At 42.1% G+C, this 55218-nt stretch carries 51 protein-coding genes, 1 tRNA gene and 2 pseudogenes; 25 read left to right on the top strand and 29 right to left on the bottom strand.

Translation table 11 applies throughout. The features are described 5' to 3' along the window. Both AM629_RS10655 and AM629_RS10660 read left to right on the top strand, forming a co-directional pair. Positions 1–116: pseudogene (locus tag AM629_RS10655) on the top strand (RNA-guided endonuclease InsQ/TnpB family protein); the annotation flags it as partial. 164 nt (positions 117–280) lie between these two features. Further along, the gene (locus AM629_RS10660) at positions 281–493 is read left to right on the top strand and encodes an XRE family transcriptional regulator (RefSeq protein WP_235525454.1); all 213 of its coding nucleotides are present in this window, start codon (positions 281–283) and stop codon (positions 491–493) included. Positions 494–675: 182 nt separating this feature from the next. Here AM629_RS10660 and AM629_RS10665 read toward each other — a convergent pair whose 3' ends face one another. From AM629_RS10665 to AM629_RS10695, 7 genes are all read right to left on the bottom strand, one after another. Then, on the bottom strand, positions 676–1152 hold the full coding sequence (locus AM629_RS10665; RefSeq protein ID WP_235525455.1) for a CDP-archaeol synthase: 477 nt from the start codon (positions 1150–1152) through the stop codon (positions 676–678). Between the two features lie 55 nt (positions 1153–1207). Continuing rightward, positions 1208–1831: a CDP-alcohol phosphatidyltransferase family protein gene (locus AM629_RS10670; RefSeq protein ID WP_054478775.1), complete on the bottom strand. Its 624-nt coding sequence runs from the start codon at positions 1829–1831 to the stop codon at positions 1208–1210. After that, positions 1828–3402: a fatty acid CoA ligase family protein gene (locus AM629_RS10675; protein ID WP_054478777.1), complete on the bottom strand. Its 1575-nt coding sequence runs from the start codon at positions 3400–3402 to the stop codon at positions 1828–1830. Before AM629_RS10675 ends, AM629_RS10670 begins: the two co-directional genes overlap by 4 nt. Then, positions 3399–4454 carry a hypothetical protein gene (locus AM629_RS10680; RefSeq protein WP_054478779.1) on the bottom strand — a complete coding sequence of 352 codons (1056 nt, stop codon included), beginning with the start codon at positions 4452–4454 and terminating at the stop codon, positions 3399–3401. Before AM629_RS10680 ends, AM629_RS10675 begins: the two co-directional genes overlap by 4 nt. Next, complete coding sequence (locus AM629_RS10685; protein ID WP_235525456.1) at positions 4447–7191, bottom strand: phosphoenolpyruvate synthase; 2745 nt, start codon at positions 7189–7191, stop codon at positions 4447–4449. The genes AM629_RS10680 and AM629_RS10685 overlap by 8 nt, the downstream gene beginning before the upstream one ends. Positions 7192–7353: 162 nt before the next feature. Continuing rightward, a complete protein-coding gene (locus AM629_RS10690) occupies positions 7354–9882 on the bottom strand; it encodes a hydroxymethylglutaryl-coenzyme A reductase family protein (protein ID WP_054478784.1) in 2529 nt (842 codons plus the stop codon). A 20-nt stretch (positions 9883–9902) separates the two neighbouring features. Next, entirely contained in the window at positions 9903–10847 is a 945-nt protein-coding gene (locus tag AM629_RS10695) for a prenyltransferase (protein WP_054478786.1), read from the bottom strand. A gap of 621 nt (positions 10848–11468) precedes the next feature. Between AM629_RS10695 and ubiT the strand changes: the two genes are divergently transcribed. Further along, complete coding sequence (gene ubiT / locus AM629_RS10700; RefSeq protein ID WP_054478788.1) at positions 11469–11822, top strand: ubiquinone anaerobic biosynthesis accessory factor UbiT; 354 nt, start codon at positions 11469–11471, stop codon at positions 11820–11822. After that, on the top strand, positions 11816–12319 hold the full coding sequence (locus AM629_RS10705; RefSeq protein WP_054478790.1) for a GNAT family N-acetyltransferase: 504 nt from the start codon (positions 11816–11818) through the stop codon (positions 12317–12319). The genes ubiT and AM629_RS10705 overlap by 7 nt, the downstream gene beginning before the upstream one ends. Here the strand turns inward: AM629_RS10705 and AM629_RS10710 are convergent. Next, positions 12292–12603, bottom strand: coding sequence for a GIY-YIG nuclease family protein (locus AM629_RS10710; RefSeq protein WP_054478792.1), 312 nt, complete (start codon positions 12601–12603; stop codon positions 12292–12294). The two genes, AM629_RS10705 and AM629_RS10710, sit on opposite strands and share 28 nt — an antisense overlap. A 276-nt stretch (positions 12604–12879) precedes the next feature. Here AM629_RS10710 and bhsA point away from each other — a divergent pair, with 276 nt between their 5' ends. Then, a complete protein-coding gene (gene bhsA / locus AM629_RS10715) occupies positions 12880–13131 on the top strand; it encodes a multiple stress resistance protein BhsA (protein ID WP_054478794.1) in 252 nt (83 codons plus the stop codon). Between the two features lie 123 nt (positions 13132–13254). Continuing rightward, complete coding sequence (locus AM629_RS10720; protein WP_054478796.1) at positions 13255–13686, top strand: YhbP family protein; 432 nt, start codon at positions 13255–13257, stop codon at positions 13684–13686. 2 nt (positions 13687–13688) lie between these two features. Here AM629_RS10720 and nrdG read toward each other — a convergent pair whose 3' ends face one another. From nrdG to argF, 6 genes are all read right to left on the bottom strand, one after another. Further along, positions 13689–14153 carry an anaerobic ribonucleoside-triphosphate reductase-activating protein gene (gene nrdG / locus AM629_RS10725; RefSeq protein WP_054478798.1) on the bottom strand — a complete coding sequence of 155 codons (465 nt, stop codon included), beginning with the start codon at positions 14151–14153 and terminating at the stop codon, positions 13689–13691. Between the two features lie 18 nt (positions 14154–14171). Further along, a complete protein-coding gene (gene nrdD, locus AM629_RS10730; RefSeq protein ID WP_054478800.1) occupies positions 14172–16310 on the bottom strand; it encodes an anaerobic ribonucleoside-triphosphate reductase in 2139 nt (712 codons plus the stop codon). A gap of 250 nt (positions 16311–16560) precedes the next feature. Beyond that, positions 16561–16947 carry a 2-iminobutanoate/2-iminopropanoate deaminase gene (ridA, locus tag AM629_RS10735; protein ID WP_054478802.1) on the bottom strand — a complete coding sequence of 129 codons (387 nt, stop codon included), beginning with the start codon at positions 16945–16947 and terminating at the stop codon, positions 16561–16563. 92 nt (positions 16948–17039) lie between these two features. Then, complete coding sequence (gene pyrI, locus AM629_RS10740; RefSeq protein WP_054478868.1) at positions 17040–17504, bottom strand: aspartate carbamoyltransferase regulatory subunit; 465 nt, start codon at positions 17502–17504, stop codon at positions 17040–17042. A 141-nt stretch (positions 17505–17645) separates the two neighbouring features. After that, positions 17646–18569 (bottom strand): aspartate carbamoyltransferase, encoded by a 924-nt coding sequence (pyrB, locus tag AM629_RS10745; protein WP_054478804.1) that lies wholly within the window; start codon positions 18567–18569, stop codon positions 17646–17648. A 312-nt stretch (positions 18570–18881) separates the two neighbouring features. Further along, entirely contained in the window at positions 18882–19898 is a 1017-nt protein-coding gene (argF, locus tag AM629_RS10750; RefSeq protein WP_054478806.1) for an ornithine carbamoyltransferase, read from the bottom strand. A gap of 163 nt (positions 19899–20061) precedes the next feature. On the opposite strand from argF, the gene rraB reads away from it, so the two are divergent. Then, positions 20062–20484 (top strand): ribonuclease E inhibitor RraB, encoded by a 423-nt coding sequence (gene rraB, locus AM629_RS10755; RefSeq protein ID WP_054478807.1) that lies wholly within the window; start codon positions 20062–20064, stop codon positions 20482–20484. A 145-nt stretch (positions 20485–20629) separates the two neighbouring features. On the opposite strand, the gene AM629_RS10760 is transcribed toward rraB, so the two are convergent. The 9 genes from AM629_RS10760 to pepA all read right to left on the bottom strand — a co-directional run bounded on the left by AM629_RS10760 (position 20630) and on the right by pepA (position 33141). Beyond that, a complete protein-coding gene (locus AM629_RS10760) occupies positions 20630–21271 on the bottom strand; it encodes a LysE family translocator (RefSeq protein ID WP_054478809.1) in 642 nt (213 codons plus the stop codon). Between the two features lie 109 nt (positions 21272–21380). Then, positions 21381–23195 carry an NAD(P)-binding domain-containing protein gene (locus AM629_RS10765; protein WP_054478811.1) on the bottom strand — a complete coding sequence of 605 codons (1815 nt, stop codon included), beginning with the start codon at positions 23193–23195 and terminating at the stop codon, positions 21381–21383. A gap of 935 nt (positions 23196–24130) precedes the next feature. Then, the gene (locus tag AM629_RS10770) at positions 24131–24904 is read right to left on the bottom strand and encodes an amino acid ABC transporter substrate-binding protein (RefSeq protein WP_054478813.1); all 774 of its coding nucleotides are present in this window, start codon (positions 24902–24904) and stop codon (positions 24131–24133) included. Between the two features lie 91 nt (positions 24905–24995). Then, positions 24996–25760, bottom strand: a complete 765-nt coding sequence (locus AM629_RS10775; RefSeq protein ID WP_054478815.1) for an amino acid ABC transporter ATP-binding protein — start codon at positions 25758–25760, stop codon at positions 24996–24998. Then, positions 25738–26439: an amino acid ABC transporter permease gene (locus AM629_RS10780; protein ID WP_054478817.1), complete on the bottom strand. Its 702-nt coding sequence runs from the start codon at positions 26437–26439 to the stop codon at positions 25738–25740. Before AM629_RS10780 ends, AM629_RS10775 begins: the two co-directional genes overlap by 23 nt. Before the next feature lie 395 nt (positions 26440–26834). After that, positions 26835–27608, bottom strand: coding sequence for an amino acid ABC transporter substrate-binding protein (locus tag AM629_RS10785; protein ID WP_054478819.1), 774 nt, complete (start codon positions 27606–27608; stop codon positions 26835–26837). 595 nt (positions 27609–28203) lie between these two features. Beyond that, entirely contained in the window at positions 28204–31101 is a 2898-nt protein-coding gene (locus tag AM629_RS10790; RefSeq protein ID WP_054478822.1) for a valine--tRNA ligase, read from the bottom strand. A 13-nt stretch (positions 31102–31114) separates the two neighbouring features. After that, positions 31115–31564, bottom strand: coding sequence for a DNA polymerase III subunit chi (locus tag AM629_RS10795; RefSeq protein WP_054478824.1), 450 nt, complete (start codon positions 31562–31564; stop codon positions 31115–31117). A 56-nt stretch (positions 31565–31620) separates the two neighbouring features. Further along, positions 31621–33141: a leucyl aminopeptidase gene (pepA, locus tag AM629_RS10800; protein ID WP_054478827.1), complete on the bottom strand. Its 1521-nt coding sequence runs from the start codon at positions 33139–33141 to the stop codon at positions 31621–31623. A gap of 285 nt (positions 33142–33426) precedes the next feature. Here pepA and lptF point away from each other — a divergent pair, with 285 nt between their 5' ends. Next, complete coding sequence (gene lptF, locus AM629_RS10805; protein WP_054478829.1) at positions 33427–34527, top strand: LPS export ABC transporter permease LptF; 1101 nt, start codon at positions 33427–33429, stop codon at positions 34525–34527. Further along, positions 34527–35603, top strand: a complete 1077-nt coding sequence (gene lptG, locus AM629_RS10810; RefSeq protein ID WP_054478830.1) for an LPS export ABC transporter permease LptG — start codon at positions 34527–34529, stop codon at positions 35601–35603. The genes lptF and lptG overlap by 1 nt, the downstream gene beginning before the upstream one ends. 110 nt (positions 35604–35713) lie before the next feature. On the opposite strand, the gene ampH is transcribed toward lptG, so the two are convergent. Next, the gene (gene ampH / locus AM629_RS10815) at positions 35714–36931 is read right to left on the bottom strand and encodes a D-alanyl-D-alanine-carboxypeptidase/endopeptidase AmpH (RefSeq protein ID WP_054478832.1); all 1218 of its coding nucleotides are present in this window, start codon (positions 36929–36931) and stop codon (positions 35714–35716) included. Positions 36932–37426: 495 nt separating this feature from the next. Between ampH and AM629_RS10820 the strand changes: the two genes are divergently transcribed. The 5 genes from AM629_RS10820 (at position 37427) to xreR1 (ending at position 40727) form a co-directional block, all read left to right on the top strand. Then, a tRNA-Leu gene (locus AM629_RS10820) sits at positions 37427–37511 on the top strand. A 165-nt stretch (positions 37512–37676) separates the two neighbouring features. Continuing rightward, entirely contained in the window at positions 37677–38846 is a 1170-nt protein-coding gene (locus AM629_RS10825; protein WP_054478834.1) for a tyrosine-type recombinase/integrase, read from the top strand. A 547-nt stretch (positions 38847–39393) separates the two neighbouring features. Beyond that, the gene (locus tag AM629_RS24995; protein ID WP_262499941.1) at positions 39394–39516 is read left to right on the top strand and encodes a hypothetical protein; all 123 of its coding nucleotides are present in this window, start codon (positions 39394–39396) and stop codon (positions 39514–39516) included. Between the two features lie 234 nt (positions 39517–39750). Next, a complete protein-coding gene (gene def, locus AM629_RS10830; RefSeq protein ID WP_054478836.1) occupies positions 39751–40257 on the top strand; it encodes a peptide deformylase in 507 nt (168 codons plus the stop codon). A 233-nt stretch (positions 40258–40490) separates the two neighbouring features. Continuing rightward, the gene (xreR1, locus tag AM629_RS10835; protein ID WP_072161871.1) at positions 40491–40727 is read left to right on the top strand and encodes a cell morphology transcriptional regulator XreR1; all 237 of its coding nucleotides are present in this window, start codon (positions 40491–40493) and stop codon (positions 40725–40727) included. A 92-nt stretch (positions 40728–40819) separates the two neighbouring features. Here the strand turns inward: xreR1 and xreR2 are convergent, their stop codons facing one another. Beyond that, the gene (gene xreR2 / locus AM629_RS10840) at positions 40820–41029 is read right to left on the bottom strand and encodes a cell morphology transcriptional regulator XreR2 (protein ID WP_054478839.1); all 210 of its coding nucleotides are present in this window, start codon (positions 41027–41029) and stop codon (positions 40820–40822) included. Between the two features lie 147 nt (positions 41030–41176). Here xreR2 and AM629_RS10845 point away from each other — a divergent pair, with 147 nt between their 5' ends. The 4 genes from AM629_RS10845 to AM629_RS10860 all read left to right on the top strand — a co-directional run bounded on the left by AM629_RS10845 (position 41177) and on the right by AM629_RS10860 (position 43667). Next, positions 41177–41413, top strand: coding sequence for a helix-turn-helix domain-containing protein (locus AM629_RS10845; protein WP_072161872.1), 237 nt, complete (start codon positions 41177–41179; stop codon positions 41411–41413). 307 nt (positions 41414–41720) lie between these two features. Then, a complete protein-coding gene (locus tag AM629_RS10850) occupies positions 41721–41954 on the top strand; it encodes a hypothetical protein (protein WP_054478843.1) in 234 nt (77 codons plus the stop codon). A gap of 10 nt (positions 41955–41964) precedes the next feature. Next, a complete protein-coding gene (locus tag AM629_RS10855; protein WP_054478844.1) occupies positions 41965–42990 on the top strand; it encodes a cupin domain-containing protein in 1026 nt (341 codons plus the stop codon). A gap of 35 nt (positions 42991–43025) precedes the next feature. After that, complete coding sequence (locus AM629_RS10860) at positions 43026–43667, top strand: hypothetical protein (protein ID WP_054478847.1); 642 nt, start codon at positions 43026–43028, stop codon at positions 43665–43667. 93 nt (positions 43668–43760) lie between these two features. Here AM629_RS10860 and AM629_RS10865 read toward each other — a convergent pair whose 3' ends face one another. Next, the gene (locus tag AM629_RS10865) at positions 43761–44954 is read right to left on the bottom strand and encodes an aspartyl protease family protein (protein WP_054478849.1); all 1194 of its coding nucleotides are present in this window, start codon (positions 44952–44954) and stop codon (positions 43761–43763) included. Between the two features lie 549 nt (positions 44955–45503). Here AM629_RS10865 and AM629_RS10870 point away from each other — a divergent pair. After that, positions 45504–46493: a glycosyltransferase gene (locus AM629_RS10870; RefSeq protein WP_054478851.1), complete on the top strand. Its 990-nt coding sequence runs from the start codon at positions 45504–45506 to the stop codon at positions 46491–46493. A gap of 38 nt (positions 46494–46531) precedes the next feature. Here the strand turns inward: AM629_RS10870 and uriH are convergent, their stop codons facing one another. Continuing rightward, on the bottom strand, positions 46532–47482 hold the full coding sequence (uriH, locus tag AM629_RS10875) for a uridine-preferring nucleoside hydrolase UriH (protein WP_054478854.1): 951 nt from the start codon (positions 47480–47482) through the stop codon (positions 46532–46534). Between the two features lie 397 nt (positions 47483–47879). Here uriH and AM629_RS10880 point away from each other — a divergent pair, with 397 nt between their 5' ends. The 4 genes from AM629_RS10880 to AM629_RS10895 all read left to right on the top strand — a co-directional run bounded on the left by AM629_RS10880 (position 47880) and on the right by AM629_RS10895 (position 52003). Then, positions 47880–48635 (top strand): response regulator transcription factor, encoded by a 756-nt coding sequence (locus AM629_RS10880; RefSeq protein ID WP_054478857.1) that lies wholly within the window; start codon positions 47880–47882, stop codon positions 48633–48635. A gap of 108 nt (positions 48636–48743) precedes the next feature. After that, a complete protein-coding gene (locus AM629_RS10885; protein WP_054478859.1) occupies positions 48744–50048 on the top strand; it encodes an NAD(P)/FAD-dependent oxidoreductase in 1305 nt (434 codons plus the stop codon). Between the two features lie 64 nt (positions 50049–50112). Beyond that, complete coding sequence (locus AM629_RS10890; protein WP_054478861.1) at positions 50113–50481, top strand: cupin domain-containing protein; 369 nt, start codon at positions 50113–50115, stop codon at positions 50479–50481. Positions 50482–50509: 28 nt separating this feature from the next. After that, positions 50510–52003, top strand: coding sequence for an aldehyde dehydrogenase family protein (locus AM629_RS10895; RefSeq protein ID WP_054478863.1), 1494 nt, complete (start codon positions 50510–50512; stop codon positions 52001–52003). Positions 52004–52117: 114 nt separating this feature from the next. Here the strand turns inward: AM629_RS10895 and AM629_RS10900 are convergent, their stop codons facing one another. Continuing rightward, on the bottom strand, positions 52118–53215 hold the full coding sequence (locus tag AM629_RS10900; protein ID WP_054478865.1) for a Fic family protein: 1098 nt from the start codon (positions 53213–53215) through the stop codon (positions 52118–52120). A gap of 122 nt (positions 53216–53337) precedes the next feature. Between AM629_RS10900 and AM629_RS25000 the strand changes: the two genes are divergently transcribed. Both AM629_RS25000 and AM629_RS10905 read left to right on the top strand, forming a co-directional pair. Further along, on the top strand, positions 53338–53466 hold the full coding sequence (locus AM629_RS25000; RefSeq protein WP_268794966.1) for a hypothetical protein: 129 nt from the start codon (positions 53338–53340) through the stop codon (positions 53464–53466). Positions 53467–53616: 150 nt separating this feature from the next. Next, positions 53617–53976, top strand: a pseudogene (locus AM629_RS10905) (AraC family transcriptional regulator); the annotation flags it as partial. A 102-nt stretch (positions 53977–54078) separates the two neighbouring features. Here the strand turns inward: AM629_RS10905 and AM629_RS10910 are convergent. Continuing rightward, positions 54079–54738: a response regulator transcription factor gene (locus AM629_RS10910; protein WP_054478867.1), complete on the bottom strand. Its 660-nt coding sequence runs from the start codon at positions 54736–54738 to the stop codon at positions 54079–54081. Positions 54739–55218 lie beyond the last annotated feature (480 nt).

The raw sequence follows: 55218 nt of genomic DNA on the forward strand, positions 1-55218 counted from the left end.
TCAATGCGGCGCTCAACATCCGGCGCAAGGGCATACAGGAATTACAGGCGGCGGGACTCGTCGTTTCTGCCCATGGAGGCCAGCGTAAATCCGTCACACAGACGGTTGCGGCCTGAGAAGTGGGAAGACTCGCCGTTTACGGCGGGGAGCAGTCACTTACGCTTTGTCTATGGTTTCCTTTTCATTGGATTTTGATGTCATACATCCCAGATTTTTATAAATATTTCACCACCTGAAATTGAAATAGAGTTAGCGCTGAAACGACTGGAGGATATGACACATGGCTAAAGTAACTCCTATCTTACATTCGGAAGTGAGAAAACGTCTTCTTAATACACCGGAAGCTCTGCAAGCCTATGCTGAGGCCACAGAAGAATATGAGTTGCTAGAACAGCTCACTGAGTGGCGGGAAAAGGCAGGTCTAAAAAAAGTAAATGTGGCTAAACGGATGGAATTAACCCGTCCGCAGTTACCCGGATTGAGAAGAATGTAACGAGAGCTAGCTGGCACACACTTAAACGTTATGCTGCTGCATGCGGAGTTGAATTATCTTTGACTACGAAATAATGTTGTAAAATGCGTGTTCTGTTGGTGATAACACGCAGAGGCACACTTATTTGGTATGCCTTAAAATGGCTTCCAATTAAAGAAGCCATTTTTCTGGGGTATTCCCACCTAAAATCTCGTTTTTTTCAGCGAAAGTAAAAACAGCATATTTTTAACAATAAAGGCGCTGATTAAAAAACAGAGGAAAACGAAAAGTGCATCGATATAAGTAAGATTAAGATAAATAAAATAGGCTGTTGTGACGCCAATAGCGGAATCAAGTTGGTCGAATAAAATAAATAGCCGCTTATTTTTCTCTGGATGTTGCCCCGGTGGTGCGCCGAGTCTTCTTTTTAGCCAGGAGTTTGGTAATTCGAAAAGAACATAGCCGAGACCCGCCAGAAACCCGGTAAATAAGCAGGAAGAAATAGTCTGGGGAATCGTTGTGTCTTGTGTTCCAGTGTCGAAAACTAACCACAATAGCGAAAATAGCGCGGTAATAATGGGTACAGCAATAAAACCGCGCCAAGTCTTGTTACGGCCGAAATAACGTTGATGTATTGGAATAGCCCAGTAGGCAAAATAGTTTTTTGTCACAATCACCATATGTAAACAGCCACCAAGGATGACGGGGATCATTAAAATCCACCCATGATAAAAGCTATTGAGCATAAAGACTCCAGAAATGAAGGCCGGTAAATAAAACAAACCCTGCAAGTGTTGTACTGACGATGGTACTGAGATGTTTGAATTTATAAAACGGGCGATCCCATAGCATGGCGATACTGAATGCAATAAGCGCCAATGTTAGTAAGAGATGTGCCAACCATGACATTACGACTAAACTGACCAAAGCGTAACCGCTGACAATAAATAAGCTCCAGAATACGGGCATACCAAGATAGGAGAGTCGATCTTCATCCTGAATATTTCCGACTTCATTAAATACGGATAATCGCAGACAACCGCTGATTATCATTAAGATAATAAACAGTGAATACCAGGATTGATAACCGGAAAGGTATAGGATGATGGATGGTGAGATCAGGTAAATAAGTTGATCCATAAATCCATCAAGATAACGGCCAAAAGGGCGGACAATATCTAAGTTTCTGGCCAGAATACCATCGAGTGCGTCGCCAAGCATGGCAAGATATAAGAACGCAATGGCCAGATAATGCCAATGCTGTAATGCGGCTGCCACGGAGAGAGCGCTAAATAGCGCTCCACCAATAGTGATATAGTCTGCTCTGTTTAGCTGGATGATGAAATGGTTACTGTTCATAATTTTTCCTTGTATGGAAAGGAGGATAATTGGTCTTTCTTGAGCATATTTATCAGCGCAATGCGGTTTATTTTGCTGTTATGGCGAATGTCAACGGGAATAGGATTGGCATAATAAATCCGGGTAACCAGAGTGAGATCCAGTTCGTCTAAAATGGTGGATAAACCTGTCGGCAGGGTGGTACTTTCCAATATCAGCGCGGCTCCACCCAGAGGGTGCAATACAAATGCGCTCCGTGCGATATTTGACAGTTCATTAATCCTTTTTTCTACCATATAGGGATGGATAATACGCCCATCATCTAATATCACCTTGTCTTTTACCCGTCCAAGCAACCAGAGTTGCCTTGTGGCGTCTATGTAGCCAACGTCACCGGTACAGTGCCAGATCCCTCCCTGTTTACGCGGGAGTTTGTTTTCTTTTGTTGCTTGAGGATTATCAATATAGTCTTTGAGCACATGAGGCCCGGCAACCAGAATTTCACCTATATCACCGGTAGCCAACGGAGTAATTTGCTGGGGATCAGCGGTTATCTCTCTGATACATATTTCGGCTTGTACGACGGGTTTCCCGACCAGATAACCATCATGTGTTGCCCAGTGATTTAATTGCGTTGTCATTTCGACCGTACTGATCGGTTCGACCTCGGTGGAGCCATAGACGACTAAATGCTTCGCATGTGGAAAGACGGTCAGACAGTTTTCGAGCAGTTCCTTATTGGCAGGAGCACCACCTACGATAACAGTTCGTACATTGGGGAATGACAATCTGTTATTTCTAGCGTAATCAGTGAGTTTGCTCATATAAGCGGGTGCACCGCTGAGGCAGGTGACGCCCTCATTTTGCAACTGCCCGACGATCTTCTGTGCATCAACAGTTGCAGGATGGGCAAAGTCAAAATCAGGCAGAATACTGCTATTACCGCAGCACAATGAATGCAGTACCATGACGGGAAAACTGTGCAGGTCAATCTCATTCTTTTCTTCGGGAAGAAGCGCCTTTATGGCGTAAAGTTGTGCTAACAGGCTATCGTGAGTACGGTTTGCCCCTTTAGGTATACCGGTAGAACCAGAGGTAAAAGTAATTAATCCCGTCGTATCCGGCGGTAGGCTACGGCAGATAAAACGATTTAGTGGTAAATGTTGGCTGGGCGCTTTCAGTACTTTCATGCCCCAGATACGCTGTCCAATCACAAAACGGCGCGGTCGCCACAGTTCGGGGATCAGAAACCAGAATTTTCCTAATGCAGGTTGGGTGATAACCGCCGATAATTTACTGTGCCGTAGCGTCTCCCGGAGTTGTTTTTTGGAAAGACCCCGCTCAAGCATAACCGGAACCAGCCCCAATCCCAGAATGGCGATAAGCAATGGGTAAAGTACTAATCCGGGCTGAACAATCACTAATAAGCGATCACCGGCCACGAACCCGGCTTGGGTTAACAGATGCTGGAAGTGGGATGCATGAGAAAAAAATTCCCGAAAACTTAAACTACTGCCGTGTGGTGCTTGCAGGGCTAAATGCTCAGGGTGTTTTTGGGCCGCATCGACAATGGGCTGACAAATATTTGTCATGCGATCCTCCTGTAATAAAGCGCATATTGATGTCTGGTGGAAGCGGGTGTATTGAAGAGCCGTTCTGCGGTCTTTAATGATTTATTATCTTCACGCATCAGGGCGCCCCCTAAACGGGGATGAACGAGGCTGGCGCTCTGCTGATATGAGTGATACAGCGAATGATATAGCCGACTCCCCCGATATTGCGGCGCAACTGCTACAGTTTTCAACAAGCCTATAGCGGGCTGACCTTTTTGGCTCACGGATAAGCTAAGAATTAACCCAGTAATCTCGCCGCTGACGGTTTTAGCCAGAAATGACGCAGGGTAGAGACAAAAAGGTTTAATAAATTCCTTACCGCAATAATGTTGAAATGTTGTCCATGACGGTGTGGTGTAAGCGAAATTCTCGCCGAAGACTGAGTCGATGAAGGAATATAATTTAACCTGTTCTTGCATCCATAATTCTGGTGTTAACGGTAATAATGTTGCCTGGGGATCAGGGAATTTTTGTGCGCGTAGATAATCTTGCCGAAAGTTGTTTGCTATTGCTTGGGTGTCATCGAATAGCGAGGTATAGCGGTAACGAGTATTAAACCCCAACTTTTCTAATAAAAGGGAATAATAAGGCGGATTATAAGGTTCATTCTCAAAGGGGGAGACATCAAAATGATCAAGCCGGACGCGGTAATGCCCGAAGGTCGAAAAGTTAATCGGCCCGTAGAGATTGTGTGCGCCATTTTTCTTGGCCCATTGTTCCAGGGCGCTAAACAGCATGGTGTTGCTTGCCATATCATTATCGGTTTCCCAAAAACCGAAAAATGCGGCGGATTGACCATCAACGGCATGGGGCACTAAAAAACCGGCAAGACGAGTTTTCCCCGGAATACAGCCAATCCAGGCTTTGCTGTGATTAAACCAGGGATTCTCCAGACTGAATTGTTGTTGTACCTTCTCCCGGTCTTCGCCAGGCCAGAGCGGCCAGTCACGGTAGATGGCTGCCGGAAGATCGAGAAAACTTTCAGGCAGTGGGTTGGCCGGGGACCACTCGCCCATGAAGATATCAGACATGTTCGCTCCTTGAAGGTAATTCTTCTGTAGTGGTGTTGTGCAAGCGGATAATACTCCCGGTTGCACCGTCCATGCGTACCCAATCGCCATCTTTTAAAATTTGGGTGACCGCTGGAATGCCAACAATTGCGGGAATACCCAGTTCGCGGGCTACAACGGCAGAATGAGAGAGTGTGGAACCACGTTCAATTAATAACCCGCCCGCTGTAGGGAATAATGGTGCCCAGCCGGGATCGGTACGAACGGTACAAAGGATCTGCCCTGCCAGCGACATTTCATCCTGCGGGTTTTTAATTAAGCGAATAGTTGTTTCAACTAGCCCTGGATAACAACCGATGCCCTGTAGCATTCCGCTATCGGTTGGGGCTTGTTGTTCCTTATAGGGGTAGCTGTAATCTTGCTGCTGATACAGCGAGCCTCTAATGAAGAAGTGATGGGCTGGTTCATCCTCTGTTTCGTAACCAGCATACTCCTGTTTGCGTATGGCAACTAAAGGCTTAAGCTGAGTTTGTACCGCCGTTCCTTCGTAGCTGCTGTAGATTTCCTCTAACGTCAGATAGAAAATATCACGTGACTCGGCAAGGATTCCTTCCAATGCGTATGTCTGACCAAGCTGTATGAAAATATCCCGATATAGCCCAAACATACGGGTTCGGGTGAAGCGCATATTTTCCCGGTGGCGTATTGCCTGGCGCAATTTCTGCAAATTCTTTTTGAAGGCGGCCATACGTTTGGAGCCAAGTTGCTCGCGTATTTGCTGAAATGCGGTGTTTTCTGCCTGAGTACGTAATTTTCTTTCCCGGCTGGATAACGTCTCTGGTGTGAGGGTATCGATAGCAAGGTAGTTTTTTAGTATCAGAAACAGAAAACTGGGATCTTGTTTTAGTGTAATAGTTTCCAGCTTTAGTTCGCCCATAGTACGATCGCCATATTTTTCAATATAATCAATGCACTGTTGGTAGAATGGTTCATCGAGCTGGCGTGCTTGGGTTAACAGAGTACGTGCGTCACCGTTCGTTAGCAGGGTGCATAATTCAGGGCGCTGGCGCGCATATTGGCACATCTTTAACAGCACTTTGGTTGGTTGGGTACTTTCAATATCTTCGTCCCCTGAGAGGAGATCACCTAATAATGCCGTTGGATTCTCAATGCCAGCCGCCGCCAGTCCCCGGTGTACTCGGCCATTAAACATCATTACGTAGAAATCATTCAGAATTGGCGTTGTCCAGCGCCGTAGCAGGTGCTCATCGAGATATTTCAATTTCTCGATTAGTTGGCCGCTGTTGCAGGTATGTAACTCTGTTCGTTTTATGGCTGCGGCATGTTGTTTAAATTGTGCTAAAAACAACTCTACTCGCCGATCCATCGTTCTGAAAGCGTATAGTAGTCGTAGCAATGCCCATCCCATTTGGGGAAGTTTTTTTATTTTATCGCCCAATGAAAGCTCTTTATCTTCAATGAAATCGACAGGATCTTCCAGCCCCATCATTCTTTCCATATCTTTCTTATTAGTTTGGAAAGAGGGGAGTAATAATAGCCCTTTATACCAGTTGTTGATGTTGTAATAGATCCGGCCTTTAATTAAGCCGAGCATATTTTCCAACATGGAACGATGCTGATTAACTTGTTTATCTGAGCAGCCCAATGCACGTATTGTCTGCTCATAAACAGTGGCATAACCAGCACGGGCAAAAGAGAAAGTCAGTGGCGTGGTTATTCCACAATAAGATTCTTGAATATTAGAGTTATCGAAGATAGTACGGTGTTCGTTCTTATCATCCTGACGGGGTAGTCTGGTTATTGGCCGGGTCTGTAGAATAAAGATTTGATGATTTTGCACCGTCCACTCAATATCTTGCGGACAACCGCGTGCCGCTGCGATTTTTTTTCCAATATCTCGCAATGCATATATTTCATCATCGGATAAGGTTGGTGCCCGCTGTTTTTCCTCTTCAACGGGTACTGTCACTGTACCGCTGCCGTTGGCGGTATCGAAGACACTTGCTGTCCCTTTTTGCGTGATATGGCGTTCGATCTCAGGCATGGTGAGATGAACTGAAAACTCATCGGTATCGCATTCACCAGAAACTACACCTTCCCCAGTACCCCAAGCGGATGAGATTAAGTAATGTTGTCTACTGCCGGTAACTGGGTGCGCGGTAAACATGACGCCAGAAACTTCACCGGCAACCATGTTCTGAATAATAACAGCGCTACGGATATTACCCATCGGCAGTCGTTTGTGCAGGCGATATTGCAATGCACGGGTATTAAAGGCTGAAGCCATCACAGCACGTAAGCTGTCGGCAAGTGCGGATTTGCCACGCTGAAATAGGTAACTATCCATCTGCCCGGCAAAAGAAGCATTGGCAGCGTCCTCACCAATAGCGGATGAGCGAACAGCAAAAAATGTATCTGGGTGATTCTCTGACAACAGAGCCAGCTCTGCTTCTAATTCCGCAGGCAGAGGGAGTGATTGTAACCATTGGCGCAAAGGGGCAGCAATGGCGTCGAGTTTTTCCTGGCTGATATCATGTGGCACGGAGGCTAACTGTTCCACAATGGTGATCGCAAATGTATCGTTAGCTAATAAGTTGTTTAGTACCTCGCTGCTGATGACCCAATAATCAGGTACAGGAAAACTATTTTGCGTTAGCCATAATAAATTAGCCGCTTTGCCGCCTAAGGAATGCTCCGATAATTTAATAGCACTATCTTGAGTATAGAGATATTTCATGTTATTCCACCAATGCAGCAATAGTACACTTATGTATATCATGGTCTTATTTGCACATAATATTTGTGGGTTAATAGATCAATAAGACTCGAATGTATTACAAGCTATTGCTGCACCCTTGTTATTAGAGGAAGAGTGAATTAAATAACTTAATTCGATTTACTATTGATTTCGTGTTAATGAAATAAGCCAGTGGATAGTTTTCATCGTGCGCTCCATAAATGGATAGCCAACAACATTATGTGCCATCATATAAAACGGGATTCTTCTCATACAGAAATCACGTAGCGCTAGTTCATAACCGCGATACCAATTTATTGGATCGAGAGCAATCCCCGATTTTTGCTCGAGTTCAATTCGGTGTAGTTCAATATAATAGGCCACACTGTTTGCATCACTTTGCTGGTGGTCTAAGCTAAAGGCTAACAGTTCAACGAGGTCGCGTTGTGGTAGATGCAAAGTAGACAATTCCCAATCCCAAGCGCATAAACGTAACCCCTCTTCCTGCTGCCGGAAGGCAATATTACGTGGATTGAAGTCACCATGGATCAATGTCCGAGGCATCTGTTCGATTTCTTGCCACCAGATGGCTGAGTTATCTACCCAGTGCTGGAAATCTTGATGTTCCTCGGCGGTTAATAGCTCCGGGAATGTTTGGTGAACAAAATTGCCTAGTTTTTTCCATAGGGGACTCATTTGTGAAACCGTATCAGCATTCGAAATTTGCAGTTGTGGGAATTTCCACATTAGCTCTTCTTCTTGCCCTAACCAGATGGCGTGAATATCGGTAATCCCTTGGATAGCGGCTTCAAGGTGATGCTGTTCCCAGGGCATTTCCAGATTAATATTGTTCATTAACACCATATCGTGAAGCAATTCTTCAATTAGGGCATAGGTTCCAGTTGTCTCGTTTTCAATCACACCATAGATGACCGGCATATAACGCATGAGCTGTGGATTTTGCTGGTTCATAATAGCTAGCTCGCGGGTATGGCTCTGGTTAAATTCAAGCTGATGTGCAAAATTCTGAAAAACAGCAAACAGCTCAGGGGAACAGTGTTTGGCGATATCCAGTATCATGTTAACCACCTCATTCCCCAACGGTTTTAGCTTCAGCATTATAGGTAGAGTGAGCTGTGCGGATGTGGTCATAGCAAAGGGAAATAGACCAATTAAACGTTCTGCATAGTTTGAACTCAGCTGGGTTAGCATGCTATGTCCATCATCACCAGAAAATTTGGGTTTGATGGTGGTCAGGTTAGCCCCTTGTAACACAGGATTAAAATTTGCTTGTTGGAAGAATGACAGATCAAGCTCTTGCGGGGTACGCGGAATAATGCCAACGGTGGGAGCTGGATGGTTACGGCTGAGTTTTTCATGCGATTGCGCAAACTCATCCGCAGCAATGGCTGACAGTGTTGAAATATCAAGAGCCAGGCAATAACTAGCAATGATCTCAGCCAGGCAAGTGGTGCCGTTTTCATCGGTGCAGCCCAACATATTCAGGCATTCGCGTTGGTGTGGTAAATAGGTACCTCCGCCGACTGTGCCTACGATCAGTGATGGCAGTGTGATACTGCAATAGACGCGGTTATCGGCAGTTAATGTCATGTGCAAATGCGCTACCGATGATTCATGTACGCAGGCGATATCTTGGCCTAAGGCTGTAAACATCCCGGCGATAACATTTGCTGCATTAATATTTATACCAACCATCCCTGAAGCCGTAGCTCCTTCGCAGACATGATGATAAGCGGTGACAAGTTGTTGAGGAGTGACTCGCAGGATTTGCTGACAGGATTCAGCATTTAGATAAACCTCTGCCACGACACGTGTTCCACGTCCTTCAATAAAGGATTGATAAGCTACCTTTTTATCGCTGGAAGTATTACCGTCTATCATAAAGTGGCGCAGTGGTATAAAAGCCATTTTTGCTAGCTGCTCTTGTATCCATTGGCATGCATACCAGGTACAGATGGTGGTCATATTCTGACCCGCAGCGGCGGCTGTATTGTAGATAAACTGCAAATGGACACTGCGTCCAATGATGTGTGGTTTTATTTCCGTTAATTGCGCATGCTTGGAGTGACGTCCAATTTCATGCCGTAGTTCGCTGATATGTTCGTTGATCCAATCACTGAACATAATGCTATGTGAGACGCTATAAAATTCAAAACGGGGAGCTCGTATCATGCGTTGACCAAGCACACGGGCAGTCGTACCCCCTGATTGCATAATGGCTGAGGAACCACGGGATATTGACGCAATTAGGGCGGCTTCTGTGGTGGCAATCGGTGCGTAATATACCCCTTGAGCGTATTGTCCCTTTATCAATAAAGGGCCAGCAATCCCTACAGGGATTTCTATTGAACCAATAAATCCTTCAATCGTTTTTGTTAGTTTCGTCGCGTCCAGATGGGTATTTGCCACGTGTTCCAGCGTATGTCCGGTATGTTTTGCCAAATAATCCAAGCGTTTTTGCCGGGCTTCCTCGGTATATGTATAAAGATGGCGGCGGGGTAATAATTTTACCTGGGCTGCTGTTGTATGAACGGCAGATACCTCTTGGTGTTTATTGCTGAATATGTCACGTGATAATTCTGGAATTGAACTCAGTGCACCGCTCTCTATGTGAGTAGTAGTATTATCTGAGACATGACTCTCATATGATTGGATATTTTTTTGCAACATAACTATATTTCCTTCGATACCTAAGCAAACCCAAGCTTTATTAAAATACTGGCAGCGCAAACTGAATAACCCAGAACCATAAACATTCCCACGACAGCTTCATCGCGTTTGCGATTTTGAATAGTGGGGTGGCAGAGAAATTTACCCAATTGCCATAGACACAATGCATAACAAACTACCAAGATAATTAATGCCCATAACACTATGCCGTCAGTGGTGATATTAATTAGCCAAATCTGTAACACTAACATTATGGTGAGTAATGCTGCGATAATAGCGATCGCCCCTTTTCTGCCGAAAATAGATGAATAGGTTGGTATTTCCGGACGTTCTTCATCTGGGCCTTTACACTTGCGTGTAATTTCAAAACTAAATCCAGAGAAAAAGCATAACCCCATCAAAACCCATATTGGGAAAGTGAGTGTGAGGTTGGGACTAGCGATATTAACCAGCCACCAGATAATGAGTGGCATGACCAACATATGGGAAATGGCATACCAAGTGAGGTGCTGGTTTAACCATTCACTGATAAAGAATTCTTTCCCCATAAGACAGGTCCAGATAAAGACTAATAGCCAGGCAAAAGTGACTGAACCAACTCCCTGATCTAAAAATAAACTCCCACCCAATTGCAGGGTAATGCAGCAGATACCGAGTACTCGTAGATTTTTCAGCGTAATAATGCCGCGCTGTAATATCCGCTGTGGGTGGTGTTCACAATCCAGCTGATAATCTTTATGCTCATCGAATATCCGTAATAGTAAAAAATAAGAAAAGGACATTAAGCAACCAAGCAGGATCTCCCATGATAAAACCGGCTTTTCCCCTATCGAGTAAAAAGCTACGGAATAGCTGATGATATAAAATATAAAGAAAAGTGGCGCGTTCTGTAGCGGGAAGCGCTCATCCATCCATAGCTTTATCCTCTTACCAATGAATCTTGAATAAATATCTTGGCCTTCCATACACCATTCCTATTTATTGTATAAAGATCGAACTAATATACGTTTGTGACAAATTACAGCCCAAGGATAGTAAATCCAGAAGCAATACTTAATGAAATCCATGCGTGTTTTTAACATTATTCCTGGGAATAACCGTAAGAAATACGTATGGACTGACGTCATACGTTAAGCTAAAAATTTGCAATCCGCTATAATCAAGATGTGTAAATTTAGATCTTAACATGCAACTTATGTTTACAATTTCTTTTGTAACTGTATGTTTGTCTGTATTTTTATTTTCTCTTCAGATTGAAAGAATAACGGGCCTTGATCTCCTACTTTAGAATGATATAGAGAGTATCTGCCCTGTTATCTGCAACGATTGTATTCTCATATAGGTCTTCTGTGGGGCAAAGCCTCCTGATATAAAATACCGGAATAGAGTAATAATGGTTAAGTATTTTAATTGAATTAAAGAAGGGATGTTTTGATTTAGAGCAGTTTATAAGCAGATGTTACCCTAATAGCTAAAAGTAAAATTTACAGCTAGTTCTGCGTTGGATTCTTGATGTAGGATCGGAGGAATACCGATGTATTTTGGCAGAATAGCTACATTACTTTATCGAGTAAGGAGTCTGAGTTGTGTTAGGAAAAATCCGCGATCTCAATCTGCGTTGGTTTATTACTGCCCATGATAATCATTTGGTTCTCAGTCGGCATGAGCAGAAAGATATTGGTCTTAGCGACAAAGCCAATGATCTGATTCTGATAGCTACCCGTAAAGAAGCCTCTGATATCCTTTCCTTCCTGCATCATCATTTGTGTATTGTAGGAGAGGCTGGATTGGGGTTGTATGTTAAAAATCTAGTAGATGTAATAGTGTTAAATCCCATATTTGCTGTTCTCCGTGCGGGTTTGTTGCAATTAGATGAGTTTATTAAAATCAATGTGCTGGAGGGCGTATATCAATACGATCATGCGCGATTATCATGTTGATTAGAGTAGAAATTCCGGTAGACGCCGCCGGGATAGATCGGTTACTACGGAAATCATTTGATACCACAGTGGAAGCGGAATTGGTACAGCAACTGAGAGAAGATGGATTACTGACATTGGGCATGGTTGCCACGGATGACGTAGGCCAGGTAATCGGTTACGTGGCATTTAGTCCGGTAGATATTAATGGCGAGGATCACCAGTGGGTCGGTTTGGCGCCGTTGGCGGTTTCTGAAGAATACCGTCGGCAGGGGATTGGAGAAAGACTGATATATGAAAGTCTGGATAGCTTGAATGAATTTGGCTATAGAGCAGTCGTTGTTTTAGGTGATCCACGTTATTACCGTCGATTTGGTTTTACGCTTGCCTGTGAGCATCAGTTGCATTGTCAGTGGCCAACATATGAACCCTATTTTCAGATATATGAATTAGCTGATAGTTTTTTGGCTGACCATACTGGACTGGTTACTTACTCTCCGCCTTTTGACCGTTTCTGAATTGATGCTAAATATTCTGCTATACAGATGGGCTGGCAAATAACCAGCCTCTCTTTTTGTTGTTTACTCAACTGTTTTACCTGATATTCCAGTCGTGAAGCATTGGATTTGTCGCCAGCATTACTGCTGAAAACCAGTTGCAATGGGCCTTTACCTCTGAGTGCTTTTGCTCCTTTACCATTTTCATGCTGTGCAAAACGGCGGTTGATATCTGTCGTTATTCCTGTGTACAGCGTTCCTGTTTTCGTTTTCAGCAAATAAAGAATCCATTGATTTTTAGCCATATAATTTTTTTCTTAATTTTTTATTTCTGATATTTGTATTTTGCTCAAGTGGTCTTTCTATATTATTTTTCGGAATAATTTATCTTAAGTTATTATAATATAATAGATTTATTAAAATTTGTTACATATCAATTTCCTGGATATAGCATTAATCATTCAAAAATTTTGAAATAGAATAGCAGTAATTGCTAATTTTTATTCTGTCAGTTAGAGCATAATATGATCCACGTCACAGAGAGTGATCTGTTCCCTTAAAAATTGATCAAGGATCATGTTATGAAAAATGTAAAATATATTGCTGCTGTTTTAACTTTAAGTGCTATCTCTTTTGGTGGTATGGCGGCAACTGAGGTCCAATCTTCTTCATCTCCTAAAGTTGGTGTGGTTTCTGTCACGGGAGCTGATACCCTGGAAAGCCTGAGTGCCGAGTTGTCCAAAAAAGCTGACAAAGCTGGCGCATCTTCTTTCCGTATTATCTCTGCTAGTGGTAAGAACCAATTGTCAGGTGTTGCTGAAATCTATAACTAATTTATAGTAGAGCATACTGAACCCTGATTTTGTCAGGAGATATCAGAACACGCCGCAGGATGATGTTTATCCGGGCGTGGTTCTGGGTATCCGGGCAGATAAAATCCTTCCATTGGAGGGAGTGTGAATACCACTGAAAACTTTCATCTTATTCGTCAATACCTCGCAAGACAGCATGTCCTTACGCTTTGTACCGCCGCCGATGACGATATTTGGTGTGCGAGTTGTTTCTATGTTTTTGATGCGGATAAGATAGCCTTTTTGTTTATGACTGAATCCCATACTCGGCATGGTGAAATGATGCAAATAAATCCACAGGTTGCAGGTACTGTTGCAGGACAGATTCGTAATATTGCACAGATAAAAGGTATTCAGTTCAAAGGGGAGGTCATTCGTCTTGAAGGTGAAAAAGATAAAGCGGCCAGAGCACGTTATTGTCGCCGCTTTCCAGTGGCCATTGCTGCTAAAACACCTGTCTGGCAGCTGAATCTTAGTGAAATAAAGATGACTGATAATACGCTGGGATTTGGTAAGAAAATCTGCTGGCAACGATGAAATTATCTTAATTTATGAATAATCTGGTTGTAACTGCCACGCCACAGTAAACCGGGATCATAAAGTGCTTGTACAAATTTTCCGTCCACGAGCACATTAATATAGCTGACAATTTCCTGTTGAGCTTCATTAAGGTCATCTAACCGATAGCCAGTCCAGATCCAGATGTCCTTTTCAGGACATTCTGCCTTGACCCGTCTTACCAATTTCAGGATTGCTGGTATGTTATGTCTATGCAGAGGATCGCCGCCAGACAGAGATAACCCTTGTCGTTTAATACGGCTATCCTGTAAATCGGCGATAATACGGTCTTCTATTTCCTGTGTAAATGGGTGACCAGAATTCACTCGCCAGGTACTTTTGTTATAACAACCGGGACATTGATGTTCGCATCCCGCGACGAATAGCGTACAACGAGTTCCGGGACCGTTAACTACATCAACGGAGTAATATTGGTGATAATTCACTTTCTTAGCCTGTTTTAATTAGCCTAACCGCCCATTTGTCAGATGTTTTACCCTGCGTTTTACTTCTTCCTGTTTACCTGCGTTGAATGGACGAGCGTCAGGACTCCCCAAATAACCGCAGACGCGGCGGGTTACTGATACTCTTGAAGGTTCATGATTGCCACAACGAGGGCAGGTAAACCCTTTGCTGGTACAGGAGAATTCACCGGTAAATCCGCAGTCATAGCATTCGTCAATGGGTGTATTGGTTCCATAATAAGGGACACATAAATAGCTGTAATCCCAGACATCTTCCAGTGCTTTTAAATTATGTTGTAGGTTAGGATATTCGCCATAACAGATAAAACCGCCATTTGCCAGTGGTGGGTAAGGTGCTTCAAAATCCAGTTTATCGTAAGGATTGACCTTCTTTTCAACATCTAAATGAAAACTGTTGGTGTAATAGCCTTTGTCTGTCACGCCTTTGATAACACCAAATTCAGCGGTATCAAGGCGGCAGAAACGGTCACATAGATTTTCACTTGGTGTACTGTATAGGCTGAAACCATAACCGGTTTCTTTCTTCCATTGATCAGTTGCTTTTCGCAGATGGTTAATAATTGAGATAGCCTTTGCACGTAATTGTTGATCATCAAATAGATGAACCTGATCGCCATACAATGCATTAATGGTTTCATGAATGCCAATATAGCCCAAAGAGATAGAAGCTCTGCCATGCTTAAAGATTTCGGCAATATTATCATCTGCTTTCAAGCGAACTCCGCAGGCACCTTCCATATAAAGGATTGGAGCAACTCGTGCTTTGACCCCTTCCAGACGGGCAATACGAGTCATCAATGCTTGCTTCGCCAGAATCAGACGTTCATCTAGTAATTGCCAGAAATGTTTTTCATCTCCTCTGGCTTCGATGGCAATACGGGGCAGGTTTAGGCTGATAACTCCTAGGTTATTGCGTCCTTCATGAATTTGCTTCCCATTTTCTTGGTAAACATTGAGGAAACTGCGGCAGCCCATTGGGGTTTTAAAGGAGCCCGTGATTTTAACAACCTGATCGTAGTTAAGAATATCAGGATACATCCGCTTACTCGCGCATTTCAGGGCCAGTTGTTTGATATCGTAATTAGGATCACCAGACTTATGATTCAGACCGTCGCGGATAGCAAATACTAGTTTGGGGAATATTGCTGTTTTGTGGTTCTTACCTAAACCAGCAATGCGGTTACGTAGAATAGATTCTTGGATTAGGCGGGATTCTTTTGAAGTACCAAGACCAAAGCCAAAAGTGACAAAAGGTGTTTGTCCGTTGGTGGTATGCAGAGTATTAACTTCGTATTCCAGTGACTGAAAAGCGTTGTAACACTCTTTTTGGGTTTGTGTTTCAGCGTAGGATTTTTTATCGGCAATATCCCATTCTGTAGCGATGGCTAAGTGTTTGTCATAGCTCGCTTTAACAAATGGTGCTAACACTTCATCTATACGGTTAATTGTGGTACCACCATAAATATGGCTGGCAACCTGAGCAATAATCTGAGCCGTTACCGCTGTTGCGGTTGAAATGGATTTTGGCGGTTCTATTTCAGCGTTACCCATTTTGAACCCGTTGGTCAGCATGCCGTTCAGGTCGATCAACATACAGTTAAACATCGGGAAAAAGGGTGAATAATCGAGATCGTGATAGTGGAGTTCACCTCTTTCGTGAGCTAATACCACATTACGAGGCAGAATATGTTGTTTGGCATAATGTTTGGCAACAATTCCTGCCAACAGATCGCGTTGAGTGGGGATAACTTTACTATCTTTATTGGCATTCTCGTTGAGCAGGGAAATATTACTTTGCTCAACTAAGCCACGGATTTCCTGATTAAGACGGCTATGTAACTCTCGGGCAATGTCCCTGTCATGACGATATTCAATATAGAGACGAGCTAGGTGCTTATAGTTGCCCGCCATTAATTGATTTTCTACTGCGTTTTGAATATCCCATATATCAACTTGTTTGTAATTAGCCATTAATTGCGTTACTGCGGATGCAACTTGAGCACAATATTTATCATCTGTGACGCCAGCAGCAGAAGCGGCCCGTTTTATGGCATCTCTGATACGGGCTTCATCAAATGGTGCTTGATGACCATCTCGTTTTATCACAACAGTTTTCACAATATGGCTCCTTGAAAATGTTATCCATAGGTATCGACAATACCCGTTCGGGTATTTAACTTAAATATGAATAACTCTATATGTAGATCGTGCTTTATATTTAAACACAACATATAGTAAATTGAAGCAAAATAATAACGACTTGATTTGATCTAAGACAAGGAAGAGTCAGCTATATTTGGAGGGTAGAGAAAAGCAAAAACCTTTAGCTAGCGACTAACTAAAGGTTTACAACAGTGGAACTGGGAGATTATCTACGAATCGCGATAGCTTCAATTTCGATTTTAACGTCTTTTGGTAGACGGGCTACTTCAACACAGGAACGTGCTGGAAAAGAGGCATTATGTTCTTTGAAGAATGCTTCATAGGTAGAGTTAACAGTGCCGAAGTCATTTAAGTCCTTAACGAAAACGGTTGTTTTAACAATGTCACCTACAGTCAAACCTGCTTTCTCAACGATAGCTTTAACGTTTTCCAGTGATTGACGAGCTTGAGCAGCAATATCTTCTGCTACATCACCTGTTTCTGGATTTACCGGGATCTGCCCGGAAGTGATTATCATGCTGCCTAGATCAACACCCTGAACATATGGACCAATTGCAGCAGGGGCTTTATTGGTATTAATCTCGTATGACATAGGTTCTCCTGTTAATGTGATAACTGAATAAATGTTTTACCAAAGGTACTATTATAGTTCCCGTATCTGCCTCAGCAACTGGCATAGATCGTTTAATCGTTGAGTATTACCACGTTGCGGTCGAACTCTTTCTCACAGTATTTGCAGGTTAGCACCACGTCTTCGGATGTGACTTTGACCCGAAAACTACTTTCTACAGGCTCATTGTGGCTAATACAGTTGCTATTCGGGCAGACTAGCACGCAATCAATGCGTTCAGGCAAGTTAATTGGCAGTTTCTTGACGACTTCATAGTTTTCAATACAGTTCACCGTTGCGTTCGGTGCATACATAGCCAGCTGGTTAGCTTGTTGCTCTGTAAGGAATGTATTTTCGATTTTGATGAGATCTTTTTTACCTAATTGATTGGAAGGCAGGTTCAGGCCGATGGTGATACGTTGATCAGTTTCAGTCAGTTTAAACAGAGAAAGTAATTTGAAGCCTACCTGAGCTGGGATATGGTCAATCACTGTACCACATTTAATGGCTTCGACTTGTAATTTATGATCTTGGGTCATAGTGTTTTTATGAATACATTTTGGTGACAATTTGTCTGTATTCACCCTCCAGGTAATGGTTAAGAATCGACACGCATTCCATGTTAGAAAGAAAGTAATAACCAGTTATGTTCGCGGATTAAAAAGTATTTTCTTTTTTAATCATTCATTTAAAACTAAAGATAATAGTGCCTGACGAGCATAAATGCCATTTTCTGCTTGTTGGAAATAATAAGCATGGGGAGTTTTATCTACATCGACAGTAATTTCATCAATACGTGGCAATGGATGTAGAACTTTAAGGTTTTCTTTCGCTCCCGTCAGATCAGTGGCACGTAGAATAAATTGTGCTTTTACATTGGCATATTCGGATGGATCAAGGCGTTCTTTTTGTACACGAGTCATGTAAAGAATATCCAGCTCTGGCAAGACTTCTTCAATATTAGTATGCAAGCTATAAGTAGAACCTTTTTCATTCAGCATATGAAGAATATGGTTTGGCATTGCCAGTGCTTCTGGGGCGATAAAATAGAAATGGTTGCCATTAAATTTTGCCAGCGCTTGTGACAGCGAATGGACGGTGCGGCCATATTTTAGGTCACCAACCATGGCGATATTCAGACTGTCCAGCCGTTTCTGGGTTTCTTGAATAGTGAACAAGTCCAGTAAGGTTTGAGTCGGGTGCTGATTAGCGCCATCACCGGCATTGATGATTGGAGTATTACTGGAAAATTCAGAAGCCAAACGTGGTGCACCTTCTTGTGGATGGCGCATCACGATAGCGTCAACATACTGGCTGATAACGGAAATGGTATCTGCCAGTGTTTCTCCTTTCTTGCCTAGGGAAGTGTTACTACTATCTGAAAAACCAACAACTGAAGCACCAAGACGGTGAATTGCTGTTTCAAAAGAGAGGCGAGTACGAGTAGAGGCTTCAAAGAAACAACTGGCGATAACCTTGTGTTTCAGTAATTCAGGCTGTGGTCTGGCTTTTAGTGCGGCAGCAGTCTGCAATACCAATTCCAGATCTTCGCGGCTCAGATCATTTATTGAGATGATATGTTTGCGATATAACGGATTAGCCATTTTTCACTCTCCTCTAATGCTGACATCCGGGTGTAGCGATTATCAATTGATTGCCGGGCAAAAAAAAGCCCCTCAATGAGGGGCATTAAATGATCGGTTTAGCGGCGGGAAAAACAATGGTTGCTGGCTGCCTTTAGGCAGTTGCACTCGCACTTTAGCTTGACGAAAATAAGCGCTGTTTTTCATGATTTCTCCCGGCAAATTGCGGCGCATTATACTCGTGAAAAATCTTACAGCAAGTATCGCAGGAAGAAAAATGGTATTGGCAGCATCACGTCTTTATAGACATAATCCTACAGATACCTTAAGTAATCAGATTTTTAAATCCTTTGCTAGTGTTGCTACCATTACCGCTTTAATGGTATGTAGGCGATTTTCTGCCTGATCAAATACAATACTGTGTTCTGATTCAAAAACTTCATTGGTGACTTCCAGTCCGCCATACATATCAAATTTGTCTGCCAGTTGCTTACCTAACGTCGTTTCTTCATCATGGAATGCAGGCAAGCAGTGCAGGAATTTTACCTGCGGATTACCTGTCATTTTCACCATATCCATATTGACCTGATAAGGTTTCAGTAGGCTAATTCGTTGTTGCCAAACTTCTTTTGGCTCTCCCATCGAAACCCAGACATCGGTGTAAAGAAAATCAGCATCTTTAACACCTTCCGCGATATTTTCAGTTAGAGTAATTTTACCGCCGGTTTTTTCAGCCAGTTTTTGGCATTCAGCAACTAGTGTTGCATCTGGCCAGTACTCTTCAGGAGCGACCAGTCGAACATCCATACCTGTCAGTGCTGCAGCTTCTAGCATGCTATTGCCCATATTATTACGGGCATCACCTAAATAGGCGAATTTGATTTCTGACAGCGGTTTCTCAGGTTGATGCTCTTGGATAGTGAGTAGATCTGCCAGTAACTGGGTAGGATGAAATTCATTCGTCAGGCCATTCCATACGGGGATGCCAGCGTGTTCTGCCAGCGTTTCAACTACTTTCTGAGCATAGCCACGATATTGAATACCGTCATATATGCGACCAAGTATACGGGCGGTATCTTTAATTGATTCTTTATGACCAATTTGATTACCACTAGAGCCAAGATAAGTGATATTTGCCCCTTGGTCATAAGCAGCTACTTCAAATGAACAGCGCGTGCGGGTGGAATTCTTTTCGAAGATTAGCACAATATTTTTACCTGTTAGCAGAGCTTTTTCTGTGCCGGATTTTTTAGTCGATTTTAATTCAGCTGCCAGCTTCAGAAAAGCGGGGATTTCTGCTGAAGAAAAATCAAGTAACCTTAGTAAATTACGTTGATAGAACGGATTCATTGTTGAGTACCTCTGCATTTATTTTTGCATTTGTATTCAATTTATATCTATAAAAATTCAATTTCAACTCCGTGTTAGATTTCTTTGATGTAAACAGTGGTTAGGCTGACTGTGGTGTGGGAGAATGAAAGTTGGGACGGCCAACTGATTGAGGATATTGGGTATGGCAAATCAAAAAGACTTAGAAGAACAACGTGAAGAAACGCGCCTTATTATTGAAGAATTATTGGAAGATGGTAGTGACCCAGATGCGCTTTATGCCATTGAACACCACTTTTCTGCAGAAGATTTTAATCTGTTGGAAAAAGCTGCTGTCGAAGCCTTTAAGCTAGGTTATGAAGTAACTGATGCAGAAGAATTGGAGGTTGAGGATGGCACTATTCTTATGTGTTGTGATGTTATTAGTGAATGTGGGTTAAGTGCAGAACTGATCGATACCCAGGTTGAACAACTGATGAATCTGGCCGAAAAAATCGGTGTCAATTATGATGGTTGGGGTACTTACTTTGAAGATCCTGACGCACAAGATGATGATGAAGATGATGAAGACGATCTACCGGAGCAAGGAGGAGATAGGCTTCATTAAGGTATTGAGGTAAGAAGTAATAGAGGGTCTAGCTTACAGGTTTCCAGTCTGTAAGTTGCCCTTTATTAATTTAAAGCGTGGTTAATTCTTATTTCCTTTTTATAGGAATTTATATTTCAATTGAACGTTAATATCTGCTGATTTTTCAAAGTAGAGCTCCCATGACTAAGAAAACAGCCATTATGATTATCATCCCTCCACCTAGTATGTTCACTAGCCTCATTCTTTTTTCAGTAAAAGATGCGCGCGAGCTCACCGCATGAGCGGCAGCGACCCATGCTGTATCTATCACCAAGCCTAAGCCAATCGGTATCAATGAAAAACTGAGCAGGGATAAAATAGGGCTGTCTATTCCTTCGGTTAAAAAGCTTGGAACTATCGTACCAAACATAATCAATGCCTTCGGATTCGTTGCACCAACGATTATTCCTAGCGCCAATGTTTGTTTATTTTTCTTGGAGCTAACATTCTCGCCAACTCGCAGCGGCCTTGAAAAAAAAAGATATTGAACACCGATGACTAGTAAGGCAATAGCACCCAGCAAACGAATGACCATCAAAGCAGTGCTGGATTGTATGAGCAAAGAGCCAATTCCCAAGGCAAGGATCACAGCAACGCAATAGGTTCCGATTGCATTTCCAATCACACCACGTAATGCGTTGGTCCGTCCTACTGACACCGCCTGTCCCACAATAAACATGATACTTGGGCCAGGAACAGCGATTAGTATTGAGCTAGTCAGCATGAGTCCTAACAGACCTTGAAGTGTCGTAAAATTTGTGAACATAAGGTAACCTTCGCTATCTGGCGCAGGGACATGAATTTTTAGATAAAAATCGCTATCCTGTCCCTGCCGTGTTAGTTAAATTTCGTTGTACACATCTAGTACAATACAATCATGACTGCTTGGCAAGCAATGCCAGGGTTGGTTGAATCCGCAGCGCTTCTGCAATCTCCTCCTCGCTCATAAGGGGATAGCACTTCTCGACAAACTCATCAAGCACTGGCAACATGCTTCTGCGCTCTTCAATGTCAAGTGCACAGGCGCAAGCATTGAAAGCGACGTTCCTGTACTGATCAACATTGGTTTCGGCATCTACATAGTCATCAAGGTCCCAACGGCCAATAAGACTCTCTTGCATATGGAAGGCGTTCACTTCTACACCCTCGCGGAAAACATGAAACACAGGGTGGATATAAGCACTTTGAGAAGTGTCGAAATGATCGGCTGGTAACGTAAAGTAATGTGTCGGGAGTTCGCCATTGCCATACCGATAGAATCCATACTCAAATACTATCTCAAGGCGATTTTGTTTATCTCCCCAACGCTCGTTGTTATATTCTCGCGAAAACGAAGGCCATACGTGCGCGTGTATAACACCTTCATCATGACATTCTTCAAATGTGACTACGTTTCCGAAATAGCTGAAAAGCTCAAATAGTGGCATGCTTGTACTGACAAGGTCTACGAGAAACTTGGAGAGAGATACCAGCGCGTCAGAAGGGTTATCAAGAGGTACTCTGCATTCAAATATTGGCTTGAGAGCTATGCCGTGATATTTCTCAGCAATGATATTTCCAAGCGCTTGAATATTACATCGGAAACCATGTACAAAACCGGAGGCTGCATCTGGATCATTGACTCGCATAGAGGTACCAATAAAATAGAGCCCTGGTACGTTCACTGACTCCCAACTTGATGTGAGCAAACAGTATTTGCCTTTTTCGTCAACATCTGGTCGAACAGTATTCATGTCGAAAATATCTGATAAGGTATAGTTGAATCCACAGCATACAATCACATCGTCAACGATGCCTGTGCGTTTCATCCATCTTGGCGGAGACCAATGCGGGCAAGGTGTCTCGTAGCTGACCAATAATTGTCCTTTATGCTTCCCACTAGCGATTCGCCGAATTTCAACAATGCGGTCACTGACAATATTGTTGTTGGACTTGAGTTGCATCAAATCGAAAACATCTGAGACTTGAGCACGCAAATCATGCACGTTGTGAGTCTGCCGGGCGAACAGAGGTAATGATCTCGTGACAACCCGCGTTTCAGCTGTGATATCGATAAGGTGGTGTGCAATTTCGAAAGCAGAGTTACCTCGTCCAAGTACCATCACGATTTTATTTTTATAGCGCTCAGCAGCGGTATTTGGATCGAAGTTCTCGTAAAGGGTACAGGTTTCAGCATTAAGCCCTTTAATATCTGGCATAATTGGCTTTGATACGCCGGTAGCACAAAATATTCGATCTGCTGAGATGGACAGAGAATCAGAAATCTCGATAATAAAATGTTCATTCTCTTTCATTATACGCCGAACGCGCATATTGGTGCGTATACACTTTACGAGCCCCATTTTATCGGCTACGTATTTTAGATATTCTTTATAAATTCTTGCTGATGGCCAATGTGCTGATGTCCATTCTGTAAATTGAAGTTTTGGATCATTCACCACATCTTCCGCGTTAATAGTGCTGAGAGTGTGCCAGTCATAACGCATCCGATAGGTATGATTGTCTCCGGGAACATATTTTTTGTTGAGCGAGATCAACTCTCCACATACAGGAAATCTATCCCACTGACCACCAACAGTCTCGTTTGCTTCAAGTAAGAGATATTCAATACCGCGTTTACTAAATTCAAGGGCCATATTTAGCCCAGCAGGACCGCCACCAATAATAATATTAGGATAATGGTTTCGCATTATACTTATCTCCTCTAGTAATAATATTAAAATAATGAACTCGCATTATATTTACCTCTTATAACGATGAAATTGAGATAAGGATTTCACATTTATCTCCGCTTAATTTTAAACTATTCCATAATTTATTTTGAGTGATATCAGAAGGGAGGTAGAGCAACTACCCTTCTTTAGGAACCAAAAATTTTTGCTCCTGAAATATATTATTAGCTCCCAAGTACTATTTATTAAAGATAATATTTATGGATGAAACTTACGCCTATTAATTAAATTTTTTCATCCATAATGCATGCGCGAAGGATACTCTCAAATATCGATGCGAATTTCAAATATAAAGTTATGATTAGTTGATTCAGCAATGTTATATATTATTTTCCATCCATAATAATGGAATGATAATAAATTGTAATAAGCCGCCAATGATTAATTGAGGAAGTGTTTTTGATAAGGTTTTCGTGATTATTTATACCCATTCAACTTGAAGATGCCGGTTTTAATATTTTAAAGTAAATATTAATGGTATTGTTCTGGGGAAGATTATTTTAATCTAGTCTGGAAATGATAATTTTTTACACATAATTCAGGTGGTTAATTCAGATACTGGACTGTTTTAGCTGATAATGTTTTTGTGACCTTGAATGAGGTGAGAAACCAGATTGAAATTATAGCCTAAAATTCTATCATCGATGGGAAAGAAGGATAAATGAGAATATCAATAGTTTCATCAGACAATACTTTCCAAAAGGAATAGATTTTAAGTAAGGATCAAATGAAATATTATCAGTGGTGAAATTCAGCGTAATTTAATAAATAGAAGTGCAGAATTCTGAACGCTTCCGTTGCATGGTTGAATGTGTTCAGAATTCTGTGTCAGACTTTCGCTACTTCCAGGTATTAAGAGAAACCATCTCTTGAAAGAAAAGAGGGTCACTTTCTTATTTGGAAACGTCGGTACCGAAATATTTAGTAGAAATTTGCAGGTAAGTGCCATCAGCTTTAATGTCGGTTAACGCTTTATCGATAGCGGTTTGTAATTCTGGTTCGCCTTTACGGATGAGAATACCGACTTGATCACCATTGGGTTCAGATGCGACAACTTTTACCGGTGCATTAGGTTTGTGTTTTTTAAAATCCAGATAGGACAGATTATCATTGATGGTTGCATCAGCCCTACCTGTAGCAACCAGATCGATTGCCTGATTAAATCCTTCGGTAGGGACGATTTCCGCACCAAAACGTTTTGCTAACTGTGCATAGTTGCTGGTTAAGCTATGGCTTGATGTTTTACCTTTCAGGTCACTAAATGTCTTGATACTGCCATTGTTTTTGCGGGTGATAAGTACGGCTTTGGAGATAATATACGGAGTGGAAAAGTCATATTTCTTCTTACGCTCTGGTGTAATAGCGACTTGGTTGAGTACAGCGTCGTAGCGTTTGGCATCCAGTCCGGCAATCAGGCCATCCCATTTTCCTTCAGTGAACTCGGCTTTGACATTTAGACGATGGGCGATTTCGCGACCAATCTCAACATCAAAACCGGTTAAAGTTCCTGAAGCGTCGTGATAGGTAAATGGTGGATAGGTTCCTTCGGTAGCGATTTTGAGCACACCCGTTAATTGAATCTTATCAAGGCTAGATTCTGCACTGGCAGAATGTACGATGCTGAATTGAATGACACCAGCTAATAATGCGGTAAGGAACACTTTCATTTTGTTTCTCCAGGCGACCAAAAAATTTATTTATCTGATCATCATTGGTTGTTGTAAGGATCAATGATGACAAGGTGTTGTTAACGGTGGGTTATATCTCCCAATCCGGTAAGGTATTCGTTAAGGTCGAAACAAATTCGACGGTACGTTGTTTAAGGGCACGAGTAAAAATAGTTTTCGACGTTCCCGATTCGACAATTTCTCCAGATTCTAAGAATATGACGTTGTAAGCTAGGTTTGCAGCCAGACGTAGATCGTGTGTAGCCATTAACATCGTGGTTCCTTCTTTGGCTAATTGTTTCAATACAGCTACAACTTCCAGAGATAATTCTGGATCGAGCGCGGAAGTTGGCTCGTCGCACAATAACACTTTGGGAGAAGGTGCCAGCGCCCTGGCAATCGCGACACGCTGTTGTTGACCACCGGATAGTGTGGCAGGTAAGGCATCAGCTTTGTGTGACATGCCAACCTTTTCCAGCAGTTCAAGCGCTCGCTTTTTTGCTTGTTCATGTGACCATTTCTGAACCCAGATCAGCCCTTCCATAATGTTTTCAATGACGGTGAGGTGAGGGAAAAGCTGAAAGTTTTGAAACACCATACCGGTTTGCTGGCGAATCCGTTGTACGTCCTTGTGAGCAATTCGCTCTTTACCAATGAAGGTCATGCTTTCATTGCCAATTTGGAGCTTCCCTGCCTGAGGAATTTCTAATAAGTTGATACAGCGTAACAGCGTGCTTTTGCCGCTTCCTGATGGGCCGATTAATGCGGTAAGGCTGCCTTCCTCAATAGTAAGATCGATATTTTTCAGGATCTTTTGCCCGTTAAAACTTTTCTCAATGCCGTTGAGCTGTATCATTTTCTAATTCCTTTGTATCGCTCTTTTGCGAAAACTTCTTTTCCAGACGGGCTTGTAATGATGATAATACTGAACTGATTATCAGATAAATTATTGCAGCTTCGGTGTAAAGAATGAGAGGTTGATAAGTCACCGCAGCAATACGTTGTGCAGCAAGGAACAGCTCCGGTACTGTGATTACTGAGGCCAGCGAAGTATCTTTCACCAGTGAAATAAATGTGTTTGAGAGCGGTGGAATGGCGATTCTCGCGGCCTGAGGCAGAATGATCCGGCGTAACGCTTGTGTCCAGCTCATACCGATGGAGTAAGCAGCTTCCCACTGTCCTTTTGGTACAGATAATAAAGTAGCGCGGATTACCTCAGATGTATAGGCACCGATATTCAGGGTGAAACCGATAACGGCTGAAGTAAATGCACCTAGTGTAATACCAACACTAGGTAGAGCATAAAAAATAAGAAACAGTTGTACAAGCAACGGCGTACCACGGATCAGCCATACGTAGAATTTGGCAATGGCAACAAAGGGTTTCGGCCCGTAAAGCCGGATTAGTGCAACGATAAAGCCCAGTATAATACCAAGAGTAAAGGTAATAAGAGTGAGTGGAATAGTGAAAGTAAAGCCTGCATAGAGCATAGGCCAAAAAGAATCGAGTACTAAATTGAACCAGGATGGTTCCATATATTTTCCCTATTGTGTGTAATATAAGAATATATTTATATGTAATTTTGAAAATATCATATGGCAAGCTGGTCGTTTATATATATAAAATAAAGTTATATCATATTGGATTTTTGATATACCTGTTATCTTTCAAGTTGCCTCTTTGTTGGCTGCACTCACTCACCCCGGTCACAGAGTTATCTATGCTCCCGGGGATACGCTCTCTTACCGTTGCGATGCATCTTGAAATCTATTGGGTATATATCAATGAATTTGCATAAATTAATATATTTTATTTTTGGTTAAAATATTCGCTGATTGTGCGATTAAACGGGATTAACGATAAAGTCCCCAGGTCAGAATTTGTATCCGATTTTGAAGGAACGGGGACATTTGAGTAAGAGATGTTTCACTTATTCACGAGTATTGGTGCCAAAGTACTGAACCCAGATGCGCTGGTAGGTGCCATCGGCTTTGATATCAGTTATTGCTTGATCGATAGCTGTTTTCAGATCTGGCTCTCCTTTGCGGAGCAAAATGGCTGTCTGAATTGCGTTGGGATCAGAAGCTACAATTTTCACCGGTGCATTTGGTTTGTGCCTCTTATAATCCAGATAAGGTAGGTTATCGTTGATTGTGGCATCGGCTCTGCGGGTACTAACCAATTCGATTTCTTGGCTAAATCCATTCGTGCCGATGATTTCCGCGCCGTTATGTCTTGCAATTTGGGCGAAGTTGTTGGTCAGAGTATGTGCTGAGGTTTTGCCTCGTAAGTCGCTAAATGTTTTTATGCTGTTGTTATCTTTATGGGTGATAAGTATGGCTTGAGATGTGATATATGGAATGGAAAAATCATATTTTTTCTTGCGTTCAGGTGTAATTGCAATTTGATTAATTACAGCATCAGAACGTCCAGCATCCAGTCCGGCAATAAGTCCATCCCATTTTCCTTCGATAAATGCCGGTTCTACATTTAAACGCCGTGCAATTTCACGACCGATATCAACATCGAAGCCTGTCAAAACGTCTGAAGCATCGTGATAGGTGAATGGTGAGTAAGCCCCTTCGGTTGCAATTCTGAATACACCAGTTGATTTAATCTTATCAAGCGTTGATTCTGCATTGGCTAAATGTACAAGACCGAATTGAGTAGTACTTGCCAATAAGAGAGTAAGAAGTATTTTCATTTCATTTCTCCGGGTTATTAGAAATTAGTGAAGCAATTTATTTGGGACTCATGTATTACCTGTATGCTTAGGTTTCTGAGAACTGTCTCTGTTCATTGCTTATGGTCATCCTAATAATACTTACTGGAATATACCCGTTATCTTTCAGGTTGCCTCTTTGTTGGCTGCACTCACTCACCCCGGTCACCTAGTTATCTATGCTCCCAGGGATTCGCTCCCTTGCCGTCGTGATGCATCTTGAAATCCATTGGGTATAGATTATTAAGATTAATATAGAGTTTAACTTTTTATTTGCAATAATATATTTGTATGATTGTATTCTCAACATAATATGCGAAATATAATGATTTATATATAAAATAAAATTATATCATATTGTGATTTTAGATATGTAAATATGAGGGATTAATAAAATAAATATTTATTAGATATGTTTTTAAAGAAAATAGGTTTTTGTTTTCAATATGTTTTATGTGTTTATACAGAATGGGGTGAATGTATGCTTTCTTATAAATTTTATCGTTCAGTTTTTAAATTAAAAAGCCACTGACAATGAATTGTAGTGGCCTGGGTGGAAATTTAATTTTTGAGAATATTACAACGCGACAATAGTTTCTTTTTGAGCCAGTAACTTCTCTTTTGATGTATTGCAGTTTGCCAGACGCTCACGTTCTTTGGCTACAACGGTTTCAGGTGCACGGCTGACGAAGCCTTCATTCGATAGTTTACCTTCGATGCTGCCGATCTCTTTATCCAGCTTTTCAATCTCTTTATCCAAACGGTTCAGCTCGGCTTCTTTATCGACTAAGCCAGCCATTGGGATTAACACTTCTGCGCCATCAATTAACTTGGTCACAGAAACCGGCGCTTCTTCACCCACAGACAGAAGAGTAACCGAAGAGAGGCGGCCCATTGCTTGAATAAAATTCAGATTTTCTGCTACACGGCGTTGTGCGTCAGCGTCAGCATTACGCAACAGAACTTCCAGTGGTTTGCCAGGCGCAATATTCATTTCAGCACGGATATTACGTACTGCAATAATCGCTCCTTTAATCCATTCCAGATCGTTCAGCGCCAGTTCATCAACTTTTTCCTGATCAAATTCTGGGAACGGTTGTAACATAATGGTATCGGCTTCAATCCCTTTAACTACTTTCACCCTCTGCCAGATGGTTTCGGTGATAAATGGAATAATAGGATGGGCCAGACGCAATAATCCTTCCAGAACTTCAATCAGAGTGTGACGAGCACCACGAATTTCTGCTTCTGAACCTTTGTTGATCGCCGGTTTAGACAGCTCCAGATACCAGTCACAGAATTGGTTCCAGGTGAACTCATAAAGAATATTGGCAGCCATATCGAAACGATATGTATCCAGTGCTTCACGATAAGCTTTCACTGTCTGGTTAAATTCAGCCAGAATCCAGCGATCAGCTAATGACAGCACCATTTCGCCACCATTTTGTCCACAGTCCTGGCCTTCTGTATTCATCAGTACAAAACGGCTGGCGTTCCATAGTTTGTTACAGAAATTACGGTAGCCTTGCAGACGTTTCATATCCCAGTTGATATCACGACCAGTCGAGGCCAGTGCTGCCAGTGTAAAGCGCAGGGCATCTGTACCGTGCGCTTCAATACCTGCCGGGAATTGTTTTTCTGTGCGCTTGCGGATTTTTTCCGCCAGCTGTGGTTGCATCATATTGCCAGTGCGTTTTTCCAGCAGATCTTCCAAGGCAATACCGTCAACCATATCCAGTGGATCAATGACATTCCCTTTAGATTTGGACATCTTCTGACCTTCTTCATCCCGGATAAGTCCGGTCATGTAGACAGTCTTAAATGGAACCTGAGGCTTGCCATTTTCATCTTTGATGAAATGCATGGTCATCATGATCATGCGCGCAATCCAGAAAAAGATAATGTCAAAGCCGCTCACCAACACATCCGTTGGATGGAAGGTTTTTAGTGCTTCGGTTTGTTCTGGCCAGCCAAGGGTAGAGAAAGTCCACAAACCGGAAGAGAACCAAGTATCCAGTACATCTTCATCTTGGTTGAGGATGATATCTGCGCTCAGATTATTTTCACGGCGAACTTCTTCTTCGCTGCGACCTACATAGACATTACCTTCCGCGTCATACCACGCCGGGATGCGGTGACCCCACCATAATTGACGGGAGATACACCAATCTTGGATATCGCGCATCCAGGAGTAGTACATATTCTCATACTGCTTAGGTACAAACTGGATATCGCCATTCTCAACGGCTTCGATCGCCACTTTTGCCAGAGGTGCAGTACGGACATACCACTGATCAGTCAGCATTGGCTCGATAACTACGCCGCCCCGATCGCCGTAAGGAACAGTCAGATCATGAGCTTTGATTTCAACCAGCAGACCCAATTTTTCAAATTCAGCAACCATTGTTTTACGGGCAGCAAAACGCTCCATACCCCGGTATTCAGCTGGAATATCAGAACTGTAAATATCAGAAACTTCGCCATTGGTATCGAAAACTTCTGCTTCATTACGGATATTGCCATCAATTGTCATGATATTGATCATCGGCAGGGCATGACGTTTACCCACTTCATAGTCGTTGAAGTCATGAGCAGGCGTGATTTTCACGCAACCGGTGCCTTTTTCCATATCTGCGTGTTCATCACTGATAATGGGAATACGGCGATTAACCAGTGGCAGAATGATCTCTTTGCCGATTAAATCCTTATAGCGCGGATCTTCTGGGTTAACTGCTACACCGGTATCGCCTAACATGGTTTCAGGCCGGGTAGTTGCAACGATTAGATAATCTTTACCTTCTGTGGTTTTTGCGCCGTCAGCCAGTGGATAACGCAAGTGCCACATAGAACCTTTTACTTCACGGTTCTCGACTTCCAGATCAGAAATAGCAGTGTGTAATTTCGGGTCCCAGTTAACCAGACGTTTGCCACGGTAAATCAGGTTTTCTTGATACAAACGGACAAAAGCTTCTTTTACAGCGTTGGATAGACCTTCATCCATGGTAAAACGCTCACGTTCCCAGTCAACGGAGTTACCCAGACGACGCATCTGATTGGTAATCGTACCGCCGGATTCTGCTTTCCATTGCCAGATTTTATCGATAAAAGCGTTGCGGCCATAATCGTGACGTGTTTTGCCTTCTTCTGCCGCAATCTTACGCTCAACCACCATTTGAGTAGCAATACCTGCATGGTCAGTACCGGACTGCCACAAAGTATTCTTACCTTGCATCCGCTGATAACGGATCATGGTGTCCATAATGGTTTGCTGGAATGCATGGCCCATATGCAGGCTACCGGTTACATTTGGCGGCGGAATAACAATACAAAAGCTCTCACGGCTGGTGTCGCCGTTAGGCTTGAAATAACCACTTTTCTCCCAATGGGTGTAAAGAGGTTGCTCAATTTCTTTAGGATTGTAAGTTTTATCGAGAGATGGCTCGGATTGCGTTTGGCTAGCGGGTGTTTTTTCCATTTTATCTTGATACTTAGTATGTTGGCGGCGTTGCCATGGTCAAATTAAAGCCGACGCTGCGATATAATTTATATCGTTCACGCGCCAACTGTTTCAAATTCTCGTCTATAGGAACGAAGTCTATCACTTCATGGAAAGCAGTGGCAAAGTCTGCGAATTGCGGCAGCAGATTTATCAATATATCACGGGGAGAATTTCCCCGTTTCTGAGGCCAACATAACTCAACTGGTGCACCATATCTCGGCCCTTCACCGGCAAGATTATGCGGGACGAACTGATGGGGTTCCCGTTGCCATAGGGCTTCATCTAACTTTTCTGCCTGTTGCTGATCTTCACAAGCAATTAGCACACGTTTTCCGGCTCGCCATTGGTCAGCCGCAAATTGACATGCTAGCCATTCGTGAGCTTGTAAATCTGCCTGGAGTGATGGTTGTTCCAGTAAATAAAACGTGGCGCTTTTCATAATGTCTCTTACGGGGAAAGGGCATTGTTAATGCCCTTTAATTAGCGAGGTATAAATCAATCGTCGTTATTGATACCGGCACTTCCTGCACGATTTAACAGGAATTGCGACAATAGTGCAACCGGACGGCCTGTTGCGCCTTTCGCTTTACCTGAACGCCATGCAGTACCAGCGATATCCAGATGTGCCCAATGATATTTTGTTGCGAAGCGGGACAGGAAGCAGGCAGCAGTAATAGCACCACCCGCACTACCACCGGTATTCGCCAGATCGGCAAAATTAGAATCGATTTGCTCGAAAAATTCGTCGGCCATTGGCAGACGCCATGCGCGATCACCGGATTGTTCAGAAGCATTTAGTAGCTCATGGGCCAGTGGGTTATGGTTAGATAGTAACCCACTGTAATGATTACCAAGAGCTGTTACGCAAGCACCGGTCAATGTGGCGACATCAATGACCAATTCTGGATCAAAACGTTCAACGTAAGTTAACGCATCACACAGAACCAGACGACCTTCTGCATCAGTATTGAGCACTTCGACCGTTTGACCAGATAGGGTGGTTAAAATATCCCCAGGCCGGTAAGCACGACCTCCTGGCATATTCTCACAGCCAGCCATGACACCGATGACATTGAGTGGTAATTGTAGCTCAGCAACCACACGCATCACGCCATAAACGGTTGCTGCGCCACACATATCGTATTTCATCTCATCCATACCACCAGCAGATTTGATTGAAATACCACCAGAATCAAAAGTCAGGCCCTTGCCAACCAAGATGATCGGTTTAGCATTTTTATCAAGGCTGCCTTTATATTCCATGACTGACATCAGGGATTCATTCTGAGAACCCTGACCAACCGCCAGATAAGCGTTCATTCCCAACTCTTTCATCTGCTCTTCACCAATTACTTTTGTTGTAATGTGGCTATTAGCAGAGTCTGCGAGCTGACGGGCTTGGGAAGCTAGATAAGCTGCGTTACAGATGTTTGGTGGCATATTGCCAAGATCTTTAGCTGCTTTGATACCGATAGCAATGGCAAGACCGTGTTGGATTGCCCGTTCACCGCTGGTCAGTTCCCGACGGGTTGGAACATTAAACACCATTTTACGCAGTGGGCGGCGTAGCTCATTTTTATTGCTTTTAAGCTGGTCGAAAACATAAAGAGACTCTTTTGCTGTTTCTACCGCTTGGCGTACTTTCCAGTAATTATTACGGCCTTTAACATGTAATTCTGTTAAAAAACAGACTGCTTCCATTGAACCAGTTTCATTAAGGGTATTGATAGTTTTTTGGATAATTTGTTTATACTGACGTTCATTCAGCTCGCGCTCTTTGCCGCAGCCTATGAGCAGAATACGTTCAGATAACACATTGGGAACATGATGCAACAGCAGTGATTGACCAACTTTGCCTTCCAATTCACCACGGCGCAACAAGGCGCTGATATAACCATCACTTATTTTATCGAGCTGTTCGGCAATAGGGGATAAACGGCGAGGTTCGAAAACGCCAACAATGATACACGCACTGCGTTGTTTTTCCGGGCTACCGCTTTTTACACTAAACTCCATGCGTTCTCCTGAATCTTAAAGACAAAGACGGATGCTATCGCTAGAATATAACGTTCCGTATTAATCTACCCCATAGAAAGTTAACTATTTATGTTAAGCTAAACGTACTATTTCTTAATGTTTAGCTAACTATAAGTATATTCTGACTGGGAACCTGAATTATGGAATGCTTCGATATCATTTTAGCAGTGAGGAAGCCAAACTGATGCACATAATAAATGGTATATATACAATGAAGTTAGCGATTTTCCTGCAAAAAGACAAGTTTTCACAGGCGTAATAAGCGTGATCATCATTAGATATCTGATACGGGAAACCCTGAAAAGCCAAGTTGCGATACTCTTTGTCCTCTTATTGATCTTTTTTTGCCAAAGATTAGTAGAGATTTTGGGAGCAGCAGTGGAAGGGAACATCCCAGCAAATTTAGTTATATCCTTATTAGGATTAGGTGTGCCTGAAATGGCGCAGCTTATTTTACCCTTGAGTCTTTTTCTTGGGGTGTTGATGACTTTCAGCAAGCTTTATACTGAAAGTGAAATTACTGTTATGCATGCGTGTGGTTTGGGTAAGCGTGTGTTGGTGGTTTCGGCGCTTATTCTGGCGTTGTTGACTTCCGCGTTGGCCGCAGTGAATGTTATTTGGATGATTCCTTGGTCCTCAAAATACCAGGAGCAGGTATTGGCTGACGCGAAGGCTAATCCAAGTCTGGCGGCGATAATAGAAGGGAAATTCAAACCTTCTGATAACGGTAATTTGGTGCTCTATATTGGTAGTGTACACGGTGATAAGTTTAAAAACGTATTCCTGGCCCAGCTTCGTCCGGTGGATAACCAGCGCCCTTCAGTTGTGATCTCTGATGGTGGCCATATGGTGGAGCGGCCTGATGGTAGGCAGGAGGTTATCCTTAATCATGGTATGCGTTACGAAGGCACTGCAATGCTGCGTGATTTCAGGATCACTGAGTTCAATAATTATCAGGCGGTTGTTGGGCATCAGGTTTCAGCCGTAGATGGCGATAAAGTTGAACAAAAATCCATTACTCAGTTATGGCGGGATAATGATAAGGACTCTCGCGCTGAGTTCCATTGGCGTCTGACTCTGGTACTTTCGGTACTGATTATGGCCATGATGGTTGTACCGTTAAGTGTAGTAAATCCACGTCAAGGGCGGGTGCTAAGTATGTTACCTGCGATGCTGCTTTATCTGATTTTCTTCTTACTGCAAAGTTCCCTGCGCTCTAACGGGAGTAAAGGTAAGTTGGACCCGTTGATCTGGATGTGGGTAGTTAATGGCGCTTATCTGATGCTGGCGTTGGTTCTCAATATCTGGGACACCGTGCCGATGCGCAGGATTTGGTCCCGTCTCAAAGGAAGAGGAGTAGCCTGATGTTTGGTGTATTAGATCGTTATATCGGGCGGACTATTCTTCAGACTATTCTGATGACATTGTTTATGCTGGTATCACTCTCCGGCATTATTAAGTTTGTTGATCAGTTGAGAAAAGTGGGGCAAGGGGAATACACCACTATTTCCGCTGGCCTTTATGCTTTGCTAAGTGTGCCGAAAGATATTCAGATATTCTTCCCGATGGCGGCTTTACTTGGTGCATTATTGGGACTTGGCACATTGGCAACTCGTAGTGAGTTGGTGGTTATGCAGGCTTCTGGTTTTACCCGTATGCAAGTTGCTGGCTCAGTCATGAAAACGGCTATTCCGTTGGTGATCTTGACGATGATTATCGGTGAATGGGTAGCGCCACAAGGTGAACAGATGGCACGTAATTACCGGGCTCAGAAAATGTTTGGTGGCTCTCTGGTTTCAACAACCAAAGGTATGTGGGCGAAAGATGGGGCCGATTTTATCTACATCCAGCGGGTAATGAGCGACACAGAGATTAAAGGCGTTAATATCTATCATTTTAATGATGATAAAAAACTACTCTCTGTGAAATATGCAGACAGTGCTGTTTATGATGAGGAGAACGATCTGTGGAAGCTTTCTCAGGTGGAAGAATCTGATCTGACAGACAGTAAAAAAATCACTGGGTCGCAGCACATTTCTGCTGACTGGAAAACCCGCTTGACGCCAGAGCAATTGAGTGTTGTTGCTCTTGATCCTGAAGCACTTTCTATCAGTGGCTTGTATCAATACATCAGTTATCTTAAACAAAGTGAGCAGGAATCAGGACGTTATCAACTGAATATGTGGAAAAAGATCTTTGCACCACTTTCAGTTGCGGTAATGATGTTGATGGCTCTCTCTTTCATCTTCGGGCCTCTGCGTACCGTACCGATGGGAGTTAGGATAATAACAGGTATCACTTTCGGCTTCTTATTTTACTTACTCAATGAGATCTTTGGCCCATTGAGCTTGGTTTACAGTATGCCAGCAGTTCTGGCCGCATTGTTACCAAGCCTATTGTTCCTTGCTCTAAGTGTTTATTTACTCCTTAAGAGACAGTAGCTTTTAGCAATCATGGTCCAGTAATGGGACCCGATTTGGAGGAACTGTGGGATGGGTTTTATGAACAGGAAACTCCATCCCTGGTATCTCTAATTTATAAAACGTCAACATCAAGCTTGATTATGATTCCTCGACAATGCAGCGACTAGTTGATTAATTCCTGTTGTGACGCTGCTAAACTTACTGTGTTGTTTGCGGGTAATCACGACAAATACTCCGATATTTTGTTCGGGGATCATTGCTATATACGTATTGAATCCACCGCCTCCACCGGTTTTCTGATAAATATTTGGAGTATCGCCATGGGTACTCATATAAACCCAACCAAGACCAAGACCATCCGCTTGACCGGCAACATCCATTCCTTTGATTGCAGCCAGATCGGAACGCTTAAAATAGACACCTTGTTCGCGGCTGGCGGTCTGTTTACGTAACTGACTGTTTGATGATAGAAACTGCTGCATCCAGCGTTGCATATCTTTTGGTGTTGAATAAACGCCACCACTACCGGCTGCTGCAACAGTATTGACACATGGACTAGGCTTATAACTTTCCATCAAACGGGCACACTGAGAACGGCTTGGTGTCAGTGTCGTGTCTTTCATAAAATAAGGGCCGGTGATCTTATCGTATAACAAGCGGGTATATGGCTTACCTGCGGCTTTAGAGAGTGCATCTGCCAATAAATCGTAAGCCAGATTGGAATAAGAAGCTGTTGTGCCTGGAGGTATATCTAATTGGGTTGTTTGCAACCAGGTCCAGCGGTTGGCTTGTGTAGGCCAGACAAAAACAGGACGTCCCCATTTCCCTCCCGGTTGTTCACGAGGTAACCCACTGGTATGGCTTGCCAGGTGGAACAACCGGATAGGTTGAAGGGAACTATATTGAGGCACTTTCACACCGTAATAACTATAGTCTTGTAATGGATCGGTGGAGCGTAAAACCTTATCCTCTTCCAGTTTGATCATAATCTCACTGGTCATCAGCTTAGTCAGTGAGGCGATACGGATAACGGAATCAGGCTTAGGGCGGATACCACTTCCCGGACGGGTTTCCCCGAAGCTACGGTAAACCACCTGATTATTATCAACTACCACCATTGCCATACCTTGCGCATTGCTACCGTTGAAAATATCCCGTGCATACTGATCGACCAATTGTGAAGCTAGCTTTTCAGTTCTCGAATTGCCTTCAAACACTTCCCATTTTAGCGGCTGTTTCTTTGGTTGCAGAAACTTTATCGAATATATTTTATCGGAAGAAGAGCAGGCCGCGAGAGCCAGCACCATGGCAGAAACAGGGAAGATCTTAAAAAGCAGTTTATTCATTTTGAATTAACCAATCAAACATACTTCCAGTGAATACAGGAACAGGATAGAAAGACCAGAAACTGCTACTTATTCTTTTTAAACAATGCCATCAACGCACCAATGACAATGCCTAAAAAAATACCGGCACCAATCCAGCTAATAATCGTCATAATCATTTACCTCGCAGTGAATTATCATCCTGAGATTATATAAGGTGATTATAGGTTGTCTATCTGCGTCAGATGTTTCAGCCTATTATGGTTGTAAAATTATTTTTGGGTATTTATCGTTGCTTTAGTGCTTAGTCGGGAATTTATTTTGGCTAGAAAAAATGTTATTGAGCGTGTTTATGTGTTCGCGAGGGGCTTTGTGCTTATAAATCAAGCGCAGTTTTGCATTGAACATATGCAATACGCTCTTTTTTTCGACATTTAAACGAAATCAGAAGGATAACAGTTGCTAACAGATCGCTGACAAGTATAATAGCCTCCGTTATCCGCATACTACTTCAGTGCCGAAGTGGCGAAATCGGTAGACGCAGTTGATTCAAAATCAACCGCCTTCGGGTGTGCCGGTTCGAGTCCGGCCTTCGGCACCATTTGACTTTCCAAAGATGTCCATAAACTTCCGTAACTACCTGAAAAAACAACAAATTACTTAGTTTCTGAGTCTATAATCGTCCATTTGTATCCGTTGACATCCATGATATTTGGGGGTCAAATTGGGGGTCAGTTCTTTTCGATAATGAGTTGACCCCCAAATTATGCCTTTAACAGACATGGAAGCTCGTGCGGCAAAGCCCCGTGAAAAAGAATATAAACTTACTGATGTACAAGGTTTGTATCTGCTTATTAAACCCAGTGGCTCAAAACGCTGGTATCTGAAATATCGGTTTACGGGTAAAGAAAGCCGGATTGCTTTAGGTGCATATCCTCAAGTAACACTGGGGAAAGCTAGAGAGCAACGCGATAGTATTAAGATAATGATCCGCAATGGCATCAATCCCAGTAAAAAAAGAGAAGTAGAAAAACAAGAAGCGATTGCCGAAACCTTAACTTTTGAAAAAGTGGCTAGAGATTGGCACAGTAGTAATAAGCGTTGGTCAACAACACATTCAGAACGAGTATTAGGGGATCTCCGACGTAATGTTTTCCCTGCGATTGGGAATAAAAGTATTGCAACTTTAGAAGCTAAAGATCTGTTGGCACCTCTCAAAGAGATAGAAAGCAGTGGTCGATTGGAACTCGCTTCCAGACAACAACAAAGGATTACTGCTATTATGCGCTATGCGGTACAAAATGGCTTGATCGCTCGCAACCCTGCTCAAGATCTCAAAGGTGCGTTGGCGACACGTAAATCAACTCATCGTCCTGCTCTTCCTCTTGAAAGATTACCCGATTTTCTGACTCGTCTTGAGCACTATAAAGGACGCTACTTAACTATTTTAGCTGTCCGACTGACTCTATATATATTTATTCGTTCCAGTGAACTCCGCTTTGCACGCTGGAGAGAAGTTGATCTGGATAAAGCACTGTGGACAATTCCAGCAGAAAGAGAGCCTATTGATGGTGTTAAACATTCTCATAGAGGTTCGAAGATGCGAACGGTACATCTTGTACCTTTATCCCACCAAGCTCTTGAATTACTGAAACAGATAAAAAAATTATCTGGAGATAATGAGTTAATCTTTCCGGGCGATCATAATCCAAATAAGCCAATGAGTGAGAACACAATAAATGCTGCTTTAAGGACGATAGGTTATGACACTAAAACGGAAGTTTGTGGGCATGGTTTCAGAGCGATGGCTTGTAGCGCTTTAGTTGAATCAGGGCTATGGTCAAAAGATGCAGTTGAAAGACAAATGAGCCACACAGAGCGTAATGGTGTCCGAGCTGCTTATATCCTTTCATGGACTCTATCTGTAAATAGCTAAAGTTAAAAAAACACTATTGTTTTATTATTCCCCCATTTAAATAAAACTCCCCCATTCATTACCCACTTTATTTTTCTTTAAATAAAGATAAGATGATTTTCTAATTACAGAATAATGTGAGTACTCTATTGGATATTAATAAATAGGATGGTGTTAAACATACATTATGAATGAATTAAATAGCACTATACCGACAGAAGGAAAATACCTACTCTTCCCCCATTTTGTCCCCCACAATGTATGGATTTTTATTGCCCCCACGTTGATATTATTAAAATAGCTTCAAAAATAGTTATTTTTGTGATATGGAGTAGTTGTATCAATCTCGGCATTGATCCAGAAATTGGGGATACCAAGACATGATTATTATTCTCCTTTGATTCAGAATATTTTCTCTTTTCGTCGGGGGAATAGAGACGAGGAATATCGCAAGACGCTTGAACTTATCAGTCCATATTGCCGTTTCGATACTGTTTTCACTGCGACATTATTTGATGATAAATTAGTGCTAACAATAGAATACAGCTAGGATTTTTATTCGAGTAATATGCCGTTAGTGCTATTTAGCAGTTTTAAAGGTGTACTGGATGATATGATATCGATTAATTTCTATCATGGAAAACATATCGCAGAAGGTATAGTGACTGCTGAATTTGGTACGGAAAACTAATTAACTATATATACCCAATGGATTTCAAGATGGATCGCGACGGCAAGGGAGCGAATCCCCGGGAGCATAGATAACTCTGTGATCGGGGTGAGTGAGTGCAGCCAACAAAGAGGCAACTTGAAAGATAACGGGTATAAATTTAAAAATAAAGCAGTTTGGACCGTAGCGCTATAGTGTGGTTCAAAACCAACAAAAAGCGACGACAAACTGCCTGAATAGAGAGAATCATTTGTCATGGCAACATTAGAAATATTGACTATTCCGAATGAAAGACTGAGACAAAAATGTGTCGAGGTTGTAAATGTTGAGGCTATCCAGGGCCTTATTGATGACATGCTTGAAACCATGTATAGCACTGATAATGGGATCGGTTTGGCCGCACCACAAGTTGGACGAAAAGAAGCGGTTGTGATCATTGACATTTCAGCGACGCGGGATGAACCTTTGATTCTGGTCAATCCCAAAATCGTTGAAAAAGAACGCAGTGTTATCGGACAAGAAGGGTGTTTATCTGTCCCAGGATATTATGCAGATGTAGAGCGATTCGAAAAGGTGAAAGTTGAAGCGTTAAACCGGCATGGTGAGGCAATAACGGTGGAAAGTGAAGATTTCCTGGCTATTGTGATGCAACATGAAATTGATCACCTGCATGGCAAAATCTTTATTGATTATTTGTCACCACTGAAAAGGCAAATGGCGCTTAAAAAAATTAAAAAGTATAAAAATAACAAAGCATCTTAATCAGCTTTAAACCACAGTCATCAAGGGGGAAAACTGAAACGTCAATATCGTGTGGATGAGTTCCGGTATTGCGATGAAACCCCTTGATAGATTGGCTCGTTTCAGAAGAACCCCCTTTCTGGATGAGTATTTATTAATGTTGTTGTCGATAAATCAAATTAGTGACCTGATTTACAGGAAAACGTGACTTATAGTCCGTGGTTTGATAAGTAACATAGTTCGATACTTATCAAATGAAAAAGCCTAATACTATAAAATCCCTTTTTGGACAAAGAGTTAGATATATCAGAGTGGCATCTGGTATGTCTCAGGAAGCTTTTGCTGATAAATGTGGGCTCGATCGTACTTATATCAGCGGTATTGAACGTGGAGTCAGGAATCCCACGCTTGAAGTTATCAATGTGATTGCAAGTGGCTTGCAAATCGAACTGAAAGATTTGTTCGATTTTAGCTCCCTCCAGAAGATTTGATTCTCCTGCTAACGTAATCACTTTCTTGCCGAATCGCATAAAATTGAAACAGCCCATCTTGGCGATGCGCTGTTTCAATAATATATAGCCACTTATCTTATGTATCTCGAAGGCCATATCTCGGCAGGATCGCGATCTAAAGCGTCAGCGATAAGTTGTTGACCTTTAGGCCAACGGCGTTGCAGGGTATTGGCAAGGGTCGATGATGCTAACCCTGCTTTTCTTGAAACTGCTGCTAACGATGTTCCCTGTTTTTTCAGTGCGGCGATAATGTCTGCTGGGTGCCAGTCCTGATTTTTCATCTTATTTCTCCACGTTACGGATAACTTTGATATGAAAAGATAAATCGTTACATAGTAGACTATAAGTCACATATAATAACATAACTTACAGTAAAAAGTGACTCATAGTCCGTGGTCTGATAAGTAACATAATTCGATACTTATTAGATGAAAAAGCCAAATGCTATAAAATCCCTTCTTGGACAAAGAGTTAGGCATCTTAGACAATCATCTGGGATGTCTCAGGAAGCTTTTGCCGATAAATGTGGAATTGATCGTACGTATATCAGTGGTATTGAGCGGGGGATCAGAAATCCGACGCTTGAAATCATTAACATTATTGCAAGTGGTTTGCAGATTGAGCTGACAGATCTGTTTGATTTCAGTACAGAATCAAAAAATTAAAACTCATTATCTTTCAAGAATTTTTTATTCTCCCTTTTGAGCGAATGCTTCAATACCTCTATTTTGAGGTTTTCTGTGGCAATGTCATTATAGAAATTAAGCTAATTCTAATCGTGATTACAAATTAAGTATTGGATGATTTTAGAGAAACATAGGCAAGTCGTTCAAGTAATCGGTTATTAATATTACATAGAAGTAAAAATTACCCTTCTGATATTGTGTTCTTTGGTGGTATCTGACCTATTTTATATGCTACTGATGGCGGGGATTACGGAAATATTCCATGATTATTTGATGGGGGTTAAGTTTGCTACTCCGCATTCCGGTGATCTCAAATGTAACAGCACAACCCTATGGTTCTGCTGATATTGCTGAGAAATTGGTACAACAATTGACTCAACCTGAGCGTTGGCAATCGAGTATTCAATTTATTTACCGTCACGGGCCGATGTTTTTCATTGAGCCTGGTGCAAAAACGGTGTTATCCAAACCTATGCCTTCTTTGCTAGTCCGTTGTTCCAGCTATGAAATCACTCTCTGAGGATAAAAAGATGATCAATATTATAAAGCGTGCGACTATTCCAATAATTAACTCGGTATTTAAAGATGGTGTGGAGCATATGATTGGGGCGGTACAGCCATTGGCTCAGCTTCCTCAATATCAGAATTTTGTAAAAAATCAGCAGCCATTAAGTATCAGTTTCGCAGAGCTAGCTCCGGGTGAGGTGCATAAACCACACCAGCACAATGTTGCCAGCATGGTGATCATCACTTCAGGTAAAGCAACGCTTATTGGCGACACGATCGCTTTAGTAGAGAAAGGAGATGTAATATGTATCCCGGCAGGTAACCAACATGGATTTCGCTGTGATAAAGGGGAAGGGTTGGATGCATTATCGATTCAATATGACGCTGACGGGCTATTTAGTGAAAAGCACGCTAATATTAATTTCTCTGCATCAGAAATACCGCAGCAAGCATTATTAAACTTTAATGAGCAGTGTTGTGTGAAAGCGGAACAGACACTGTTTTTCCAGATGTTCAAGGATGGGCGAATGAAGGATGAGCGTAATTTAAATATATTTAAGGGCTGGTTACGACAATGGTCAGAAATTTTCCAATATATTATGTATGCGCGTCAGTCTATGGTTGTTGACGGTCGGTATCATCCTTTATTCCTGGAACATTTCAAGGATGAATTAGGTCATGATGAATTATTACCACCTAAACGTGGTTGGGATGCACAGATTGATTCCTATGGTAATTGGTTCGTATTGAAAATGTTTCAGTTAGATAATTTAGAGAAGTTGATTATTGTCCATTTAGTTCTGGAGAAATGCGCGGATATGTTCCATCTGCTAGCCAACTCACAGGTTAGTGATCCAGGTGAATATATAGCAGCACATTCTACTTTAGACCACGGACATTCGGCATTAGGTAGTGAGCTTTATCAACATATTTCTCATGAGGAGAGTTTGGCATTACAGCAGCTTTGTGCTCAAGCATGGGAAATGATGATCTTGTTGTTAGAACGAATAGCGGTGTTAACCCTTAATGAGATCGAGAATATGGGTTAACCGTGATTGGCTGGAACGATTAAGGAAATGTCACTGTGAGTAAATTACATAAAGGCATGAGTGAGGAAGCGTTCGAGAATGGTTATTTTTACGTAGTTGAACTCCGACAGTTTGCTAAGTCTTTGGGAATTACACCTAGTAATTTAAAAAAGAATGAGCTTGAGCTGTATATTCGGTCACGTTTGTTTGGTTATTCTGGCGATTTGCCTATTGCTATTCCTAACAAAAGGGATCGTGCTGGTCGGGATTTACTCACCCTGAAAAGTTTGGTAATTAATTACGTCAGTGATAAACAAACGAAAAATTTCTTGTTAGAACAGGTGGGCCGTCGATATGGGTCATTACCGGATAAATCAGGGCAATGGTATTGGTTAAATCATTGGCGTAAGATGAAAATTGCTAATGATAATAAAATTACCTATGGCGATTTAGTCGAGCATTTGGCTTCTTTGAGACAGCAGGAAGGGAGGCTTCCACAGATCCCCTCTGCTCGTTTGAATAATTTTATTAGCGATTTTATTGCTGATCCGGAAAATAAAGGTAAAGGGAAAAAACAGGCACTGGAAATATGGCAGAAGCTGAAAGAAAAAAATTTACCTAAAACATATCTTGCTTATAAACAAAATAAGAACCTACCAGATGACAAAATTGAATGTTTTATTGATATTAAGGATTGAATGAAGCATTAAAGAAAATAGGATTAAAGTTAAATTGGTAAAATTTGTCATGATCCTGGAGGGAGAATGAGTTTCTCCCTCTGAATAATGTTATTAGATATTGATGATTTGCTGTGCGCCATTACGTTCAATTTTTATTGTCAGTTTACCCATAGGGGTTTCTGACAACTGATTGCGAACATAGGTTATATCTTTAGGAAGGATTTTCTGACCATTAACCTCTAGCACAATATCACCATTTTTCAAGCCAAATTTCTCAATATCTTTTGGTTCGTTATAAAAGACTTCTATTTTATTATTAAAATAGCGAACCATAATAGTTCGAAATAGTTTATTATCATAACGAGTAAAATTTTTAGCGTTAAAACAGAGCAACATTTTATTTGGAATAAACAGATAGTCATCAAAACGTGAGAAGAAATTCAGCCCGAGGCTATATAGATCCTGTTTATTTTCACTGACTCGCAGACGACCCACTGGCAGTTGTTGTAAATAAAAGCCGTCAATCAGGTACTCTTTACTACTATCAATCCCGCTGGCGGATGCATATTTGACGTTGATTCCTTCGGAAATCTTATCCTTATGCTCTTTTTTCAGATATTCAATAAATTCCTGAGAAGCATAGCTATGACTGGCTCCGGTATCTATATTAAAAATGACATTGGAAACCTGGATTGCAGGGGATCTATTGTAACTGTCACTGTAAGGTTCACATTGTTGATAATTTAGTACTGAAGGGGCATGTCTCCATACTGTCAGAGTATGATTCAGGTTATTGATCTCCCAGCTTAACTGACGGAAAGTACCAATTCCAAGAATGCCATCTATCTTTTGACCAATGGACTGACTGAAGAGACTCATATCAAGACCAATCCAGGGATCGGAGCCAGGCACGGTATAATTACCGATAGTAATAGCCAGGGGTTGCCATAATGTTAAGTCAGCTTTGTGTAATGTTCCGCTGGTAGTCATCATTCCATCGGACAACATACGATGGAATGTAACCGGTATTTTTGATTCTGGCGTGATTTGTGTCAGTGTTTTGGCTAGCTTATTATCAATGATGGTGTAACTGGCACCAGTATCTAACCAGAATTGATATTTTTTCCCGGAGATAGTGACAGGAATAATGAGTGCTGTAGGTTGATGGATATTCAGTTTGGTAGAGAGTACCGGCTTGTTTTCTTCGGTAATAAGGTTTTTTTCCATATGACTACAACCTGCTATCAGTGTCAGCAGACTTGCAGAGGTAAGTACTCGGCAAGTTATTTTTCCCTGTTTTTTCATAAGATTAGATTCCTTTTTTGTTGTGTGGATACCCAATACATGATGCACTCGAAATAAATAGCGTGGCGGTACTACGCAGAATAGTATGTGTCACCAGTACAGGCTAGTTGTATTTAGAGTACTATTATCCACGTTTGAATAAAACCAAAGTTAAACAATCACACAATTGTATTGATTGACATGAAGTTTTGTCAGTCATGTTTATGACAACGGTACTGTGGGTTTACGCTATGGTATAACGAAAATGATAGCTATCGATAAAATTGAACGATAGAAATAATTAATAGTTACATCGGTTTGATAATTAATTGAAATAGATGTAGCATATAAAAGATAAATTAATCAGTATCTTTGGTTATATAGTGCAGATTAAATATAACTATTTAAAATAAAATCCATGATAAATTATTACTATTTTAGTCGTCGTAAGGTGATGTTAATAAATAGTTATTGGGTTATTTATATGTGGGAATTATTTTCCTGGTAAATATCAGGGTGATTTTAATATAAGAAAATAACACCTTTGTGTTAAAGGAATATATTGATTTTATGTCTATGTCACTGAAACTTAGCATTGTCGTATCCGTTTATAATGGAGAGCGATTTTTACCACAGTTTTTTGCTAATTTATCTCGACAAAAGCTGACTGATTTTGAATTAATTTTGGTTGATGATGGTTCAACGGATAATAGTCACCAGATGTTGGCGAAATATGTCATAAAATTCCCAAAAGCAGAAATTATCACGCAAAAGAATCAAGGAGTTTCTATCGCCCGCAACACCGGTTTAGCGAAAGCTAGAGGGGATTATGTGGCTTTCCCTGATATCGATGATGTCATTTGTCCGGGCATGTATAACCGATTGTTGGGGATCGCCCAGACCAATGATCTGGATATTGCCACTTGCAACGGTCATTACGTTTATGATGATGGTCGGCCAGCCCGAAAGATTTTTCCTTCTGATCGTCTTTCTTCTACTGCGGTGCTGAGTGGGCCAGAATGGTTACAACAAGCACTGAATTCACGCAAATTCCTGCATGTAACTTGGTTGAATATTTATAAACGGGCTTTTCTGGCAAAGCATAATTATCAGTTTGAGCCAGGGTTACATCATCAGGATATTCCATGGACAACAGAACTATTATTGACGGCAAACCGTGTGCAATATATTGATGAATCTTTTTATGACTACCTGATTCATTCTTCTTCGGTATCTCATACTCCCGCAGATGATCGTATTAAGGTAAGAACTGCACATCACTATATGAAAATCTTGGAGATGCTGAATAATATTAATCAGCGTTATCCACAGCAAGTCAAGCTGGCGCCAGCGTGTCATTGGCAGATTGCTAAAGAAGGGCTGGGAATTTTGCATACCATTAATGAGATAGAGTCTTCTGTTATAAAGCAGCAAATCGTTCATGAATTGTTTGAGCGCGGTATTTGGTCAATGATCTGGAAAAATGCTCGCGGGTTTAGATTACATTGGCGTTTGGCACGCCGATATCCGCGGCTTAGGGCAGCGTTGAAAGCCGTTTAGGATAAATAACGGCCTTAATTACGATTTAATTTTTCGCTTTAGTCGCAGGTATCGTCAATGTTTTTCAATGCATTTATGATCAGTTGCCAGAATCTCTGATGATCAAGTTTTACTGCAACTTGGGTGTGGCAATCTTCTGGTGGTGGATAACGGAAATCCGCTACTGTCATACCGACGGTCAAGGTGCCATTCAGCTCAATATTGACCGGCACTTTCTGCGTGGTCATTACTGTAGGGTCGATTACATAGGCGACAGCGCAAGGATCATGTACTGGAGGGGAATTAAAGCCACGCCTTTTTTGATAGTTCTTGCCGTAAAAATCCAGCATTTCCATGACAAACCGAGAGGTTTTGTTATTAATACGCGAAATTGCTTCTGTAACTTCTGGCGTGGCCTGCGCTTGATGTGTCAGATCCAATCCAACCATGGTGAGAGGCCATTTCTCATTGAAAACAATGTGCGCTGCTTCTGGATCAATTTTGATGTTGAATTCTGCAACTGCACTTCGGTTACCGGTGTGATACCCGCCCCCCATTAATACAACTTCTTTTACCCGTTCGACGATCTGCGGTGCTTTGCGGACAGCGAGGGCAATATTAGTCAGGGCCCCGGTAGGAACCAGTGTCACTGTTTTTGGAGGATGGGACATGATGGTATCGATGATCAGATCTATCGCATGGCGAGGATCGAGAGTCCGAGAATGTTTCGGGAGTTTTGGACCATCTAGACCGGAGTCACCGTGAATATCCGGTGCAGTTTGAATGTCGCGTACCAATGGGCGGTGACAGCCGGCGGCAATGGGGACCCCAGTAATACCGGCAATGTGGGCTATCGCCAGTGTATTACGCGTGACTTTATCCAGTGTCTGATTACCGACAACCGTTGTGATTGCTAATAGTTCAATGTCAGGATTGCCATGCGCCAGTAAAATAGCAATGGCGTCGTCATGTCCCGGATCGCAATCAAGAATAATCTTTTTAGTGGTCATTTTCGCTCCTTGCAGAGAAAACCATACGAAAAATCAGCATAATTCAGTTAAAACATCTATTCCGTGACGAAATCTTAAATTTGGGTTAGCTCTCTCATAAATGTTTAATAAAATGTCTGATAATTGTGATTTTATTAACATATAAACAACAATTGAGTTGTATATCCAGTTTGAGTGTGATTCTTATAGTTTCGCTATGGAATAGGCGGACAGTATCTGCTTCGGATTTATACCTGTTATCTTTCAAGTTGCCTCTTTGTTGGCTGCACTCACCCGGTCACAGAGTTCTCTATGACATAGTTATCTATGCTCCCGGGGATTCGCTCCCTTGCCGTCGCGAGGCATCTTGAAGCCTATTGGGTATATTGTTTATCTCTTAATAATTGCGAGGGCTGGAATGGATATTCATGTGGATAGATTATCAGCAGTGATTGAATCGGTGGCAACCAGTAAATTTTATCCCAATTTACTTACCTGGCTGGAACAATTTATTGCCTTTGATAACGCTATTATCTATGCCTTCGAGCAAGGCGTTCCTCCACGTTGCTTGACTAAAGCTGAGAAGAAAAATAGTGATGTGGTAAACCAGCTTTATCAACAGGGGGCTTATCTGCAAGATCCTTTCTATCAAGCCCTGACAGATGGTGCCGAAACGGATCTGTTTACCCTGCGAGAACTCGCGCCAGTGGGATTCTATCATACTGATTACTATCTTAATTTTTATAGTAAGACTGGCTGGCAGGATGAAGCAGGCGTTTTGTTGAAGCTCTCTCCTCAAAGACAACTTGGCCTATTTTTTGGTAATGAAGATCGGCTATTTTTAATACAAAAACAGCATCAGAAAAACCTGCGAACAGCGCTAGAAATTATCCGCAGTGTAGCGCGATTACATGGTGAAATGATGCTGCAAACCCCTGTTGCTGAAATGGTTTGTCTGGATACTCAGATTCGTTATGCCTTGACGCCGAGAGAATGTGAAGTTGTGGAATTAATATTGCAAGGTAAAGGTTCCCCACAGATTGCTGAGAAACTTTTTATCAGCACGGGAACTGTGAAAAATCATCGGAAAAATATTTATCAAAAACTGCAAATTAGATCACAAGCAGAGCTTTTTAGCCTATTCATGACGTCACCTTCCCGTTATTTTGCCTAAGTCACAAATGTTAATACTGTGTTGCGAATGTCCCTAAAGGGACATGGTGATATGGCTACGCGCTACAGATAATCCGGTGATTATGTCAGATGCTAATTGGGGTGTCATATGAACAATGATGTTGATTCATTAACTTATTACGCTGCGACCAAAAAATATGATCTTCGCTTTCCGACATTAAGAGAAGATCTAGATGTAGATGTCGTCATTATTGGCGGTGGATTTTCCGGTATCAATACTGCGCTGGAACTGGCAGAAAAAGGTATCACTAATATTGCGATCTTGGAAAGTCGTTATCTTGGTTATGGGAGTACAGGTCGTAATGGTGGCCAGGTTATGGCGGGTATCGGTCACGATCTGGAAGTGATCAAGCGCTATGTTGGTGATAGAGGGTTGGAAACGATCTTTAAGATCAGCAATCTGGGTGCAGGCATTATTCGTGATCGTATTGATAAATACAATATTGATGCTGATCTCTGCCGTGGTTATAGCTATCTTGGCATGAATAATAGGCAGGAAAAAACGTTACGTAGTTGGCTGAAAGATTTTAAGGCGGTTTCTCCTGATGAAGATATTGAGCTTTACACTGGCTCTGATGTCAAAAAGGTGATCGGCTCTGATGCTTATACTTGTGCGCTGAAGCATATGGGAGCTGGGCATGTTCATTCCCTGAACTTATTGTTAGGTGAGGCAAAAGCCGCGACAGATTTTGGTGTAAAAATCTTTGAGAACAGTCAAGTACTGAATATTGAATATGGTCCCAGAGTAACAGTTCGTACCGCGATGGGATCGGTTCGTGCGAGTAAAATGCTGTGGGCTTGTAACGCCTTTATGAATAGTGGCCTTGAACCGTATATTTATAAAAAGGTGGTTAACACTTATGCCTTCCAGTTAATGACGGAAAAATTGCCGGATGATTTGATTGAGAAAATCAGTCCGATTCGCGGTGCATACAGTGATATTCGTCCGGTGATTGATTATTTCCGTGTGACGAAGGAAAACCGTCTCTTGTTCGGTAGTGCAACTCCTTACATTGAACATATCCCATCTGATTTGAAAGCCTGGAACCGCCATTTGATGCTGAAAGCTTTCCCTTATCTGCAAGATGTGAAGGTTGAACTGGCATGGGGAGGACCGTTGTGTTGTAGCGCAAACTTGTTCCCACAGATTGGCTCTTTGCCGCAGTACAATAATGTGTTCTATGTTCAGGGGTATTCCGGTTTTGGGGTAACGCCGAGCCATATCGTTTGTAAGGTACTGGCCGAAGGGATGGCCGAAGGATCTGAGCGTTATGACCTGATGAGTTCAATTCCTCATGTGAATATTTTCGGCAAAGATAAATTGCGACATTTCATGGTATCTGCTGGCAAGATTTGGCATCAAACGTCAGGGTACTGGAAAGGTCGCCGTTAACTTATTGATATCAATGTTATTCATTGAGAAATTTATAAATTATTTTATTTGAAACGAGAACATCATGATTAAATCACTTTTATTGAACAAACCACTGCCTGAACTATTGAACATTGGTAGCGTAAGCAATTTGGGTTCTACCGTGGTGGAAGGCGATCCACAGGCAAGTGTTGCAATGGTATTTGGTGAGCCAACGGATAACCTGACCTGTGGTATTTTCGCCTGTACTCGTGGCAAGTTCAGTATGGTGTATCCGATTGATGAGCACGCAACCGTTTCGGAAGGTTCGGTGAAACTGACTGATGTGAAGAGCGGTGAAACCGTCGAATATCATCCGGGGGATTCCTGGTTTGCTGCGAAGGGAACTGAAGTGTTGTGGGAAGTGACCACTGACCGTTTTGTGAAGCATTATCTGGCTTGTATTGAAGGTTAAAAAGCATCCGTCTGACCAGAGGTAAATGATGAGTGATATCACCCTGTTACAACAAGTTACTACCTTTCTGCAACGCAATCATGGCCATTATATTAATGGTCAGTCAGTACGTGGTCAGGAGAATCAAACGTTTTCTGTGGTGAACCCTGCGGTTGATGAAGTCGTTGCAACCGTGAATCAAGGCGGTGAAACAGAAGTGAATGCTGCTATGCAAGCGGCACATACTGCCTTTCATGGTGTATGGGCGCAGACTTCACCTATGGAGCGCGGTTATTGCCTGAATCGCTTGGCAGATCTGTTACTGGCACATCGGGAAGAATTGGCGCAGCTAGAAAGTCTCTGTTCCGGTAAAACGATCCAATTATCTCGTATGCTGGAAATTGATTCGTCTGCTCAATTCCTGCGTTATTTTGCCGGATGGTCAAGTAAGATCAGTGGTGAAACCCTGAATGTTTCTTTACCTTCTTTTAAGGGTGAACAATACACGGCATTTACCCGGCGTGAGCCGATTGGTGTGGTGGTAGGGATTATTCCGTGGAATTTCTCCATCATGATTGCCATCTGGAAAGTGGCAGCTGCACTGACTTGCGGCTGTACCATTGTACTGAAACCCAGTGAATACACTCCGCTGACGATGCTCAGAGTGGCTGAATTAGCCAAAGAAGCGGGTATTCCTGATGGTGTCATTAATGTGATTAATGGCTCTGGCTCGGTGCTTGGTCCAGCACTGATAGGCCATCCATTGTGTGCCAAAGTGACATTCACCGGGTCTGTGCCAACAGGCATTGCTGTCGGTAAGTCAGCCATGGAACAGGGATTAACTCGCGCTACGCTGGAGCTGGGTGGTAAGAACGGCGCGGCGTTTTTGGCGGATATGTCTGTTGAAAAGATAGTCGATGGTGTTCTGGAAGCCGGTTATCTTAATCAGGGGCAGATTTGTGCTGCGGCTGAACGTTTTTACATTCCTGCCAGTCATATGGATGAAGTGTTGAAATTGTTGTCTGAAAGACTTGCAGCAATGAAAATTGGCTCGCCGCTGGATGAATCAACAGAAATGGGGCCTTTGGCTAATAAAGAGCACTATAACAAGATTTTGTCCCTGTTTGAGCAAGCTCGTCAGGAAGGCAGTGAGATTGTGTATGGGGGACATGCTCTGGCAGGTCCGGGTTTCTTTGTGGCACCAACGGTTATTCGTGCTAACAGCGCTGACGATTCATTGATGAAGGAAGAGACATTTGGCCCGGTAGGAACTTTCCTCAGCTATAACGATGAGGAAGAGTTGATTGAGTTGATGAACAGCACCCCATTTGGTTTGGCTGCGAGTTTGTGGACCAATGATCTGAGCAAAGCTATGCGTATGATCCCGCGTATCGAAGCGGGGACGGTTTGGGTCAATATGCATACCTTCCTCGATCCTGCATTACCATTTGGTGGCATGAAATCGTCAGGTATTGGCCGTGAATTCGGTAGCGCTTTTATTGAGCACTATACTGAATTGAAATCAGTGATGGTTCGTTATTGATTTTGTATCTGAATTAAAGGATGGCCCCTGAGCGGTAAAAGGGGTACTCCTGATTTCTCATTAATCCTTGTTTATTGCTTTTGATATGTCTCCTTTCCTTACATTTACTAAGATTCAGCCTTTGTGATTGATAACGTAACGAGTGCTACGACCGCCAGCTTCGGTGCTTTCCAAACAACCTAGTTCAACTAAGTGTGCCAAGTGCCTGGTTGCAGTGGCGCGACTTACCTTTGTTACCTTTTGATATTGGCTGCTGCTAATGCCCTGTTCAAAATTGCTGTCCAGCATACGGTTTAGCACCTTCGCTTGCTCTTCGGTAAGTTGGGTCTGATCTATCCGTCGCCAGAATTTAGCTTTTTGCACAACCTGATTAATTTCTTTTAGCTTGTTTGCTAAGGTCTCATTCAATATTTTCAGAAACCAAACCAACCAGACAGTAATATTCAAGCCGCCTCGCTGAGTGCTTTCAAGGATTTCGTAATATGCCTTACGATGATTACAAATACTTACCGACATTGCGTAGAAACGGATTGAGCGGTTTTCCGCTTGAGCAAGTGCAAGGTCTGTCAAAAATCGGGTAATGCGTCCGTTCCCGTCTTCTAAGGGGTGAATTGTCACAAACCATAAATGAACGATTGCCGCTCTGATGATGGGGTCAAGATGGTCATCTGTTCGGGATTGATTAAACCATTCTATGAATTGAGTCATTTCAGTGACCATTCTCTCTGGCAGCGGTGCTTCAAGGTGGACAGTTGGTTTATCCAAACGACCGGATACTACTTCTATCATCCCTTTGCGTAATTTACCTCCCTGTATCGGATTGAACATGGTATAGCCTTCAGGGAATATCAACTGGTGCCATCTGAGGATACGTTCAAGGGTTAGAGCAGAATCACTATTTTCTATCACATCGAGGGCGACTTCTGTAATGCCATCACTCTTCTCTATTGTTGGATAAGGTTTTTCTTCCGTAATGCCTAATCTGTTTGCCAATGACGAACGTATAGAAGCCGCATTTAATCTTTCTCCTTCAATTTCGCTTGAATAGAGTATGTTGGATAGAAGGCTATCAAGTGTTGCCTGCCTGGCGTCTTCAAAGTCAGATTTGCCTAATAACAATCCTTGGTTAAAATGCACGTCTCGCAGTAATGGTGCAATAATGTCGGCATTCCAATGGAATTTCGGCCAATTCGGTTGTTCCCATATCCACATAAGTTTTTCCCTTTGAGTCAAATAAGCCTTATATTCTACTCAACATATGAGTCGAATAGTAATTTTATTTGACTCATTTTGGGCTTTCGCCTTGTATCTTTATTGGTACAGGGAGACGATTTATGGCAATTTTTGCTTTGAGTGAGCAGTTCACTGGAAACGATTTTCAGGTTCATGAATCAGTTGGCGTAGGACAAGCTTTCTGGGCACAGCTTCATTTTGTTGAGGCAGTATTTTCTGTGCTTGTTTAACACAAAAGTCAGCAAGATCAGTCAGGAAATGTCTTTCCTGCTCAGGCATAGTGAGTTGCATGGAGGATGCAATGCACGATGATAAAATTGACGCCTATGTGAAACGGTTCGATCAGGTATTTGGTTATATTGAGCGCCATTTAGACGAACCGCTTAGCATTCAATCCGTTAGAAAAAATTATTGATATTGCGTTGGACGCAGGTTTTCAAAACCCGGAATCGTTCAGCCGTGCTTTCAAACAGTCGTTTGGTCTAACACCTAGCCAGTTTCGCAAACAACCGGATTGGGCATGTTGGCACCAACGTATTCCTGAACAAAAACGTACAAGGACACAAACTATGAATGTAAAAATTGTTAATTTTCCAGAAACACGCGTTGCTATATTGTCCCATCATGGTCAATCTGAGCAGGTCAATGCGACGGCTGCACGTTTTATCGAATGGCGCAAAACTACAGGATTGTCGCCTGTTGCTACCAGTCAAACCTACGGTATTGCTCCGCATGATCCGGTACTGTGGCGCTTCCCCTCATTTGATTTTTATTTGAATAACTACTTTGATTAGGCATGCAAAGCCATCTTATTGTTACAGGTAATTTATAACATTTACCAATTACAAGTGCCGGGTAATAAATCCGTTGGAAACCAGTTCGGTGCGATTAGTCACTTTAGTTTTGACAAAGATATTGCGCAAATGGGTTTTTACGGTAGACAGGGAGATATTAAGTGCTTGTGCAATCCGTTTGTTACTAGCACCTGCTCTTACCAAATTAATAATTTCCTGTTCTTTAGCTGTCAGAATCGTTGGTGTTTCAGGAAGTAAATCTCTAGTAGCTAATTCAATTAATGGTAGGATAGTACTGAGCCGATTAAAATCTTTCGGTGTAAATGGAATATCTCGTAATAAAGAAACTCCAGCGATAATTCGGTTGTGTTGGCGGATAAATATTTCTGCAATATCTTGTATGTTATTTGGCAGCATAAATTCATAGTAGTATTTATTATGCTTGGTCAGTGTATTTTGATCCATGCCAACCATATTAATATCATTTTGTTGATAATTGGCCGGTTTGAGTGGATCTAAATGCTGAAAATGTGCCAGATAATTCTTGTGTGTTTCGCCTGAAATACCATACAGAATGTAGTTCTCAGGGCGTGACTTATCGTTCACCAGATAGAATGCTGCAGCTGAGATAGGAACTAAATGAGCAATAGTGTTCAGGCAACTGTAAATTAAAGTATTTTCACGGTTGGTTGAGGGTAAGGTAGACAAGAATGTTCTCTCTTAGAATAGTATCTATACCTAATAGATTTCAAGATGCATCGCGACGGCAAGGGAGCGAATCCCCGGGAGCATAGCTAACTATGTCATAGAGAACTCTGTGACCGGGTGAGTGCAGCCAACAAAGAGGCAACTTGAAAGATAACAGGTATAATTGGATAAGTTGAAATGGATGATTAATAAAAGGGTAATTAAACTGTGGAATTAACACAAAATAAACATCTTAATAACGTGACATAGATTACAATAAATAAAATTTTATAAGGTGATAGTTACTGATTAACAACACTATATTGGTACATTTCTGAAGTGATTTTTTCATGTGTTAATGAATTATTGTTTTTTTTATTGTTTGATATTTAAGTGATTAACCCGAATTCTGGATAAGAAATTGACGAGAAGCCTGTTCCAGGAGCAAAGTTTTGGTGCAGACCCAAAAACAGCTCCGAGGGGGAACAGGCTATGGACAAC

This window comes from Photorhabdus heterorhabditis (assembly GCF_001280945.1).
Taxonomy (GTDB): Bacteria; Pseudomonadota; Gammaproteobacteria; order Enterobacterales; family Enterobacteriaceae; genus Photorhabdus; species Photorhabdus heterorhabditis.

Bases quoted from the DNA above. Each gene is read 5' to 3' on its own strand.
- AM629_RS10660 (WP_235525454.1), top strand. From the start codon at position 281: ATGGCTAAAGTAACTCCTATCTTACATTCGGAAGTGAGAAAACGTCTT.
- AM629_RS10665 (WP_235525455.1), bottom strand. From the start codon at position 1,152: ATGGTGATTGTGACAAAAAACTATTTTGCCTACTGGGCTATTCCAATA.
- AM629_RS10670 (WP_054478775.1), bottom strand. From the start codon at position 1,831: ATGAACAGTAACCATTTCATCATCCAGCTAAACAGAGCAGACTATATC.
- AM629_RS10675 (WP_054478777.1), bottom strand. From the start codon at position 3,402: ATGACAAATATTTGTCAGCCCATTGTCGATGCGGCCCAAAAACACCCT.
- AM629_RS10680 (WP_054478779.1), bottom strand. From the start codon at position 4,454: ATGTCTGATATCTTCATGGGCGAGTGGTCCCCGGCCAACCCACTGCCT.
- AM629_RS10685 (WP_235525456.1), bottom strand. From the start codon at position 7,191: ATGAAATATCTCTATACTCAAGATAGTGCTATTAAATTATCGGAGCAT.
- AM629_RS10690 (WP_054478784.1), bottom strand. From the start codon at position 9,882: ATGTTGCAAAAAAATATCCAATCATATGAGAGTCATGTCTCAGATAAT.
- AM629_RS10695 (WP_054478786.1), bottom strand. From the start codon at position 10,847: ATGGAAGGCCAAGATATTTATTCAAGATTCATTGGTAAGAGGATAAAG.
- AM629_RS10705 (WP_054478790.1), top strand. From the start codon at position 11,816: ATGTTGATTAGAGTAGAAATTCCGGTAGACGCCGCCGGGATAGATCGG.
- AM629_RS10710 (WP_054478792.1), bottom strand. From the start codon at position 12,603: ATGGCTAAAAATCAATGGATTCTTTATTTGCTGAAAACGAAAACAGGA.
- bhsA (WP_054478794.1), top strand. From the start codon at position 12,880: ATGAAAAATGTAAAATATATTGCTGCTGTTTTAACTTTAAGTGCTATC.
- ridA (WP_054478802.1), bottom strand. From the start codon at position 16,947: ATGTCATACGAGATTAATACCAATAAAGCCCCTGCTGCAATTGGTCCA.
- pyrI (WP_054478868.1), bottom strand. From the start codon at position 17,504: ATGACCCAAGATCATAAATTACAAGTCGAAGCCATTAAATGTGGTACA.
- pyrB (WP_054478804.1), bottom strand. From the start codon at position 18,569: ATGGCTAATCCGTTATATCGCAAACATATCATCTCAATAAATGATCTG.
- argF (WP_054478806.1), bottom strand. From the start codon at position 19,898: ATGAATCCGTTCTATCAACGTAATTTACTAAGGTTACTTGATTTTTCT.
- rraB (WP_054478807.1), top strand. From the start codon at position 20,062: ATGGCAAATCAAAAAGACTTAGAAGAACAACGTGAAGAAACGCGCCTT.
- AM629_RS10760 (WP_054478809.1), bottom strand. From the start codon at position 21,271: ATGTTCACAAATTTTACGACACTTCAAGGTCTGTTAGGACTCATGCTG.
- AM629_RS10765 (WP_054478811.1), bottom strand. From the start codon at position 23,195: ATGCGAAACCATTATCCTAATATTATTATTGGTGGCGGTCCTGCTGGG.
- AM629_RS10770 (WP_054478813.1), bottom strand. From the start codon at position 24,904: ATGAAAGTGTTCCTTACCGCATTATTAGCTGGTGTCATTCAATTCAGC.
- AM629_RS10775 (WP_054478815.1), bottom strand. From the start codon at position 25,760: ATGATACAGCTCAACGGCATTGAGAAAAGTTTTAACGGGCAAAAGATC.
- AM629_RS10780 (WP_054478817.1), bottom strand. From the start codon at position 26,439: ATGGAACCATCCTGGTTCAATTTAGTACTCGATTCTTTTTGGCCTATG.
- AM629_RS10785 (WP_054478819.1), bottom strand. From the start codon at position 27,608: ATGAAAATACTTCTTACTCTCTTATTGGCAAGTACTACTCAATTCGGT.
- AM629_RS10790 (WP_054478822.1), bottom strand. From the start codon at position 31,101: ATGGAAAAAACACCCGCTAGCCAAACGCAATCCGAGCCATCTCTCGAT.
- AM629_RS10795 (WP_054478824.1), bottom strand. From the start codon at position 31,564: ATGAAAAGCGCCACGTTTTATTTACTGGAACAACCATCACTCCAGGCA.
- pepA (WP_054478827.1), bottom strand. From the start codon at position 33,141: ATGGAGTTTAGTGTAAAAAGCGGTAGCCCGGAAAAACAACGCAGTGCG.
- lptG (WP_054478830.1), top strand. From the start codon at position 34,527: ATGTTTGGTGTATTAGATCGTTATATCGGGCGGACTATTCTTCAGACT.
- ampH (WP_054478832.1), bottom strand. From the start codon at position 36,931: ATGAATAAACTGCTTTTTAAGATCTTCCCTGTTTCTGCCATGGTGCTG.
- AM629_RS10825 (WP_054478834.1), top strand. From the start codon at position 37,677: ATGCCTTTAACAGACATGGAAGCTCGTGCGGCAAAGCCCCGTGAAAAA.
- AM629_RS24995 (WP_262499941.1), top strand. From the start codon at position 39,394: ATGCCGTTAGTGCTATTTAGCAGTTTTAAAGGTGTACTGGATGATATG.
- def (WP_054478836.1), top strand. From the start codon at position 39,751: ATGGCAACATTAGAAATATTGACTATTCCGAATGAAAGACTGAGACAA.
- xreR1 (WP_072161871.1), top strand. From the start codon at position 40,491: ATGAAAAAGCCTAATACTATAAAATCCCTTTTTGGACAAAGAGTTAGA.
- xreR2 (WP_054478839.1), bottom strand. From the start codon at position 41,029: ATGAAAAATCAGGACTGGCACCCAGCAGACATTATCGCCGCACTGAAA.
- AM629_RS10845 (WP_072161872.1), top strand. From the start codon at position 41,177: ATGAAAAAGCCAAATGCTATAAAATCCCTTCTTGGACAAAGAGTTAGG.
- AM629_RS10855 (WP_054478844.1), top strand. From the start codon at position 41,965: ATGATCAATATTATAAAGCGTGCGACTATTCCAATAATTAACTCGGTA.
- AM629_RS10865 (WP_054478849.1), bottom strand. From the start codon at position 44,954: ATGAAAAAACAGGGAAAAATAACTTGCCGAGTACTTACCTCTGCAAGT.
- AM629_RS10870 (WP_054478851.1), top strand. From the start codon at position 45,504: ATGTCTATGTCACTGAAACTTAGCATTGTCGTATCCGTTTATAATGGA.
- uriH (WP_054478854.1), bottom strand. From the start codon at position 47,482: ATGACCACTAAAAAGATTATTCTTGATTGCGATCCGGGACATGACGAC.
- AM629_RS10880 (WP_054478857.1), top strand. From the start codon at position 47,880: ATGGATATTCATGTGGATAGATTATCAGCAGTGATTGAATCGGTGGCA.
- AM629_RS10885 (WP_054478859.1), top strand. From the start codon at position 48,744: ATGAACAATGATGTTGATTCATTAACTTATTACGCTGCGACCAAAAAA.
- AM629_RS10890 (WP_054478861.1), top strand. From the start codon at position 50,113: ATGATTAAATCACTTTTATTGAACAAACCACTGCCTGAACTATTGAAC.
- AM629_RS10895 (WP_054478863.1), top strand. From the start codon at position 50,510: ATGAGTGATATCACCCTGTTACAACAAGTTACTACCTTTCTGCAACGC.
- AM629_RS10900 (WP_054478865.1), bottom strand. From the start codon at position 53,215: ATGTGGATATGGGAACAACCGAATTGGCCGAAATTCCATTGGAATGCC.
- AM629_RS25000 (WP_268794966.1), top strand. From the start codon at position 53,338: ATGGCAATTTTTGCTTTGAGTGAGCAGTTCACTGGAAACGATTTTCAG.